Origin of the sequence: Paenibacillus sp. MER TA 81-3 (assembly GCF_023713585.1) — a bacterium.
Classification (GTDB): Bacteria; Bacillota; Bacilli; order Paenibacillales; family Paenibacillaceae; genus Paenibacillus_B; species Paenibacillus_B profundus.
Genome location: NZ_JAMAWB010000002.1, coordinates 288357 through 345528, shown reverse-complemented (window position 1 = coordinate 345528; position 57172 = coordinate 288357). Strand labels below are relative to the sequence as shown.

General features: G+C 44.5%; 65 protein-coding genes and 7 pseudogenes (2 of these 72 only partly in view). 52 read left to right on the top strand and 20 right to left on the bottom strand.

The features are described 5' to 3' along the window. From eutA to M3650_RS03880, 15 genes are all read left to right on the top strand, one after another. Positions 1-66, top strand: partial view of an ethanolamine ammonia-lyase reactivating factor EutA gene (eutA, locus tag M3650_RS03950; protein ID WP_251572758.1) — the end only. It extends 1365 nt beyond the left edge of the window; 66 of the gene's 1431 nt are visible here — the last part of the coding sequence; the start codon falls outside the window, past its left edge; it ends in the stop codon at positions 64-66. 311 nt (positions 67-377) lie between these two features. Continuing rightward, complete coding sequence (locus M3650_RS03945) at positions 378-1742, top strand: ethanolamine ammonia-lyase subunit EutB (protein ID WP_251572542.1); 1365 nt, start codon at positions 378-380, stop codon at positions 1740-1742. Between the two features lie 165 nt (positions 1743-1907). Beyond that, positions 1908-2699, top strand: a complete 792-nt coding sequence (gene eutC, locus M3650_RS03940; protein ID WP_483311725.1) for an ethanolamine ammonia-lyase subunit EutC — start codon at positions 1908-1910, stop codon at positions 2697-2699. Between the two features lie 59 nt (positions 2700-2758). Then, a complete protein-coding gene (gene eutL / locus M3650_RS03935) occupies positions 2759-3412 on the top strand; it encodes an ethanolamine utilization microcompartment protein EutL (protein WP_251572538.1) in 654 nt (217 codons plus the stop codon). 11 nt (positions 3413-3423) lie between these two features. Beyond that, entirely contained in the window at positions 3424-4227 is an 804-nt protein-coding gene (locus M3650_RS03930) for a BMC domain-containing protein (RefSeq protein WP_251572536.1), read from the top strand. A gap of 27 nt (positions 4228-4254) precedes the next feature. Further along, positions 4255-5727: an acetaldehyde dehydrogenase (acetylating) gene (locus M3650_RS03925; RefSeq protein WP_251572534.1), complete on the top strand. Its 1473-nt coding sequence runs from the start codon at positions 4255-4257 to the stop codon at positions 5725-5727. Positions 5728-5812: 85 nt separating this feature from the next. Beyond that, a complete protein-coding gene (locus M3650_RS03920; RefSeq protein ID WP_005549798.1) occupies positions 5813-6103 on the top strand; it encodes a BMC domain-containing protein in 291 nt (96 codons plus the stop codon). A 164-nt stretch (positions 6104-6267) separates the two neighbouring features. Next, the gene (locus M3650_RS03915) at positions 6268-7080 is read left to right on the top strand and encodes a cobalamin adenosyltransferase (protein ID WP_251572532.1); all 813 of its coding nucleotides are present in this window, start codon (positions 6268-6270) and stop codon (positions 7078-7080) included. A 13-nt stretch (positions 7081-7093) separates the two neighbouring features. Then, a complete protein-coding gene (gene eutD, locus M3650_RS03910) occupies positions 7094-7729 on the top strand; it encodes an ethanolamine utilization phosphate acetyltransferase EutD (protein WP_019420791.1) in 636 nt (211 codons plus the stop codon). A gap of 18 nt (positions 7730-7747) precedes the next feature. Next, the gene (locus M3650_RS03905) at positions 7748-8443 is read left to right on the top strand and encodes an ethanolamine utilization protein (protein ID WP_251572530.1); all 696 of its coding nucleotides are present in this window, start codon (positions 7748-7750) and stop codon (positions 8441-8443) included. A 15-nt stretch (positions 8444-8458) separates the two neighbouring features. Further along, complete coding sequence (locus M3650_RS03900) at positions 8459-8734, top strand: EutN/CcmL family microcompartment protein (protein WP_251572528.1); 276 nt, start codon at positions 8459-8461, stop codon at positions 8732-8734. After that, on the top strand, positions 8727-9272 hold the full coding sequence (locus M3650_RS03895) for a BMC domain-containing protein (protein ID WP_019420794.1): 546 nt from the start codon (positions 8727-8729) through the stop codon (positions 9270-9272). The genes M3650_RS03900 and M3650_RS03895 overlap by 8 nt, the downstream gene beginning before the upstream one ends. A gap of 458 nt (positions 9273-9730) precedes the next feature. Next, complete coding sequence (gene eutH, locus M3650_RS03890) at positions 9731-10840, top strand: ethanolamine utilization protein EutH (RefSeq protein ID WP_251572526.1); 1110 nt, start codon at positions 9731-9733, stop codon at positions 10838-10840. Between the two features lie 556 nt (positions 10841-11396). Further along, complete coding sequence (locus tag M3650_RS03885; RefSeq protein ID WP_251572524.1) at positions 11397-11894, top strand: hypothetical protein; 498 nt, start codon at positions 11397-11399, stop codon at positions 11892-11894. Between the two features lie 193 nt (positions 11895-12087). Continuing rightward, positions 12088-12330 (top strand): SNARE-associated domain-containing protein, encoded by a 243-nt coding sequence (locus M3650_RS03880; protein ID WP_251572522.1) that lies wholly within the window; start codon positions 12088-12090, stop codon positions 12328-12330. A gap of 281 nt (positions 12331-12611) precedes the next feature. Here M3650_RS03880 and M3650_RS32220 read toward each other — a convergent pair whose 3' ends face one another. After that, the gene (locus tag M3650_RS32220; protein ID WP_251572520.1) at positions 12612-13367 is read right to left on the bottom strand and encodes a CPBP family intramembrane glutamic endopeptidase; all 756 of its coding nucleotides are present in this window, start codon (positions 13365-13367) and stop codon (positions 12612-12614) included. 186 nt (positions 13368-13553) lie between these two features. After that, a complete protein-coding gene (locus M3650_RS03870; RefSeq protein ID WP_251572518.1) occupies positions 13554-14630 on the bottom strand; it encodes an ankyrin repeat domain-containing protein in 1077 nt (358 codons plus the stop codon). A gap of 241 nt (positions 14631-14871) precedes the next feature. On the opposite strand from M3650_RS03870, the gene M3650_RS03865 reads away from it, so the two are divergent. Together M3650_RS03865 and M3650_RS03860 are read left to right on the top strand one after the other, a co-directional pair. Then, positions 14872-15033 carry a hypothetical protein gene (locus M3650_RS03865; RefSeq protein ID WP_251572516.1) on the top strand — a complete coding sequence of 54 codons (162 nt, stop codon included), beginning with the start codon at positions 14872-14874 and terminating at the stop codon, positions 15031-15033. Positions 15034-15052: 19 nt separating this feature from the next. After that, positions 15053-15205 carry a hypothetical protein gene (locus M3650_RS03860; protein WP_251572515.1) on the top strand — a complete coding sequence of 51 codons (153 nt, stop codon included), beginning with the start codon at positions 15053-15055 and terminating at the stop codon, positions 15203-15205. Between the two features lie 6 nt (positions 15206-15211). Here M3650_RS03860 and M3650_RS03855 read toward each other — a convergent pair whose 3' ends face one another. Continuing rightward, positions 15212-15421, bottom strand: a complete 210-nt coding sequence (locus M3650_RS03855) for a hypothetical protein (protein ID WP_251572513.1) — start codon at positions 15419-15421, stop codon at positions 15212-15214. A 155-nt stretch (positions 15422-15576) separates the two neighbouring features. On the opposite strand from M3650_RS03855, the gene M3650_RS03850 reads away from it, so the two are divergent. The 5 genes from M3650_RS03850 (at position 15577) to M3650_RS03830 (ending at position 18441) form a co-directional block, all read left to right on the top strand. Then, positions 15577-15759, top strand: coding sequence for a hypothetical protein (locus M3650_RS03850; RefSeq protein WP_251572511.1), 183 nt, complete (start codon positions 15577-15579; stop codon positions 15757-15759). Positions 15760-16077: 318 nt separating this feature from the next. Beyond that, positions 16078-16419: a hypothetical protein gene (locus M3650_RS03845; protein WP_251572509.1), complete on the top strand. Its 342-nt coding sequence runs from the start codon at positions 16078-16080 to the stop codon at positions 16417-16419. Positions 16420-16735: 316 nt separating this feature from the next. Beyond that, positions 16736-16951, top strand: coding sequence for a hypothetical protein (locus tag M3650_RS03840; RefSeq protein ID WP_251572506.1), 216 nt, complete (start codon positions 16736-16738; stop codon positions 16949-16951). 586 nt (positions 16952-17537) lie between these two features. Further along, a complete protein-coding gene (locus M3650_RS03835) occupies positions 17538-17657 on the top strand; it encodes a sporulation protein YjcZ (RefSeq protein ID WP_251572504.1) in 120 nt (39 codons plus the stop codon). Positions 17658-18093: 436 nt separating this feature from the next. Further along, positions 18094-18441 (top strand): GNAT family N-acetyltransferase, encoded by a 348-nt coding sequence (locus tag M3650_RS03830; RefSeq protein WP_311295015.1) that lies wholly within the window; start codon positions 18094-18096, stop codon positions 18439-18441. On the opposite strand, the pseudogene M3650_RS03825 reads toward M3650_RS03830, so the two are convergent. Both M3650_RS03825 and M3650_RS03820 read right to left on the bottom strand, forming a co-directional pair. After that, positions 18409-18628, bottom strand: a pseudogene (locus M3650_RS03825) (nitroreductase family protein); the annotation flags it as partial. The gene M3650_RS03830 and the pseudogene M3650_RS03825 sit on opposite strands and share 33 nt — an antisense overlap. A 30-nt stretch (positions 18629-18658) precedes the next feature. Further along, on the bottom strand, positions 18659-19243 hold the full coding sequence (locus M3650_RS03820; protein WP_251572502.1) for an MFS transporter: 585 nt from the start codon (positions 19241-19243) through the stop codon (positions 18659-18661). A gap of 21 nt (positions 19244-19264) precedes the next feature. Here M3650_RS03820 and M3650_RS03815 point away from each other — a divergent pair, with 21 nt between their 5' ends. Beyond that, positions 19265-20503: an ISL3 family transposase gene (locus tag M3650_RS03815; protein ID WP_251572500.1), complete on the top strand. Its 1239-nt coding sequence runs from the start codon at positions 19265-19267 to the stop codon at positions 20501-20503. Between the two features lie 141 nt (positions 20504-20644). Here the strand turns inward: M3650_RS03815 and M3650_RS32485 are convergent. After that, positions 20645-20830 (bottom strand): annotated as a pseudogene (locus M3650_RS32485) (MFS transporter); the annotation flags it as partial. A gap of 53 nt (positions 20831-20883) precedes the next feature. On the opposite strand from M3650_RS32485, the gene M3650_RS03810 reads away from it, so the two are divergent. The 5 genes and pseudogenes from M3650_RS03810 (at position 20884) to M3650_RS03790 (ending at position 23168) form a co-directional block, all read left to right on the top strand. Continuing rightward, positions 20884-21285, top strand: a complete 402-nt coding sequence (locus M3650_RS03810; RefSeq protein WP_251572498.1) for a LysR family transcriptional regulator substrate-binding protein — start codon at positions 20884-20886, stop codon at positions 21283-21285. A 211-nt stretch (positions 21286-21496) separates the two neighbouring features. Continuing rightward, positions 21497-21973, top strand: a complete 477-nt coding sequence (locus M3650_RS03805; protein WP_251572496.1) for a hypothetical protein — start codon at positions 21497-21499, stop codon at positions 21971-21973. A 108-nt stretch (positions 21974-22081) separates the two neighbouring features. Next, positions 22082-22264, top strand: a pseudogene (locus tag M3650_RS03800) (hypothetical protein); the annotation flags it as partial. Next, positions 22244-22570 (top strand): helix-turn-helix domain-containing protein, encoded by a 327-nt coding sequence (locus M3650_RS03795; RefSeq protein WP_311295020.1) that lies wholly within the window; start codon positions 22244-22246, stop codon positions 22568-22570. The pseudogene M3650_RS03800 and the gene M3650_RS03795, both read left to right, overlap by 21 nt. A gap of 181 nt (positions 22571-22751) precedes the next feature. After that, complete coding sequence (locus M3650_RS03790) at positions 22752-23168, top strand: DUF1259 domain-containing protein (protein WP_251572494.1); 417 nt, start codon at positions 22752-22754, stop codon at positions 23166-23168. 218 nt (positions 23169-23386) lie between these two features. Here the strand turns inward: M3650_RS03790 and M3650_RS03785 are convergent, their stop codons facing one another. Further along, positions 23387-24994: a GMC family oxidoreductase gene (locus tag M3650_RS03785; protein WP_251572492.1), complete on the bottom strand. Its 1608-nt coding sequence runs from the start codon at positions 24992-24994 to the stop codon at positions 23387-23389. 621 nt (positions 24995-25615) lie between these two features. After that, positions 25616-26512 carry a LysR family transcriptional regulator gene (locus tag M3650_RS03780; protein WP_251572490.1) on the bottom strand — a complete coding sequence of 299 codons (897 nt, stop codon included), beginning with the start codon at positions 26510-26512 and terminating at the stop codon, positions 25616-25618. A gap of 120 nt (positions 26513-26632) precedes the next feature. Here M3650_RS03780 and M3650_RS03775 point away from each other — a divergent pair, with 120 nt between their 5' ends. Next, positions 26633-27253, top strand: a complete 621-nt coding sequence (locus M3650_RS03775; RefSeq protein ID WP_251572488.1) for a histidine phosphatase family protein — start codon at positions 26633-26635, stop codon at positions 27251-27253. 72 nt (positions 27254-27325) lie between these two features. Here the strand turns inward: M3650_RS03775 and M3650_RS03770 are convergent, their stop codons facing one another. Then, positions 27326-27907: an NAD(P)H-dependent oxidoreductase gene (locus M3650_RS03770; RefSeq protein WP_251572486.1), complete on the bottom strand. Its 582-nt coding sequence runs from the start codon at positions 27905-27907 to the stop codon at positions 27326-27328. A gap of 141 nt (positions 27908-28048) precedes the next feature. Between M3650_RS03770 and M3650_RS03765 the strand changes: the two genes are divergently transcribed. Continuing rightward, on the top strand, positions 28049-29119 hold the full coding sequence (locus M3650_RS03765; RefSeq protein ID WP_251572484.1) for an AraC family transcriptional regulator: 1071 nt from the start codon (positions 28049-28051) through the stop codon (positions 29117-29119). A 220-nt stretch (positions 29120-29339) separates the two neighbouring features. Here M3650_RS03765 and M3650_RS03760 read toward each other — a convergent pair whose 3' ends face one another. Next, positions 29340-29498: a hypothetical protein gene (locus M3650_RS03760; RefSeq protein WP_251572482.1), complete on the bottom strand. Its 159-nt coding sequence runs from the start codon at positions 29496-29498 to the stop codon at positions 29340-29342. Between the two features lie 64 nt (positions 29499-29562). Between M3650_RS03760 and M3650_RS03755 the strand changes: the two genes are divergently transcribed. The 5 genes and pseudogenes from M3650_RS03755 (at position 29563) to M3650_RS03740 (ending at position 31703) form a co-directional block, all read left to right on the top strand. Continuing rightward, entirely contained in the window at positions 29563-30087 is a 525-nt protein-coding gene (locus M3650_RS03755; RefSeq protein ID WP_251572480.1) for an alpha/beta hydrolase, read from the top strand. Positions 30088-30163: 76 nt separating this feature from the next. Beyond that, complete coding sequence (locus tag M3650_RS32480) at positions 30164-30439, top strand: alpha/beta hydrolase (protein ID WP_369011082.1); 276 nt, start codon at positions 30164-30166, stop codon at positions 30437-30439. Continuing rightward, complete coding sequence (locus M3650_RS03750) at positions 30387-30698, top strand: hypothetical protein (protein ID WP_369011081.1); 312 nt, start codon at positions 30387-30389, stop codon at positions 30696-30698. The genes M3650_RS32480 and M3650_RS03750 overlap by 53 nt, the downstream gene beginning before the upstream one ends. Before the next feature lie 217 nt (positions 30699-30915). Then, positions 30916-31005 (top strand): annotated as a pseudogene (locus M3650_RS03745) (GNAT family N-acetyltransferase); the annotation flags it as partial. An 83-nt stretch (positions 31006-31088) separates the two neighbouring features. Continuing rightward, positions 31089-31703: a rhomboid family intramembrane serine protease gene (locus tag M3650_RS03740; protein WP_251572477.1), complete on the top strand. Its 615-nt coding sequence runs from the start codon at positions 31089-31091 to the stop codon at positions 31701-31703. Positions 31704-31773: 70 nt separating this feature from the next. Here the strand turns inward: M3650_RS03740 and M3650_RS32475 are convergent, their stop codons facing one another. Further along, a complete protein-coding gene (locus M3650_RS32475) occupies positions 31774-31887 on the bottom strand; it encodes a helix-turn-helix domain-containing protein (protein ID WP_369011089.1) in 114 nt (37 codons plus the stop codon). Positions 31888-31985: 98 nt separating this feature from the next. Here M3650_RS32475 and M3650_RS03735 point away from each other — a divergent pair, with 98 nt between their 5' ends. Beyond that, a complete protein-coding gene (locus tag M3650_RS03735; protein WP_251572475.1) occupies positions 31986-32198 on the top strand; it encodes a hypothetical protein in 213 nt (70 codons plus the stop codon). A 63-nt stretch (positions 32199-32261) separates the two neighbouring features. On the opposite strand, the pseudogene M3650_RS03730 reads toward M3650_RS03735, so the two are convergent. From M3650_RS03730 to M3650_RS03720, 3 genes and pseudogenes are all read right to left on the bottom strand, one after another. Further along, positions 32262-32366, bottom strand: a pseudogene (locus M3650_RS03730) (IS3 family transposase); the annotation flags it as partial. 147 nt (positions 32367-32513) lie between these two features. Beyond that, a pseudogene (locus tag M3650_RS33085) lies at positions 32514-33134 on the bottom strand (transposase); the annotation flags it as partial. A gap of 310 nt (positions 33135-33444) precedes the next feature. Then, a complete protein-coding gene (locus tag M3650_RS03720) occupies positions 33445-36192 on the bottom strand; it encodes a hypothetical protein (protein WP_251572471.1) in 2748 nt (915 codons plus the stop codon). A gap of 253 nt (positions 36193-36445) precedes the next feature. Between M3650_RS03720 and M3650_RS03715 the strand changes: the two genes are divergently transcribed. Both M3650_RS03715 and M3650_RS03710 read left to right on the top strand, forming a co-directional pair. Continuing rightward, positions 36446-36787 (top strand): hypothetical protein, encoded by a 342-nt coding sequence (locus M3650_RS03715; RefSeq protein ID WP_019418950.1) that lies wholly within the window; start codon positions 36446-36448, stop codon positions 36785-36787. Between the two features lie 394 nt (positions 36788-37181). Next, a complete protein-coding gene (locus tag M3650_RS03710; RefSeq protein ID WP_251572469.1) occupies positions 37182-38534 on the top strand; it encodes a transposase in 1353 nt (450 codons plus the stop codon). Between the two features lie 454 nt (positions 38535-38988). On the opposite strand, the gene M3650_RS03705 is transcribed toward M3650_RS03710, so the two are convergent. The 5 genes from M3650_RS03705 to M3650_RS03685 all read right to left on the bottom strand — a co-directional run bounded on the left by M3650_RS03705 (position 38989) and on the right by M3650_RS03685 (position 42680). Beyond that, positions 38989-39255: a hypothetical protein gene (locus tag M3650_RS03705; protein ID WP_251572467.1), complete on the bottom strand. Its 267-nt coding sequence runs from the start codon at positions 39253-39255 to the stop codon at positions 38989-38991. Between the two features lie 396 nt (positions 39256-39651). Further along, a complete protein-coding gene (locus M3650_RS03700) occupies positions 39652-40407 on the bottom strand; it encodes a hypothetical protein (RefSeq protein WP_251572465.1) in 756 nt (251 codons plus the stop codon). Positions 40408-40707: 300 nt separating this feature from the next. After that, complete coding sequence (locus M3650_RS03695; RefSeq protein ID WP_251572463.1) at positions 40708-40980, bottom strand: aspartyl-phosphate phosphatase Spo0E family protein; 273 nt, start codon at positions 40978-40980, stop codon at positions 40708-40710. Between the two features lie 402 nt (positions 40981-41382). Next, positions 41383-42072 (bottom strand): hypothetical protein, encoded by a 690-nt coding sequence (locus tag M3650_RS03690; RefSeq protein ID WP_251572461.1) that lies wholly within the window; start codon positions 42070-42072, stop codon positions 41383-41385. 65 nt (positions 42073-42137) lie between these two features. Further along, positions 42138-42680, bottom strand: coding sequence for a helix-turn-helix domain-containing protein (locus M3650_RS03685; protein WP_251572460.1), 543 nt, complete (start codon positions 42678-42680; stop codon positions 42138-42140). Between the two features lie 536 nt (positions 42681-43216). On the opposite strand from M3650_RS03685, the pseudogene M3650_RS03680 reads away from it, so the two are divergent. The 7 genes and pseudogenes from M3650_RS03680 to M3650_RS03650 all read left to right on the top strand — a co-directional run. Further along, positions 43217-43324, top strand: a pseudogene (locus M3650_RS03680) (SDR family NAD(P)-dependent oxidoreductase); the annotation flags it as partial. A 156-nt stretch (positions 43325-43480) separates the two neighbouring features. Continuing rightward, positions 43481-44431: a helix-turn-helix transcriptional regulator gene (locus M3650_RS03675; protein WP_251572753.1), complete on the top strand. Its 951-nt coding sequence runs from the start codon at positions 43481-43483 to the stop codon at positions 44429-44431. Positions 44432-45083: 652 nt separating this feature from the next. Beyond that, on the top strand, positions 45084-45212 hold the full coding sequence (locus M3650_RS31765) for a hypothetical protein (protein WP_285848282.1): 129 nt from the start codon (positions 45084-45086) through the stop codon (positions 45210-45212). Between the two features lie 68 nt (positions 45213-45280). Then, positions 45281-46066: an alpha/beta fold hydrolase gene (locus M3650_RS03670; protein WP_251572458.1), complete on the top strand. Its 786-nt coding sequence runs from the start codon at positions 45281-45283 to the stop codon at positions 46064-46066. A gap of 135 nt (positions 46067-46201) precedes the next feature. Continuing rightward, entirely contained in the window at positions 46202-46984 is a 783-nt protein-coding gene (locus M3650_RS03665; RefSeq protein ID WP_251572456.1) for an arylamine N-acetyltransferase, read from the top strand. Positions 46985-47410: 426 nt separating this feature from the next. Continuing rightward, positions 47411-47902 carry a MarR family transcriptional regulator gene (locus tag M3650_RS03655; protein ID WP_251572453.1) on the top strand — a complete coding sequence of 164 codons (492 nt, stop codon included), beginning with the start codon at positions 47411-47413 and terminating at the stop codon, positions 47900-47902. Positions 47903-47929: 27 nt separating this feature from the next. Next, positions 47930-48496, top strand: coding sequence for a nitroreductase family protein (locus M3650_RS03650; protein WP_251572451.1), 567 nt, complete (start codon positions 47930-47932; stop codon positions 48494-48496). A 94-nt stretch (positions 48497-48590) separates the two neighbouring features. Here the strand turns inward: M3650_RS03650 and M3650_RS03645 are convergent, their stop codons facing one another. Further along, complete coding sequence (locus M3650_RS03645) at positions 48591-50087, bottom strand: class I adenylate-forming enzyme family protein (protein WP_251572750.1); 1497 nt, start codon at positions 50085-50087, stop codon at positions 48591-48593. A 287-nt stretch (positions 50088-50374) separates the two neighbouring features. Here M3650_RS03645 and M3650_RS03640 point away from each other — a divergent pair, with 287 nt between their 5' ends. The 7 genes from M3650_RS03640 to M3650_RS03610 all read left to right on the top strand — a co-directional run. Further along, complete coding sequence (locus M3650_RS03640; RefSeq protein ID WP_019419889.1) at positions 50375-51238, top strand: MurR/RpiR family transcriptional regulator; 864 nt, start codon at positions 50375-50377, stop codon at positions 51236-51238. 181 nt (positions 51239-51419) lie between these two features. Then, positions 51420-52334: an N-acetylmuramic acid 6-phosphate etherase gene (gene murQ, locus M3650_RS03635; RefSeq protein ID WP_019419890.1), complete on the top strand. Its 915-nt coding sequence runs from the start codon at positions 51420-51422 to the stop codon at positions 52332-52334. A 33-nt stretch (positions 52335-52367) separates the two neighbouring features. Then, positions 52368-53801: an ABC transporter substrate-binding protein gene (locus M3650_RS03630; protein WP_251572449.1), complete on the top strand. Its 1434-nt coding sequence runs from the start codon at positions 52368-52370 to the stop codon at positions 53799-53801. A gap of 87 nt (positions 53802-53888) precedes the next feature. Then, complete coding sequence (locus tag M3650_RS03625; RefSeq protein ID WP_251572447.1) at positions 53889-54791, top strand: carbohydrate ABC transporter permease; 903 nt, start codon at positions 53889-53891, stop codon at positions 54789-54791. A gap of 20 nt (positions 54792-54811) precedes the next feature. Beyond that, positions 54812-55672 carry a carbohydrate ABC transporter permease gene (locus M3650_RS03620; RefSeq protein WP_251572446.1) on the top strand — a complete coding sequence of 287 codons (861 nt, stop codon included), beginning with the start codon at positions 54812-54814 and terminating at the stop codon, positions 55670-55672. An 84-nt stretch (positions 55673-55756) separates the two neighbouring features. After that, a complete protein-coding gene (locus M3650_RS03615; RefSeq protein ID WP_251572444.1) occupies positions 55757-56722 on the top strand; it encodes a GNAT family N-acetyltransferase in 966 nt (321 codons plus the stop codon). Between the two features lie 2 nt (positions 56723-56724). Then, on the top strand, positions 56725-57172 hold the 5' portion of the coding sequence (locus tag M3650_RS03610; protein WP_019419895.1) for a PIG-L deacetylase family protein. Its footprint extends 257 nt past the window's final position; the window shows 448 of its 705 coding nt (coding positions 1-448); the start codon lies at positions 56725-56727; its stop codon lies off the right edge, out of view.

The window sequence follows — 57172 nt, the reverse complement described above, 5'->3', positions numbered from 1 at the left end:
ATCGGCAAGCCGATTGCGGAAGGCAAGGTATTGCCTGTCGTCATTAAAACGCTCGTATTTCACTAATTTTAGAGGTTGTTCAAAAAGTCCGCTTTTGATCACGAAGTGATTCAGGAAGTAATACGGCATCGAATCTTGCGTTCACTCTCGAAAAGCGTATGCTTTCGAAGCATGTTTCCTTCGGAAACATTTTAGCTGCTCATGTAGTTTTGCCTACACTGCGCTGCTCTTTACAAGTTTTGCAACGCAAAACTCGCTACGGAAGCATAAGCTTCGAGTTTACGCAACCTTCTCGGTGCTGAAAACCGGCCTTTTTGAACTTCATTACAAATGTTGAACATGAACAAATTGAGTTGCATTTGGAAGGAGGAGCTTTTGTGATTTTAAAAACCAAGCTGTTTGGCCGAGTTTATCAATTCAACAGCCTAATGGAAGTCATGGCAAAAGCAAATGAGGAAAAATCAGGGGATATGCTGGCCGGACTGGGGGCTACTTCGTCGGAAGAACGCGTGGCGGCCAAAGTGGTACTGTCCCAAATCAAAATGTCAGACTTGCGCGACAATCCGGCGGTTCCCTATGAGGTTGATGAGGTTACCCGTATTATTCAGGATGGGGTAAATGAGCGCATCTACAGTGAGATTCAGAACTGGACGGTTGAGGAGCTGCGGGAGTGGATCTTGAACGAGAACACAACCGAAGCCGACATCAAACGCGTGTCCCGCGGTCTGACAGCCGAAATGATTGCTGCGGTTGCCAAGATCATGTCCAACCTTGACCTGATGTACGGGGCGAAGAAGATTCGAATTACGGCTACTGCCAACACGACGATCGGCCGTCCGGGCACTTTGTCCGCACGTTTGCAGCCGAATCACCCAACCGATGATCCAGATGGCATTATGGCTTCCCTTATGGAAGGCTTGACCTTCGGTATCGGGGACGCCGTACTTGGTCTCAATCCGGTTGATGATTCCGTAGAAAGCGTAACGCGCGTTCTGAAGCGGTTCGAGGAGTTCCGCCAAAAGTGGGAAATTCCAACGCAAACTTGCGTACTGGCCCATGTTACGACTCAAATGGAAGCCGTTAAACGCGGCGCTCCGACAGGACTCATCTTCCAATCGATCGCAGGTTCGGAGAAAGGCAATGCAGCGTTCGGCTTCAATGCCGCCACGATTGAGGAAGCGCAGCAGCTCGTGCTGCGGCACGGACAGGTGGCAGGCCCGGATGTGATGTATTTCGAAACAGGCCAAGGCTCGGAGTTGTCTTCCGAAGCCCATCACGGGATCGACCAAGTGACGATGGAAGCGCGCTGTTACGGCTTTGCGAAGAAATACAACCCGTTCCTCGTCAATACCGTTGTTGGATTCATTGGTCCAGAGTATTTGTACGATGCGAAGCAAGTGGTTCGCGCCGGCCTAGAAGATCACTTCATGGGCAAGCTGACGGGTATCTCCATGGGATGCGACGCCTGCTACACGAACCATATGAAGGCCGATCAGAACGACTTGGAAAATCTGGCGGTTCTGCTGTCTGTGGCAGGCTGCAACTTCTTCATGGGAATCCCGCACGGCGACGATGTCATGCTGAACTATCAGACTACCGGTTATCACGAAACCGCGACGCTGCGTGAATTGTTGGGCCTGCGTCCGATTCGGGAGTTCGAACAATGGATGGAGAAGATGGGCTTCATTGAAAATGGCAAGCTGACCAAAAAAGCCGGGGACGCATCTGTGTTTCTCAAGTAGGGGAAGGAGGAAACTCTCATGAACGAAAAAGATCTGAAATCGATGATTGAATCGATTTTGAACGAGATGGTAGGAAACAAGGCGGAGCAAGAAACAGTAGCAGTGAAGCCTGCGCAAACTGAGGCAACTGAGGCGCCGAACGTAGGTGGGCTTGTACAGGCAAGCATGCCAGTGGAAGAGCAAGCGGACGATGGTGAATGTCTGGATGATATTACGGAGATCGACCTTCGCAAGCTGCTGCTCGTTCCCGATCCAGAGGATCGTGAAGGGTATATGAAAATGAAGGAGAAAACACCAGCCCGCCTTGGCGTGTGGCGTGCAGGTCCGCGGTACAAGACGATTACATCGCTGCGATTCCGTGCTGACCATGCTGCTGCTCAGGATGCCGTGTTCTCCTACGTGTCCGAGGAGTTCGTGAAGGAAATGAACCTTGTACCGATTGCAACGATGTGCCGGGACAAGGACGAATACATTACGCGCCCGGACTTGGGACGTCAATTCTCCAAGGAGACAATCGAGTACATCAAGCAGCATACGACCAAGCAGGCCAAAGTACAGATTATGGTTGGGGACGGCTTAAGCTCGGCTGCGATTGAAGCGAATCTGCGCGATATCGTTCCAGCCATTGCGCAAGGTCTCAAGATGTATGGCTTTGAAGTAGGCAATATATTGTTCGTCAAGCATTGCCGCGTTCCATCGATGGACGTGATTGGCGATGTGACAGAGGCAGATGTAGTTTGTCTTTTGGTCGGCGAGCGTCCAGGACTTGTAACGGCAGAATCCATGAGTGCCTACATCGCTTATAAACCGACTGTAGGTATGCCTGAGGCGAGACGTACCGTTATCTCCAACATTCACTCAGGCGGTACGCCTGCCGTAGAAGCAGGCGCGCATATTGCTGAGCTGATCAAGACGATGATTGATCGCAAAGCATCGGGGATTGATTTGAAACTATAGAGGTAGTTTGAACACAGGTAGTTTGAACACACAATTATAGCAATCGCAAGGAGGCACGTATGAGAAACGAAACGATTCATGCAACAGTGCTCGGCATGAAGCTCATTTCCAACGTAAGCCTGGATATGGCTAGCAAGCTGGAGCTGAAGCCGCACCATAAAAGCTTAGGGATCATTACTGCTGACATTGACGATGTAACTTATGCAGCATTGGATGAAGCGACGAAAGCAGCTGTCGTGGATGTCGTATATGCAAGAAGCATGTATGCCGGATCGGCCAATGCTTCGACGAAGCTGGCGGGCGAGGTCATCGGGATTCTGGCTGGGCCAAGTCCGGAGGAAGTTCGCAGCGGCTTGAACGCCGTCGTTGATTTCATCGAAAGCGGCGCTCATTTCGTTAGCGCCAATGAGGATAACAGCATTACTTATTTCGCCCACTGTGTATCCCGCACAGGCACGTACTTGTCCCAGACTGCGGGCATCAAGGAAGGGGAAGCGTTGGCTTATCTAATCGCTCCTCCGCTCGAAGCGATGTATGCACTTGATGCAGCGCTGAAGGCTGCGGATGTCACGATTGCCGCTTTCTTCGGCCCACCTTCCGAGACCAACTTCGGTGGTGCATTGCTAACGGGAAGTCAATCGGCCTGCAAAGCAGCATGTGATGCGTTTGCGGACGCTGTCCAATTCGTCGCAGATAATCCGACGAGTTATTAAGGTAGCAGCCCATGAGACATAGCGCGTTAGGGTTGGTGGAAGTTAGAGGGTATTTGGGCGCAGTCGCCGTGGCGGATGCCGCATTGAAGGCGGCGAGCGTTACCTGCATCGGCGTAGAGATCATCAAGGGCGGATTGGTTACAGTCAAGCTGGATGGTGATGTCGGAGCCGTGCAAGCTGCCGTTGAAGCGGGAGCGGAAATGGCTACGCAATTGGATGTATTGGTAACTCGTCATGTGATTGCAAGAATGCATGAAGAGACGGCAGCCTTGGTGGCGAGTCCAGTTGACACAGACGGAAGTCAGGGTCAGTTGGAGGAGTGCGCAGCCAGAAGTCAGGAGCAGCAGGATGTTACTGCGAAGGTTTCTGAAAAAGCTTCTGTAAAAGTCTCAATCGAGGATAAAGAAGAGCGCACGGTTGGCATCGAAGTAGCTGCAGCGTCCGCTGTTACGGAATCGGCTGCATCTGGATCAATATCGAATGCTGAGGTAAAAAAAGCAGCTGAGGCTACTACGACAGAGCCTCTTAGGGCCAAGGAATCGTACGCTGCTGAGTCGAAGGAACCTGCTGCTGCGGTGGATTCACAATCTGACAAGATGGAGCTGGCAGCCGCTGCGGCAACCAAGGAAGTCGACGAAGTCAAGCCGGCCTCAGGCCAGACGGGTACCGTCCCTGCCGCAGTCAAAGCGGCAGCAACAGCTGAGAAGACGACCAGTGTACAGAAAAACCAGGGCAATGGCGACAATTCGCGTGTGAAGCCAGTGCCTGCACCGGCAGCGAAGCGAAGCAAGAAGACGAAAAAAGCAAGCTCGTAAAAAACGTTGTAGAGAGAAGGAATATTGATGGAAACAATGGATAAAGACCTAAGATCCATTCAAGAAGTCCGTGATCTTATTAAAAAAGCCAAGGAAGCGCAAGCCAAGCTTGCCGTCATGACGCAGGAGCAAATCGACGCAATCGTCAAAGCGGTCGCGGATGCCGGCTTTAAGCATCGCGAGAAGCTCGCGAAGATGGCCAATGAGGAAACAGGCTTTGGCCGTTGGCAGGACAAGATCGTCAAGAATGCATTTGCTTCAAAGCAAGTGTATGAGTCGATCAAGGATATGAAGACGGTCGGCGTTCTGAACGAAGATAAAGTGCACAAAGTGATGGAAGTCGCAGTGCCTGTCGGCGTCATTGCGGGCCTGATTCCTTCCACGAACCCAACATCGACGGTTATCTATAAAGCGCTCATTGCGCTTAAGGCTGGGAACAGTATTGTATTCTCCCCGCATCCAAATGCGCTGAAGAGTATTTTGGAAACGGTGAAGGTCATTAGCGAAGCAGCTGTGCAAGCAGGATGTCCAGAGGGTGCCATTGGCGTCATGACGGTTCCGACGATTCAAGGAACGGATCAATTGATGAAGCACAACGATGTTGCCTTGATTCTCGCTACCGGCGGAACGGCGATGGTCAAAGCCGCTTATTCATCCGGTACGCCAGCGATCGGCGTTGGTCCGGGCAACGGCCCTGCCTTCATCGAGAAGAGCGCGAATATTCCGCTTGCAGTCAAGCGCATTATGGATTCCAAGACGTTCGACAACGGCACGATTTGCGCATCAGAACAGTCCGTCGTGGTTGAAGCGTGCAGCAAGGATGCGGTTGTGGCTGAATTCAAGAAGCAGGGAGCGTATTTCCTCTCCGCAGAGGAGTCTGCACAGCTTGGCAAATTCATTATGCGGGCCAATGGCACGATGAACCCGCAAATCGTTGGCCGCAGCGTGGATCATATCGCGAAGCTGGCTAACCTGGATATTCCAGCGGGTACACGCGTGCTGATTGCCGAAGAAACTCGCGTTGGACGCAATGTTCCGTATTCACGCGAGAAGCTGGCTCCGATTCTGGCTTTCTACACAGAAGACAGCTGGGAAGCGGCATGCGAGCGCTGCATCGAGATTCTGAATGGAGAGGGTGCCGGCCATACAATGGTCATTCACTCCGAAAATGAAGAGATCGTCCGCCAGTTCGCTTTGAAAAAACCTGTATCCCGCTTGTTGGTCAATACGCCGGGTACACTTGGCGGCATCGGCGCAACGACAGCAATCGCACCGGCGCTCACGCTGGGATGCGGTGCGGTTGGCGGAAGCTCGACATCCGACAACATCAGCCCGCTCAATTTGCTCAATATTCGCAGAGTCGCATATGGACTAAGAGAAATGGAAGACTTAGTGGAGCAGGAGCAGCCAGCAGCGCAAAATAAATTGGCAAGCATCGATCTTGGAGACAAAGAACAGTTGATCGGCATGATCGTAGCTCGTATTCTCGAAAAAATGTAAGCTCGTAGTTTCATAGTCTCACAACCAACGTGTACTCAAACATTTATCATAAACAAATTAACTAATTACTAGGAGGAATTTTATCATGGCAAACGCAAACGCATTGGGAATGGTGGAAACAAAAGGTTTGGTAGGTGCAATCGAAGCAGCAGACGCAATGGTGAAAGCAGCTAACGTTACATTGATCGGCAAAGAGCAAATCGGTGCAGGCCTCGTAACCGTTATGGTTCGCGGCGACGTTGGCGCTGTTAAAGCAGCTACAGATGCAGGCGCAGCAGCAGCAGAGCGAGTTGGCGAATTGTTGTCCGTACATGTGATTCCAAGACCACATTCGGAAGTAGATGCAATCTTGCCTAAGACAAAAACAGTAGAATAATTACGGATTCCGGACAAGCCTAACGATTAGGACGGAAGAAGGGTGCGGGCTCAGGCCCGCATTCCACTTCCCGACTATCGCGATTTACCTTGGCCGTAGCGGGCAGGAAGATCGCGCAACGAGAAGTAGTTGAACACGCATTCGCACTAGAAGGATGTGAGAACATGGCTGTGATTACGGAAAGCGAACTGCGCAAGCATTTTCGACATCAGAATTTGAAGGATGTTGCCGTTTATGAGACGGCAGCAGGGACGATTCTGACGCCATCGGCCAAGAGCTTTTTGACCGATCATCAGATTGAGCTTCGATATGTGAAAGCTCCTGAACCTGGGGCAGATGTATATACGGTGGAAACACCGGCGCCTAAGAAGGAAGTAAAGCTTCAAATTACGAAAAACCTGGATGTTGAACCCACATCTGAGGGAAAGAAACGGTTTCGTACGCTATATGGCGGATTTTTGGAAACGAAACCGGAGCATATGACGCATTTGTATGGAAATATGCTTGTATTTAAAGATCATCCCCGGATATTATTCCGCGGCAAGCTGGATTCATTGGAAACGAAATTATTGGAAGCACAAATCAGCTGCTTCAAGCTGAACATGACCAAGCTGGTCGATGATTTGGAAGAAATCTTGCAATTCGTGCGGCGAATCGTACGGTGCGAAGTGCTGAATGAAAGCATTGAAGAGTTTCATTTGCTTGGGATGACGGCTAAGGAGCTGCGCGAGCAGTCCCATTTTCCCAAGAAATACTTTGGATTGGAACATTTTCAACCCAGCTATGATATGGGCGAAGCGGTTGTTGTCATAAATGCGTTGCGCACATTGACAAGGGAGACGGAGCTGTTGGCTTACCAAGCCTTCAAAAAAGAACACGGAGAAGCAGAGCGCGAAGATATCATTCGGACGCTGAACCGACTGTCCTCCTTGTTCTGGATTATCATGTTCCGCATCCGTGTTGGACAGTACAACTGATGAGGTGAGCATAGTGGATAACGAATTGGTAGAAAGCATTATCAATGAAGTGGTCAAGCGAGTGCAGGATGAGGCCTGCATCGAGATTGAAGCATCCGGCAAGCATGTGCATTTGAACCGCGAGGCGATTGATGCATTGTTTGGTGAAGGCTATCAATTGATGAAAGCAAAGGATCTTTCCCAGCCGGGACAATATGCATGCAAAGAGCGCGTTACGCTGATCGGGCCTAAAGGCTCTCTGCATAATGTCGTCGTGCTTGGTCCTGAACGCAAGGAATCGCAGGTAGAGGTTTCGCATACGGATGCAGTCGTGTTGGGAGTACCTGTTCCCGTGAAAGAAAGCGGCAAGCTGGAAGGAACTCCGGGCATCGTGATTGCTTCGGGCAGCAATATGATTCGGTTGGAGCGAGGATTAATCGCAGCTCAGCGGCATATTCACGTGAAGGCGGAAGACGCAGAGAAATACAACGTGAAGAACGGCGAAATCGTACAGGTCAAAGTGTACGGCAAGCGACCTCTCATTTTCGACGATGTGTTGGTTCGAGTCAGCTCCAATTATGAAACATATATGCATATCGACTATGACGAGGCTAACGCATGCGGCTTTGCTAAAGGGACGAAGGGGAAAATTTTAAAGAAGAGCATCTAGGTTTAGGAGCGTGAAAAAATGAACATAGAAGCTCTGGATCGGGCTGCGATCATTGAAGCCGTTACGACTGAAGTGATCAAACGGTTGGGGCAGGGACAGACGGACGAACCGACCGTTCCCAAGAAGCAAGCGGTCCTTTTGACTGTGTCACCGGTACCGGAACTGGAGAGCATGCTGGATCAGCACTATGAGGTGCGTTATTACGACGAATCGCTTAGAGATTGCGATGTGTTGATCATTCCGAAGCTGTGCCTTCAACTGTTGTCCAACCTCGCTAACGGGATAAGCGCAGGCCCGCGTGAACGGTTCGTGCTGACGATGCTGTTGAAGGGGCGGAAGGTTGTTGCCATCGAGGAAGGACTGCTTTATCGCAAATATAAGTCGACAGCACCTGTCCTTTTGTACAAGCTGTACGACGAATTTGCGGACAGGTTGAACAGCTACGGCATCCGAGTGGTCAAAGAACAGGAATTGCTTGCGACTTGTATGGAGGATGGCCGGGCTACGGCTGTTACTCAGGTTGATAGAAGTAGCGAATCTGTTGATGCACCGCTCCACCCGGAAGTGTTGAATCGTAAAGTCATTACCGAAGCGGAACTGAAAAAATACCGCCTCCAAAACGGGAAAGAGATTGTCATTGATCGGCACAGCATTATAACGCCGCTCGCTCAGGATTATTTGCGCATGCAGCAGATGCAAGTGCACAGAAGATAACGGCGGGGTGAAGCTATGATCGTGGGACAAGTTACGGGAAGCCTATGGGCTACCCGCAAAGACAACAAGCTGAATGGTCTGACCTTCCTGGTGGTCAAGCCGTTATCGTATAACGATGAACCTATTCAACGCGACTACTTCGTCGCTGCGGATAACGCGGGAGCAGGCATTGGAGATACCGTGCTCGTGACGACTGGAAGCGCTGCCCGAGCATCGTTTGCCAATTCGGATGTGCCTGTTGACGCAGTCATTGTCGGCATCGTCGATTCCATCGAGGTGGCCCATGATTAGTGCGATTGGTGTTGTTGAGCTGCGCAGCATAAGCAAAGGATATGAGACAGCAGACCGCATGCTGAAGACTTCTCCAGTCAACGTGCATCATATGAAGCCGATTTGCCCGGGCAAGTTCCTCATCATGATGAGCGGCGACACCGCAGACGTACAGGCAGCGATGGATGCAGCAAGGGCGGATGCGGGCGAATTCCGAATCAGCGATTTTGAATTGCACGGCGTGCATCCTGACATCGTAGAGGGGTTGAAGCGACCTAATTCTTCTCAGCCTGTGGACGCGCTTGGAATAGTGGAGACATCTACGGTGTCTTCCGGTATTTTTGCATTGAATGAGGCTTTGAAGCAGTGTGATATTCATGTGAAAAAAATGAACCTCGGCATGGCGATTGGCGGCAAGTTCCTTGCCGTGTTCACGGGAAGCGTCAGCGATGTCGAGCAGGGGATGAAGGTGTTCGTATCCTCCATGGATCAAAAGCGGATTGTGCATCATACCGTGATACCTTCCCCGACCGAGGAAATCAAACAGCACTTCCGATAGGTAGTTCAAAAAGCCCGCTTTTGATCACGAAGTGACACTGGAAGCAACTCGGCATCGAATCTTGCGTTCACTCTCGAAGTCCGCTGCTCATGTAGTCTCGCCTACACTGCGCTGCTCCTTCTTCGAGTTCACGCAACCTTCTTGGTGCTGAAAACCGACCTTTTTGAACGCGATTAATGAAAGGTAGTTCAAAAAGCCCGCTTTTGATCACGAAGTGAGACTGAAAGCAATTCGGCATCGAATCTTGCGTTCACTCTCGAAGTCCGCTGCTCATGTAGTCTCGCCTACACTGGGCTGCTCCTTACAAGTTTTGCAAAGTAAAACTCGCTTCGGAAGCATACGCTTCGAGTTCACGCAACCTTCTCGGTGCTGAAAACCGACCTTTTTGAACGCTATACCGGAAGGAAGTTAAAAAGTTCGCTTTTGATCACATAGTGAAAGAATGGAGGAGCACGTTCGTGGAGATTAATGAAATCATCATATACGGCATGGTTATTTTCATGATTCTCGGTGCCATCGACAAGTGCATCGGGTACAAGTTCGGGTTGGGTCACCAATTCGATGAGGGGATTATGGCCATGGGTTCGCTCACGCTGGCCATGGTGGGGATCATCTCCCTATCGCCGGTACTGGCCAAGGTGTTAAGCCCGATTGTCGTTCCATTGTACAGCGCGCTGGGAGCTGACCCTGCCATGTTTGCTACTACGCTGCTGGCAAATGATATGGGCGGATTCTCATTGGCACAGGAGTTGGCGCAGACTCCGGAAGCGGGCTTATTCGCAGGTACGATTCTAGGGGCTATGCTTGGACCTACGATTGTATTCATCATTCCGGTTGCGCTTGGCATTATCAAGAAGGAAGATCAGAAGTATTTGGCTACAGGCGTATTGGCTGGTATCGTCACGATTCCACTCGGTTGCTTGATCGGGGGATTGGTGGCTGGTTATTCGATCTCGATGATTTTGTCCAACTTGGTGCCGATCATATTGTTCGCAGTACTTATCGCACTGGGCTTGTGGAAATTCCCGAAGGGCATGATCAAGGGCTTCACGATCTTTGGACAGTTCATTGTTATCGTAGCGACACTCGGACTCGCGGTTGGCATCGCGCAGCAGCTAACGGATATCACAATCATTCCGGGGCTTGCGCCTATTGAAGAAGGAATTAAAATTGTTGGCGATATTTCTATAGTGTTGGCAGGTGCCTTTGCAATGGTATTCGTCATTACGAAGGTGTTCAACAAGCCGCTCATGAAGCTGGGCAAGATGCTTGGCATGAACGAAATCGCAGCAGCGGGCTTGGTGGCTACGCTTGCCAACGTCATTCCGATGTTCGGCATGATGAAAGACATGGACGCGCGGGGCAAGGTCATCAACGTGGCTTTTGCCGTGTCCGCTGCATTCGTGTTCGGCGATCACCTCGGCTTTACGGCTGGGGTAGCGAAAGAAATGATTTTCCCGATGATTGTCGGGAAGCTCGTTGGCGGGATTACGGCGATTTTCGTAGCTGTATTTTTGGCGAAGAAAATGGCTCCTGAACCGAAGGAAGGGCAGCAGGAGGCCGTATAAGGCCGGGTTTGCTCCGCAAGCCGCTGCTCTGTAGTTAATGGCTTTCTCTTTAATATAGGACTCTCTCATAATTGGTGCCTCGCATGCCGAGCAATCGGCTGCGGGGCATATTTGTTTTTGTGGTGCATACAAAAGAAATGAAACGAATCGTAAAAGCCCCTGATTCATTAATTATCGCATCAGCAACATATACAAAATACATCTCTTCACGTTCGACAAAGGTATGTTCTTCGCAGAAAGATATGGAATTAAGTTGATTAAGGATATCGATTAAAAATACAATGGCTGCTTCTTCAGATTTCTTCTCTTCTCATCTCATGGATTTTTATTAGACACTCCATCCTCTCCCATTTATCTCGTACGTTTTAGATTTACCCAAGTCTTGTTGAGCAATTTCCTTTTAACTGTTACACACTTGTGGCACTGTTAACTGTTAGCTTTCAGTCTTTATTGAATGTGAACCTGAGAATTAAAATTGGTGTCGAGAGTTTTTTAGCGTAGCATCCGATTACATAACATTGGCGCTATTGATAAGAAATAGATGGGGGTGTTTTCGATGAAGGTGTGGTTAAAACATCCAGATCCAAACAATAAGTACGGAGCGAAGTTTACATTAGGAGATAGGGAGGTACAATTGACGGAAACCGCAATAATATCAGTAACACGTGGAGAAAAATTCAATATTTTCAGAATAATCATCAATGGAATGATTAATGAAATAGTAAAGAAACAACTTGCTAAGAATGAATCTTTATTATATGCCGAACTCTCAGGAGAACTTCAAGGAGGAATTGGTCAGACCGTAACTGTATGGAAAGATGGTAAATCAATGAATCATTTTAAAACTAAAGGTGTCCACAAGTTTGCAATGAGATTTTTTGGATGGGTTTTTTATAGCGGTAAAGTGCAAGCATATTTTTTAACATGGAGAATCTCGAACCAGATTCCTAATGACATAGAAATCGAAGAAGTAATTAAGAAATATGGAAGACATTTTGACGGGGGAAAGCTTGTCAGAGAAGCTCAACACCCTCCCAAAATATTGAATGAATAAAGAGATGAAATGAATCATTGGAAATACATTTGAAGTTGAAAGTAATTCGAGAAGTTAGGCCCTTCAGCTAATACCGTTATTCACGGGGCCTGTCGGCTCCTTGGCCCGCCCGAAGAGTTTGCCAGAGAAGCCCATACCCAGACAGGAACTGTTCCTGCGGTTCAAGTGAAAGTATAAGTAGAGGTGGAATACCATGGAATGGATCTGCGAAGCGATCTCTCAATATGGATATGCAGCATTATATCTGCTTCTGGCCCTCGGCATCGTCGGACTGCCTGTGCCGGATGAAATTTTGATGACATTGGTGGGGTACTTGCCATCTATATTTGTACTACAATATATCCCATCCCTTATGGTGTGTTTTGCCGGCACGATGACGGGAATGACGGTCAGCTACTGCTTATTTCTGGGTTGGGCGCATTCGCCTGGTGCCTGATTTTTATTACGCTTGGTTATTTCGTTGGTCTTCACGCTTGGGAGCAAAGAAGCTGATTGATTTCGGAAGCAAGGAGGGAAAATGCTCTTCGCAGGTGGGCAGAAGTCGACGTTTACGGATATTAAATTGAAAACTTCCAAGTTGAGATAGGAACAATAAATTATGGAATAAATCTGACGGCCCCCCAGTTTGGCTGCCTTGAGCCAGTGAGGGGACACGAATATTGAAACGTTATCAGAAACCACCCCAAAACGATTTAAATAGGTGACTTATGAATAAATTTATAAATTCAATTCTGTACGCTTGGAAGAATTCAGCTTACTGGTACACAGCCATACGATAAAAAAGTTCAGCGCGACAACGATCACATTCCCTATCATGCCGCCCGTATAGGGGAAACTGAAAATTGTCTGAAAGTAATTCCATGAAATATGGAATCCGATAGCGAGCCAGAGGCTGCCTGTTCTGACGAACATATAGATGAACATCAACCCAGCGGCAAAGGCCATAATAAAGGCAAATAAATGATACTGCGGATTCACCAAGTGCATGCACATGAACAATGCTGAAGAGACGAAAGCGGCAACCCAAGTGTTGCTCGTCTGCCGGATAGTCGTAAACAAATATCCTCTGAATAACACTTCCTCGCCCGTTCCGACTAAGATACACAGGATCAAATTAGGCAGGAGAAGTGACGTATCGAGCGTTGATAAAAAGCTCGCTTCCATTTCTCCTGTGAGAATCATTTGCAAGCCAAGCAAAAGCGTGCAGGCAAAACCAAGGACAACGCCATACAGCAAATTTTTAATACCTTTTACTGTTATTCCAACATCGCTTAACGGCCTGCGATCGAACACCTTCAAACTGAAAACAACAGACAACGTTAAAGAAAGCGGAATGACCAAATTCGAAACTTTTCCCTGCCCGGTGACGAACTTGAACCCATACGCAATCGAAAAGAGCAGCGCGATAAAAATGAGGCCAAGCCTTAGTACCTTCCAAAATGTCTGTAAGTTCCTTTTTTTGTATGTAACCACCTTGCTCCATTCCTTCCTGTCATCATATGGATGTTTGCTTATATCTTAAATATACGCTAGTTATTAACACCAAGGCAATTCTTGCAGCGTAAAAAACGAAGAGCGGATGACAAAATTAGCATTTTGTTCAGCGGCTCTATCGAAATATAGTAAGTTATAATCAAATATACTTGGATAGTCCTATAACTAAAGTTCTCCCTCAAGAATCTTTACCAGATACACTTCAGGATGTGCAAGGAACTCTTCAAAGCTGCACAGATCCGCATAGTCCCTGTGCTCCTCATCATAATAGCCTACACATTTGTGCTTCGGATTCCAGACAATCAGGATATCCGAGTAGTTGTCCACTTCCGCAGACAGCCGCAACAGTTTTTGCCGCCCGGCCTTCATCTCAATCGTATCGGTAAACGTGAAAAATTCGACATATTCAATGCTATAATCGTTCTCCGGCAAATCAATGCGCAGTTTGTCTCCCGTCAGGAAAGTCATGAGGTCTTGGGGAAGCTTGTAGCTTTTCAGCGCATATCGTTTATTTTCGAGATCATGAAACGCGGGCGGCTCCAACAATTTCAAATATTCGGCCATACCCATGTTCTTGCTCCTCACCGCAATCGTATAAGCCCGTTCTCCATCTTTTTCTGGGATGGTGACATCTGCGCCGTGTTCAACCAGGAATTGAACCATCGCAAGATCGCCATTTCTGGCTGCAACCGTTAAGGGAGTGGCTTTATAAGGATATACCATATCCGGTTCGTTGAAGTTAATATCTACGCCATGCTCCAAGAAGAATGCGACTGTTTTTAAGTCATGTTTGTCGACCGCTTTTCTCAGCGTGTTACCGCCATGCTTTTTAATATCCAAGCCAAGCTCGTGAATAAGAGGGATGTTCTTTTCGTTTCCATAATAGGCCTGTTCGTAGGCACCTGATTGGACATTGTTGAGCGCGTTCAGCTTAGCTCCGTGAGCCGCGACATAACGGACGATCTCTTCTCCGCAATAGCGTACGGCAGTCAAGAAGGAGGGATTATTGTTGGCGTTCAAATGAACCCCATGCTCGACTAGCAGCTTGAGGACATCCATCTGTTCTGAAAGGAGTGCAATATCTAAGGGACTCAATGTGGTGTACTGGCTTAGCGCGATACCTTGTTCGATATCCCAACCATTGGCAAGCGCTTCGCGCAGCGCCGGAACATTTCCTTCATGAATGTGCATCGCAATTACGGGGAGCGTATCGAAACTGCCGATATCCTTAAGTTTGATCATATGTATCCACTCCAGTATCGTATATTCAAACATACTGCCTGTTTGCGATAGAATGGGCCTGCCGTACAAGTGCCGAGCGTTTCTACAAATCTTAATGAGCCGTGAATTTCTTCTCAGATGGTGAAGACTTCCTTGTATAAGTATATATAAACTAGAACTCATAAAACAACATATCGGGCGGATCGGCTCTTCCAACAGTCAGCTGGATTGAATGTGCTATTAATGAGAATCATTATCATTTGTGACACGCGGCAGTGCGCAAATATGGCTGAATGGCAATGTGAACATGGTTCGACGGTTTCACGTATTCCACGGCGGCAAAGGCGCCAATCTTGACATTGAAGCAGGGGATGGGTTCGAATGTTATCTGATTCTGTATAAAGCGACATTGCCGCCGTGCTGACATGAGCTGCAACTTATGCTTGAACATGAGAATCCATTTCAACAGCAATATGCGCTCACTCCGCAATATCCGGTTAGCTTGTTGGACAGGCAAGGCAGATGCAGAACGCATGGAGACGATCGGAGGGGTGGAAAAGCTGCATGCTAAATCGCTGTTCTATCAATTCGTCTAAAAATTGTTATGGCAAATGCAGCGGCAGGGCATGGAAACGAGTAACCTGGATTTGTCGGGGCAAGGCGCCTAGCGTGATATTCTTCTCATCAACGAGTTTGCCGCGCTGCTTGTCAGCCTCAATCAGTATGCCAGCATCATAAGCCTCTTTCGCCGTGGGATAAGATTTTGTCTCCTTCTGCTTTCGATCCCGTTTGCCGTTTACAATGACTTCCACGCTATACCGGTATGTAAAACGGCCATTCCGTATGTTCGGTTAAAGATATATAGTAAACAGCCTTACGGCCGGGAAGCGCGAAGGTTCAGTAAAAAACGGTAATTATTCATCCTTATACCTCACAGTATATCGATAATAATGCTGTTTTTAAGAAGTTGGTTACGGGAGAAACGGTGAACGCAGAGAGAAAAGGAAAGGACCCGTTCATCAAAGATAAGTTGATGACGGATTCAGCAATGGAATACCTGCTTCGAATATCGTTAGATGGATTGAAACGTGTCTTGAGAAATAACAAATTCACGATGCCCGATGTAACTGTTACGGAGCTCGAAGAGTAACCGTAGTACGTACGGTATTTAGAGATTTAAAAATAGCGACAAATGCTTTAACAGCGCTGTTTTTTGGAATTGATGGGGTTTGGCAGTCGTACGACTAAGACGCCACTGACTGCGACTTATAACGATGTTATGATGATAGTGTGCAATAATATCAATTCATAACCTTTCTCCTCCATAGCCGCTCCTTCGGGGGCGGTACTTTTATTTAGTAGCATTCTTACATTAACCTTACAGTTGTCCTAAATCCATTGTTAGATGTAAAATTATAGATTACGATGACCTTGCTACATAAAATATCTAACTGAGGAGGTTGTTACAATGAAAAAGACACTAATTGTATTAGGAGCAACGGCAACATTGCTGGCAGGTATCTTGGCTCCAACAACAGGTTTTGCAGCTGAAAGAAGTGCCGCACAACCAGAAATCAAAAATGTAAAAGCCAATGCTAGCTATGAGTACATTCCTTCTTATATTTTTGTTGGCAGTAGTTTTTATTTTCCGAGCAGATATAAACACCCTAGCGTCTGGGGGTTTGATAATGGTGTGGTATCAGTTGATTTCTTGGGTAAAGTAACAGGTCTGAAAAATGGAACGGCAACAATTCAGGTATGGGATGAAGAAGAAAGGGAGACAAAGACGTTCTGGATTTCAGTATATTAATAGTGGTTAGGTCGCTGATTATTCAGCGGCTTTTTCTATTTTACGGAAAGGGGGCTGATCCAAGATGGCAGGAGAACGGAAAAATAAGTACCATTCACATGTTGAACCCAAGCTCCTGCTTGTAGAGGCATAGGCGCGGGACGGGACAATAGACGAGGACATAGCCAAGAAATTGGGCGTTGCATACTCAACATTCAGAGAGTATGTCAAGAAGTACCCGGCATTATCGGCAGCCTTAAAAAAGGGCAAGGAAGTAGCAGACGTTGAGGTTGAGAATGCCCTATTTAGGCGTGCGATCGGGTACCAATACGACGAAGTGATCAGGGAAGCCGCGACGCAGATTGACGAGGAGACAGGCGATCCAGTGACGGTTATGGTCGAGACCAAGCGCGTAACCAAAGAAGTCCAGCCGGACGTCACAGCACAAATATTCTGGCTGAAGAATCGACGGCCGGATAAGTGGCGGGATAAACAAGACATCCAGCACAGCGGCAGCATGGACGTGAACAACTTCTCCAATGACCATGTTTGAGCTGGTTGAGGCTATGACCTCGTATCACAAGCGAAGCTATGGGTTTGGAACCATCGTGGGAGCGCCGGCTGGAGGAGATGACATGGGACCGGTTATCGGCTTAGATGCATCGAAAGGGACAAGTGTGATTCAAGCGTTTCTTAAACGCAATGAGGTTTTTGGAAAATCGGAAGCAATAGAGCATACCGAATAACTTTCTTTACATCAGTGATAGGGGACTCTAAAAAAACTTTTGCTCCAGAATAATCAGGCAGTGATATCGAACTAAGCTTTTCGTTATTTGAGTCAAGGAAATCAATGCTTAATGCAGCAACATTAAATAGCGGATGTTGTGTGTTATCTTCAATATCAATCCGCCTGCTTATCAACGATTAATACGTTCCCGATGATCTGGATGACATTGCCAACTTCAGCTTCTGACGGTCGCAGATGCTGCAGGGGCAAAGGCAGAGTGGAATGGTAAAGAAAAGAAGGCGGTCCTTACAACGGGAAATGCCTAATTATTCTCGTATGGGATATAAGCCAAGGCACAACGACAGCAACACTAATACTATGAGTATGTACCTAACGAAAGGAGGTTGCTCGCATGAGTGGAGTTGTTGGAGGAGTTGGATGTGGTGGAGTCGGAGGTCTCTGGACTTCAACGGGTGTAATCTTGGTTCTGTTCATTTTGTTGGTAATCATATTAAGTTCGTGTTTTATTTAAAAAATCCGAATTAGGCCGTATCCTCTTAGGCCAGTGCTCATGGACGACCTTTATTGCATGCCCTGCTTATTGTGCAGGGCTATTTAGTTTGTTTTGGTGTATACTAGAGCCGAACCGGTTCGCCGGTACAGTCGAAGAGCCGTTGGGAAAGCATCCCACGGCTCTTTTGCCATTGAATTGACATTGATACATCAGGGGTTTGGAGTTTGATGTGATATCCACATCCTGATTAATTATATAATATATTTACCTTTGGGAGGGAGGATTTGGTAATAAAAAGACCATGAAATCGTTCGTAGTCTGTTAGTCAAATCATTTCATGGAAAATTTCATTCTTTAGTAAATCTAGATGACAAAGATATTGTAGCGTTATTAGATGAAACTTGGACTAATGATTCAAATCATTTAGCAGAAAAACCAACGCTAATCAAGGAAAATGGAAAAACGATTTGGATTCATGAATGTATGTAAGTTTTTTATTGGAATGGGAGTTCTCAATTACCAACCACAAGAGAAGGAATGTTATATTGAGCACATTGCGATCCATTCCAGTTACCACAATAAAGGAATTGGTAGATTACTTCTCGCATGGTCTAAAGATTTCGTTCTTAATCATGCTGAATTTGAGAGATTAACTTTATATGTGTCTGACAATAATAAAAATGCGATTCATTTATATGAAAAGATGGGGTTTTATATCGAAAAATCAAACTATAACTTTATAAGTGGTCTTTTCTTTAAAGAATTGAGGCCATGCTTCTTTAATCGCATCGTCAATAAGTAGATTATAGTGTTGTAACGAAGCACCTATGTCTTCGACAGCTAATGCTGTCCAGACGGAATACTGGGCAATACGATATCATCAGCGTATCTTCTACAATGTCCCACAATTTAATATGATGCTTACCAATGAGGACAACAGCACGAGATGATTGTGAGTTAAAAGCTGATGGGCTGTATTTCCCAGCATTTATTTAATAGTTGATATTTTGTTTCCTATCTTAAAAATAGTAAAAATCATTAAAAATGTAGTCCATTATGACTATCAAGGCAGGAGTAAAGTTGTCAAAAACATCTGCAGTGAGACCGAATAACATAGGGCCAATGGATCCAAACATAAATCCTCCAAATTGCATCATAGCAGACCAAGATGTTGCTTCTTCCTCACTATTAGCCTCTTCAATAGGAATGAGTAGAGCTAAAGGAAAAAGACCACCAGCTCCAATTCCTAAAAATATAGTAGCTATCCAAGGGAGAGAATGTCCCATTAACAAGCTAATTCCTATTAATTCCGACAGACTACATACAAGTAACCAAGTTTTGCCACCACCTATTTTGCTAACGAGTACGGGCATTAAAAAACTTACAGGTATTTGTATAGCTGTAAACAGGGTGAGAATTAAACCAGATTGAGAATGGCTCATACCCATTGATTGTACAAGCGGTGCTAACCAAGCTGTTATAGAATAAAAAATGGCTGCCATGCAACCAAAAAATAACATAAATAAATAAAGGCTCAATCCAAAACATAGTGCTTGAATAATAGAAAAACATCTGAACATTCCGTAAGATGGTTGTGCGACCAATCCAACTGTGAGGAATGACAGATGCACAATCAGTATACCGATTTTTTACTCCGACTGCCAGATGTAAAAACAAAACAAGTCTTGGAAATCAATGAAAGCACCCTCCATATCGAAGTAACTCCCATCGCTGTGAGACAAGCCTGTCCATGTTGCCAATTAACGGAGCACGTCATCCGTAAAGGACAGAATCGGGTTCGCCGAATTCGTCATCTGGGAGTTGGAGGGCAAAAAATCTATCTTCTCGTTCCTGCCATCCGACTGTTCTGCAAGTCCTGTGATTGCGGGTTCGTCTGGAATTATTCCTTTGTTGATCCAGGGAAGCGATATACGAAAGCCTTTGAACAGCAAGCACTTCAGACGGCACGTGTGGCTACGGTCAAACAAAGCGCAGAGCTTCATTTCCTGCCAAACAGCACCCTTCATCACAAGCATGAGCAGTGGCTAGCCATCGAAAGTAAACGCCTGCAAAAGCAAGGATGGAAAGAAGCTGCTTCTATGTCCAAGCTTGTTCTGGGGATTGACGATTTTGCCATTCGAAAAGGACACACCTACAATACGGGCATTCATAACTTACGCGGCGAAACGCTACTGGACATTTTGCCTGGTCGAAAGCTGGATGAACTGCGGATCTATGCAAAGCAGAGTCCTGCTTTTTTAGCGCTGCGTCCCGTGGCTGTTGTGATGGATTTAGCTCCGTATTACCACACTTGGATTCGAGAATGTTTTCCTGAAGCCATCCGTGTGGCTGACCGTTTTCATGTGCAGCGGTATGTCGTAGAGGCGGTTCAATCGATTCGCAAATCGATCACCCCTACCCTAGCTCCACAAGCGAAAGCACATCTTAAGGCAAAGCATCGCCTTCTGAATCCTCGTGTGGAATCCTTGTCTGTTGAAAAGCAGGAGGAACTACGAGACATACTGGGATATTCCGCTTTGCTGAAGCAAGCTCACGCTTGGAAAGAAAGTTTCAGTCGATGGTACGATTACTCACCAAATGAACATACCGCCAAGCAATGGCTGCATCACTGGCTCGTTCAGGGCAAACAAATTCAACATCCGGCGATTATGCTTTGTTTGAAAACCATTAAAAATTGGAAAACCGAGATCCTGAATTACCATCGTTGTCGCTGGACGAACGCTGCGGTTGAGGGGCGAAACAACCGAATAAAAGCTTTTCAGCGTAGGCACTATTTTACTCGAAACCGCGAACGTTACGTGCAAGGTCTTCTCGTAGAATGCAACTACGCGCATTATGGTTAAAATTGAATCAAGCACTAACTTTGGGATTGAGCCTAAATAAACACGTTTATTCGTTATACGTAAAGACGGAATAGCCATCACCGTTTTATTCGTTTTTCCTTTTCTTAAAAGGGGGAGAAGTAATAAAGCGGCGATAAAAGCTAAAATACTCCAGAAACTTAATGCATGCTGCCAGGAGCCCTTCAATTTTTGGAATAACGGTACAGATAAGCTAGATGCAATCGCTGCACCAATTACCATGGAGACAGAATAAACGCTTGTTACACTAAGCTTTTCAGGGAAATACTTCTTTATAAATCCTGAAATTAATGGCTCGGTAATACCGATGCCAATACCAGAACATAATGCTGCAGCGAGTAGGAGTATACTGCTGTTAATGAATGCCCGAAAGAATAGGTAGTCTTTATGTTCATAAAGAACATGAACTAGCCGAGCAGGATATTATTTCTCCTACAGATTTGAGCAATATTCCCTTAGTTATGTATCCTAAGGGTTTCTATGGACGTGAATTAATTGATACGTGGTGCGAAGAACAAGAGGTATCTATCGAGGCAATTATGGAAACAGGATCAGCTACTTCTTTGTTTCAGCTTGTGAAAGAAGGAATCGGGGCTACAATTCAACCAAGTCAATTGATTGAAAGTTTTCAATCGTTAGGCATTCGTGCAATTCCGATCAAGGGCTCACCTATTAGAGATTTAGAAATATTTTATCGAAATGATAAATATGCAAGTTTAGCCGCTGAAACATTCATGAAAAGGCTAGAGGTGTTTTTTTCATAACACCTTATAATATAGGAATGTATTATTTCATTTCAGGCCTTTTGAATAACCAAATTATGTAACATAAGAAAGCCCCTGTTGAACATTCGAATAAATTGTTCGATTCTTAAATGCCATTCAATGGGTATTCGACCAAGATCAAGTAAACCTATAAAACGTGCAAAAGACAAAGTTGTATGGAATTACTAAAACATTAGAAAGAGGATATTTTATGAATCAGACTATTTTCAATTCTTTTGTAAATACTGCCCATAGACTAAACAAAGATTTTCATATTACACCATTACTTTACGGTTCGTTAGGTCTTGAGATTTTAACTGGAATTGAGTTTTCTCCAGAAGATATTGATGTGCTTATACCAGAGGTATTCTTAACCTCGCAATGGGATGAGTTTAAGGAAAAAATGGAGAGCTACGGATATCAATTAATAAATTTAGAAGAACATGAGTTCGTAAAAGTCAATTATCGGATCGCATTTGCAAGTTTCGAAGAACTAAGAGAATTTGCTGGTATTGATTTAGAAGCAATTGAGATAGTAAACCATGAAGGGACATGTTATAAGTTGCTGAACTTAGAACAATACTTGAAAGTCTACAAAAGATCTTCAATGGATGGATATCGAAAGACGAAGAAAAACGATAAAGACACTAATAAAATTCATTTGATCGAAACCTTATTGAAGAAGTAACATCAATGTAAGCATAACATTGACGCTGTGTGGTATAACCCCTTGGAAATAAAATCCGTGAAACCATATACAAAGCATGCCTATATGGACTAGAAAGGAGTTGGATAGATGAACAAGATAACTTGGAATAGAGAGAAACTGTGGCAAGGGTGTGTATTGGCTTCAATCGCTCACGCAATCAACGTTGCACACTATCCTGAATTTGTTCACGAACAATCTTGGGACGGCTTCAATTATAGCGTACAGGATAGTTCTGGCACACGGGGAACAATAACATTCCATCCTAGCTACTTAGCTATTCGCGAGTTAGCCAAGCAGGTCGGAATGAATGAATGCAAGCTGAAAAAGGGATTCCGTGAAAGGTTCGGCATGACGATCTTCGAGCTTGTGCGTCAAAAACGGATGGAGAAAGCGCTCTGGTACATGGAAGTAGAGCGTTTGAACGTGGGGGAAACGGCTGTGTCGGTCGGCTATAGCAATGCCAGCAATTTCACGACGACCTTCCGCAAGCTTCATGGCTGCAATCCCAGCGAATATTTAAAGCGCATCGACCAACTGGATTTGGAGCGGCACAGGCTGCAGAATAGTTTGGAATAGCAGAAAGCTATAAGGAGAGTTCTCTATGAAAAGAAGCGGGAGCTTGGCAGACAGCTTTCTTCTGTATCTTCTCACTCCGGGAATGGGAAAAAAAACCGAAAAATCAGTGTTCCTAGGCATTCACATAAACAACTTCCTCTAGTCGATAATACAATGTCTCAAACCCAAGAGGAGGTTTATCATGGCGAATGTAAAAGTAAGCCCGCGATTCCAAAGATTATGCAACCAATTTGCCACAATTTTAGGCGGGGAACATGAAATTGATCCAGGACCCGTTTGTTTTGTCAGCCGGGCCAGAAGACTGAAAGCGACCATTTTAGGAAGACGCACAACTTCACCTTTGGTTCGTTATCAGCTGTTCTCGTTCGAATCCCTTGATAGGGAGGGACGCGCGCTCTGCTTAGGTGAAACCGCGTTGTTTCAAAACCAGGCCAACCGATTAATTCGCAATCTGCAAAGAAATGGTATCACGGTAACGGCCCTTCATAATCACTGGCTGAATGAGAGACCTCGATTAATGTATATCCACTGGGAGTCCATTGACAACCCAATCGCATTTGCCAGGAAAACGAAAGCGTCTATTGCCTTCTTGGGCTAACCATAACCCTAAACGAAGGGGTGCTTGGTAGGAAAAACGGTATTGCGAAAGGTTAATCATGTTGAGGCATTCCCCACGAAGTAAAGCAAGCTTCTGCAGCTTATTCCAATTACTTTGTGGGGATCCCTGCAACTACCGCTGCTTTGAACCAGGATGTCAATTACATAAAGGGAATAGATGGAAATCAGACGTCCCGATATGCCTGCTCCGCAATCGAATCATTCTTCTTCCCATTCCATGCTTCGTAAGTGAGGGGCTTTTTTTCGTAATTGCCTGGCAATCGTATAACCAATGAGGAACGCAGCGGCTGAAGTGTTGCCGTCTACCGTAAATGGAATGATCGAAGCATCGGCAACGATTAAATCTTTCACCCCATGCACCTTTCCTAAGCGATCGACGACTCCGCCTTTATTTAATGGGGCCATCCGGAGAAAACTTTGTTGGTGATGATTATGATCGAAATTGTCCTGAATAAACTTCTCTAGCTTTAAGTCATCCTCTATAACATCAAGCGTTGGCGATATGAGCCGATAAGAAGAATCAATCCGAGCCAGTTCCAATGCGATATCCTTTATATATATTTTGTAAATGTTTTTTACTGCTTCCATGTCACTCGGATCAGCGAGAAATCCTTCATCGGCCAGCACGATTTTAAGCGGATCCTTATTTTGGATTTTGATCGTTCCGCGACTCTTCGGTCGCAAAAAAAGAATCGCCAAGGTTAACATTCCATCGGAACCGATACCGATCAGTTGCACCGAACGACGAGTTGGAGCTGATCCATTAGGGTTAGGCAAAAAGGCTCCGCCTGTATAAAGAGCGCTCGGATCGTTGGAAGGCAGTGCGCGATCATTGTGGTTGGTTGTAAAAACGGCGAAATTTAAGGTGTGATTTTTCAACCTCCTCCCTACGTGTGGATTATGAAAGATGACGGGGATCTCTGCTTCTTTTAGCGATTTAGCCGGCCCGATTCCGGATAACATTAAAAGCTGAGGGCTGTTGATTCCTGCTGAAACAATCACTTTTTTTCGTGAATAAGCCCGGACGCATTTTCCTTCTTTTAAAAATTCCACTCCAATTGCCCGCTTGCGGGAAAAAAGAATTCGAAGAGCAGTTGTATCAAAGAAAACGGTAAGTTTTCGGCCGCGAACGCCCCGACCTGTCGGCGTCATGATTTCCGGAGAAAGGAAAGCTGTTGAAGAACTTTCCCTTTGACCATTTGGTTTTTGATATAATTGCCAGCGGGTAAAGGGACCCAGAGGAGTATCAGGATCATTATAGTCAAGAATCCGGGGAAAACCGGTAGCTTGCTCAATCGCTTCCGTCAGTTTGTCCGCCATGGATGTTGGAACGGCCGGTGCTTGCCTGATGTCTATTCGTCCATGAAACCCGTGTGCCGCAGGATTATCGGTTTCTCCATTGTACTTTTCTAATCGTTTAAACCGCCGAATGGCCCTCTCGGGGGACCAAAGAGGACCCAGCAACCTTTCCCATTCTTGAAACACGGCTGATGTCGGTCGTACATACTGCTCCCCGTTGATGGAAGAACCGCCACCCAAGAGGCGGCCCGTGGTCCATTCGAATACCCGATCATCAAGTCCCGCTTGAGGAACGCCTTCCCCTTGCCAAAAGTAATTGGGGAAAAATCTTTCCTCAAGTTCCGGAGCAAAGACAGAGTCCCTAATCGGTTCATCTTTATCGTTATTATCACCCGCTTCTAAAACAAGCACAGACGTTTTTTTATTATCCGTAAGAGTCTTTGCGATGACAGCACCTGCCGGACCTGTGCCAATAACAATGTAATCAAAAGTTAATTCCCTTTTCATCCAAGCTCTCCTTTTTAAAATAGACTAATGTAGAATATTACTTTGTTCTGTCCGGTGTGCCTATCTCATCATCCTTTTCGATTTGCTGAAATCGAGTCGAAAGCCCACACCAATTGCCTAACAATTACATATCTGTATTAGGTAAATAACTGTCAACGGGATCGTAAACCAATTTCCAAATGCTTTTATGTAAATAATCCATATTCATCAAACATGTCTGGGCAGTAGGACATGTTTTTTTATTGAGATAAGCAACCAGAGCAAATCGTTTATTTTAAAAAAAGTCAATAGACAATTAGCCAATTGAGACATTCGCACATATGGTATGGAGTAGATGATGCCGTAGAAAGGAGCTTAGGTAGGAACGATACGTAATATCCCATGCTTTACCTGCCCTTTAAGAAAAACGGTGGTATTCCGAAAGAAATTGTCCTTGATTTACTTTTCACTAAATGCAATATTTAATCCAATAGTTCCTAGTAACGAACCTTGAATATAGTTTAATTACAAACAAATTGGTCTGGGCCAGGCATTAAAGTAAGAAGAACGGCCACCCCCAGAAAAGATAAGACGGATAGTAAGTCCACTTTCATCAGCTCCTATATGTTTATTTCATAAGCGTCATTTTAGGGGAAGGTTTTCACGAATCATTGATATAAATTCTTTAACAAAGGGTTCGTATTTTTCATGTTTACGCGTACATAATGCAATGGTGTTGATGGGGGACAGCTCATCTACATAAACTTTTGCAAGCTCTCCTCGCTTAACAAATTCACAGGCTGCTAAAGATGAGATAAAACTTGCTCCGTAACCGGAGCTTACAGCGTGAATCGTCTCGTTCAGCCCGCTAAATTGAAGCGCTACTTTAGGCGGTTGAACCATGTTGGTCTTACACAGTGCGAACAACCTCTCCCTAGTCGCGCTTCCTTCCTCCCTCATAATAAAAGGCTCTGTCATCATTTGACTAAAGGTGATATGCTGATTCGCATACTTGTGGTCAGGGGCGACCACAAACCAAACTTCGTCTTTGTAAAGCTCCTCCCACTCAACTTCATCGGGGTAAAATTTTGGTTCTCCTCCACATATGGCGATATCTGCTGCATAATTCACAAGTTGATCAAGAACAATCTTCGAATTAGCTGTTGTAATCGTTACCTCTATTTCTGCATGATTGCTTTTGAATTTGGCGGCCCATCTTGGAATAAGAAAACTCGTTGCCAAATACGTTCCAACGACACGTAATTTACCACTTTTATGACTTCGATAATCTTCTAGGATAGACTCGATCTGATCTTCCAAAGTAAATAATCTTCTAGTCGGATCTATTAGTTTTTGTCCAACAGAAGTAAGTGCTACTCCTCTTCCTTTGGGTTCAAACAAGACAACATTTAATTCTTTCTCAAATTTCTTGATCTGGGCAGTAATAGCCGGTTGGCTTATTTTAAGTTTGCTTGCTGCTTGGGTAACGCTTCCCGTCAATGCAACCGTGTAGAATATCTTTAGAGCATGTAAATTCATAAAGGGTACTCCATTTTATATAATTTTTAATTATGAATGATGTTTAAAATATATTTTTATTATATATTTTTCAATAGTATACTCTGGACAACAACTTGTGTAAATATGGAGGGCAATGCGATGACTGAGACTATTTTATATTTGACCAGACACGGACAGACGGAGTGGAATGTAGACAAGAGAATGCAAGGGCATAAGGATTCACCTCTTACAAGCTTAGGAGTTCTTCAAGCAGAATGGTTACAAAAGAGATTAATAACAATACCATTCGATGCGGTATATTCTAGTTCCAGCCCTCGGGCATTGATAACAGCTCAGATTGCAGCCGGGAGTAACCATGCGACTATCGTGCCCATGGATGAATTAAAAGAAATAAATATGGGACTGTGGGAGGGACAACGTATAGAATTCATACAGGAGCATTATGCTCAAGAGTACTTTGATTTTTTCAACAAACCTCATCTATACCAGCCAACAGGCTCTGGAGAAACTTATATGCAGTTGATGAACAGAGTGATACCCGCTATAGACGGCATCTTATCAAAACATCAGGGAGAAAAGGTGCTGATTGTTACTCACAGATTAACCTTAAAGACAATCATGGGCTACTATGGGAATAAAGAATTATATGAACTTTCAGGTTTATCGGATATTGAACCGACTAGTCTATGTAAGATTTCAGTGAAGGAGAATGTTCCATCGATTGAAATGTACGGGGATACGTCTCATTATCAAAATTAACAGTTCGTGAGAGTTTAGCGCTGACGGTTTCGCAATAACAAAGGGCACCCATAATGATTGGGTGCTCTTCATTTATGCCAATTTTGAGCCTAGTTTTTGAATTTGTGCTAACCACTTTTCGCGCATTTGATCCGTTGATGTCCTAACCGGTCCGAGTTCAGTAATACGAACAGGGCTGATTCCGCTAAAATTCAGGATGGCACGCTTCATGATGTGATGACCTGCCTGCTTGTATACGAAACGGTTATACCAAGAAGGGGTATCCATTGTTACGATTAGACGGGCTGACTTACCTTTTAACAGTTTATCTATAAATATGGAATTTGGACGATATTTGTATGCGAAACCAGGCAAAAATATTCGGTCGATAAACCCTTTCAGAACCGCAGGCATCGCGCCCCACCAAGTCGGATAGACGAATACCAGGTGATCGGCCCAACGGATTGTCTCTTGCGCATTCAACAGATCTATCTCGAGTTCCATTCTGTGAGAGTAGCCGTACTTTAGATTAGGGTCAAAGTTCATTTTACTCAAATTAATGATACGTACATGCGCCCCGCTTTCGGTCGCTCCTTTCGCATAAGCCGCAGCTAAACCGGCGCAAAAACTTTCAGAGTAAGGATGTCCCATGATGATTGCAATATTCGACTTCATTCATTTTCCTCCTGCTTGCCAGATGATGTTTGACTTGCCACACAAGTGAAATATAACGTTATAACATATAAGCTATCGTGATATGATAGTGGTGAACGAAAGACGCTATGTATATAATAAGCTGCGCGAAGATGCATAAAAATGATGAAAGGCGCAAAAAACATAAGGTTTTATGCAAATGCGGGAGGGCAGTTACTATTGAATCATTATGACGTACCGGTTTCCCAGATTTATCCCATTATAAAAACTCTTGTGCTTCAAGGTTATGATGTCGATGTTTTTTGTAAATATGCTGCGTTTGATGCGAATTTGCTCCAGAATGCTGAAGCTCGAATTTCGGCGGAGGAATTTGAAAGATTAATTGAATCGGCCTCAGCCTTCACACAGGACGAAGCATTTGGATTACACCAAGGGCAGACTATAGAAATTTCTGATTTAGGCGTTTTGGGATATGTGATGGTGAACTCCAAAACTATCGGTCAAGCTTTGGAAGCCTACCAAAGATATAACGTCACTGTGTGCAGTGTATACAACATCGGGTGGGAAGTAGAGCGGGACGATGTCTTAATGCAAGTGATTTTTCAGGATTCGCTCAGACAGACCTCGAGGCATTGTGTGGAGGAGATGGCGAGTTCTTTATACCATATCATGATTAGGTTGAGCTGTCGCTCGATCCCTGTAACAGGCATACAGTTCGCGCATGCTTCTCCATCTGACATTAGCGAACACATATCAGTGTGGGGGGTAGAGCCTCAGTTCGGAAGCGGAACAAATTGTATTCGCATGGGTAAAGAGGTTTTGGAATATCCCATTCTATTCTCTGATGCGCAGTTGTTGGGAGTTTTCGAGACCATTGCGGAAGAAACGAGAAGCAAACTTCTTCAAGGCCACATGTTTTCAGACCAACTCTACAAGTGGATCACCCAGTCTATGCCATCCTTTATTCCAACTTTAAAAGATACGGCTAAAGCGTTCAAACTGAGTGCAAGAACAGTGCAGGCAAAATTGAAGCAGGAACATACATCCTATATCCAGTTATTAAATCGAGTTCGGAAGGAGCTCGCCATACGCTATTTAACCAATCCGGAATATACAGTAGGGGAAGTCGCTTATCTTCTTCATTATTCAGAGCCGAGTGCATTCCAAAACGCCTTTAAAAAGTGGACGGGATTAACACCGGGGCAGTATCGAGCAGACTCGACAAGGGGTTAGTTGTCGGATGTATAATCGCAAAAGCATATTCAGACAACACGCGATCCGGTCTAAGATAAGAGCTATCTGAGACGCTTAATCTGCTCAATATCATCTGGCCGTTTATGACCATTACAGCAGTTGTTAAAACATCGCGGTGTACTGCGCTGATTGTATCGTGCTCTTGACAAGTTGTGTGAAACACAGTGCGGCTCCAGCGGATTTGGATATACGGGACTCCTTAGTCCTCCGGTGTCTGGTCGAGGTATAGGCGAGTCACTTCCGTATATTCGCCTTGCTCCATTTCTTTCTTGGTTGCTTTTTCTTCAAGCGGATCGTGCCCGTTCATACTAGGCGCAATCGTTGGCTCTTCTTTGTGCTTCTGTTTTTTGTTATCCATTATCATCCACGCTCCTTACTGTTAGATTTCCGAAAGGCCGAGAAATTATACCGGCATATTGGTGTTGGCCGTCACTGCTGCTTCTATCTATTTGACTAATTTGCTGCCTGCATTTTCAATGCCCGACCCGACAGGGAAATATGCAATCGGAACAATATCCCAGCATTTGACGGATGAAGCTCGTGATGAAACACTGACTGCTGAGCAAGGGGACAAGCGGGAGTTAATGGTTAATGTATGGTATCCCGTTGATTTCGATAAGGCCAAGTCGAATCCAAAAGAGAGTTATCCGTCGGAGCTTGGGGAAGCCATTAGTCTTGTGTTCGGCGTACCCAAACAGTTGTTCAGTCATGTAACCACGATTCCAACGCATGCTGTTCAAGGAGCAGAACTGTCAACGGCTGAATCAAGCTATCCAGTGCTGCTGTTCTCTCCCGGCGTCCGGTCCACTCGTTTCCAGAGCATGACCGCTGTAGAGGAATTGGTTAGTCATGGTTATATCGTAGTGGGCATCGATCATCCTTACACGTCCGCGAAGGTCTCCCTCCCTGATGGCCGGACTGCTTTCTATCAGGTAGGTCCGGAATAGCCGACGTCGGACGCCAGCGGAGATTTACGAGAGCAACATAAGTGGGGTCGGCATTCGCGCAGCGGACGCCAGGTTCGTGCTGGACACGCTCACGGAGTGGAATAAAAAAGATCCTAATCGCTTGTTCGAAAGTAAACTGGATTTGAATCGTGTTGGAATATTCGGCCATTCCTACGGTGGAGCAACGACAGCTGAGACGCTGGCGACGGACGCTGCGTTTCAAAGCAGGCGTCAGTCTAGAGGGCGGCTTCTGGGGGAATGTCGCTCATGCCGCTTTGCAGCAACCGTTTATGTATATCATGTCCGGCATCACAGCCGAGAGCTTGAATCCGACGGAGACGAAAAAGGATAAAGTGTTCTATGAGGAATTTGCCGGAGACCTGGAATCCGTCATGAAGAAGAGCCAAAATGATACGTACTATTTGACAGTTGATAAATTTTACCATCAAAGCTTCACGGATATAGCGCTTATATCACCGTCGACTTTTGCTAAAGATATGGACCCTGTGCATAATGTCGATATTACGAGGACCTATGTAAGAGAAATAGTTAGAAACCCTCAAGTGGATATGGTTATATATCCGGAAGGCTATTTGGGCTTGGAGAAATAAGTGAGCTGAATATTGACTTTGTTGCACATCCAATCGGAGTTGGGATGTTTAGTGATCAACAGTTTAATGAATGGATAAGCGAAGCTATAACTATTGCCAAAAGACATATGACAATGGTTATTGGCACAAGTCATGCAGATGGTGTTTCAAGGACAGTGATATTTCAATTCCCATCGCTTATTGCGTATGTTCTATTGGCTACTGGTTGGCTGAAGATTTTGTTAATGAAGGCACAGTTAGACAAGCTGAAAGGCTTTACGATCATTATGTATATCATGTTGTTTACGGAATGTTAAAGGAAGACTAGAGGATTAAGGAGGCACGTCTCTTTAGCCTGCCAGATGCATCGAAAAAACTAGAACGTTATATGCAATAAATTGGAGGGGTTATATGGAAGTGAACTATGGAAAAACTTTAAAGGATTATATCTTGAATTATCCGATTACGTTCTATCTAATTGCTATAAACACATGCGTCCTTATGATATCCATATTATTAGATTCCATGTATGAAATAAGAGTGTTGAAAAATTTCCTCGGCATTCATACAAATGTATTTGAGCCTTGGAGGTTTGTTACGTATGCATTTGTACATAATGGACTACAGCATTATTTTTCCAATAATTTTTTCTTTCTGATTATGGGGCCGCCTTTAGAAATAGCATTAGGAAAAGTAAGATATGTGCTGTTTATCATAACTTCTATTTTATCAACCTCATTTATTGTTTATATATTTGATTCTGCTGAGGGGGTTGTGGGTGCATCAGGGATTGGTTTTGGAATGATGGCCATATTTATCTATATTTTCGTTTTCGTCAAGAATGTCATGAGTAAGCGTTTAAAAATAGTTGTTCTTGTGTGGACTTTAATCGCTTGGGTAACGACATTTACGATTTCAGGAATAAGCATAAGTGGGCACGTCGGTGGTTTTCTTGGGGGAGCGATATTTAGTATGATCGCGTTAAACAAAGAAAAGATTGAAGAGAATTGGAACCGTAAACGATAAAGAAATGACCACAAACGAGCCGTTCCTTATCTCCCAATATTGTTTGGCCTCCATACCGTTAACACCGAATTCACGTTCTGTTCAAAACCTCGGCAATTTTCGATATACTGAGCCCCTCCGCATAATGCAGAATCATTCGTGCACGTTCTACGCTCTGATATTTTTCCGAACGGTTGTGGCTAATCGTGCATCATGCCACAACTGAATTTACACATTCCTGGTCTTATTTTATTTGTTCTACATATAATGATGGCAGATTAAATGGAAAGGAGTGATATTTCTATGGATAATGAATATAACAACGACGATGACTTGGAGAAGAAGCAAAAACGTGATGAAGCAGCTTTGGAGAAGAAAAAAAAACGTGACGAAGAAGCTTTAGAGAAGAAGCAAAAACGTGACGAAGAAGCTTTGGATAAGAAGCAAAATCGCAATGATGCCGACGAAAATACTGACGATGATACGGATGATGATACGGATGATGATTTAGATTGATAAATAAAATGTGCCTTGATCCTGTGAACTTCGACCCTAAACGTAGACGACCGAATTAAATACCTACGCAGTGAAGAGGTGGCTCCTGAATTCATCAGGAGTCATCTTATTTAATGTCCACAGGTATCTTTCTGAGTTGTAGTGCTGGATGTACTCGTTTATCATGTTTTCGGATCGTTCGGTTGATTAGCTCGAAACGCTCTGATGGTGTCAATGTTTGACCAGTTTAGCCTGCCTCTGTAGTGCGTAGAGCTTTGTTAAGAGATTATTTTCCGCTTCTAGGAGCTTGAATCTTGCCCTCGTTTTAACTTTTCCTCCGCGGCTATAGTGATCCTTGAGCACCTCACGCCAGCAGCCATAGGCGCCCTCCTGAGCGCCAACGTAGTAGAAGAGAATCTGGCGGTGTCCTTCCTCGTCGATACCCATGGCAAAGTAAATCAACTCACCACTTACCGTGCTGCGTTAGATCTTCGCGTACAGACCGTCCAGGTAAATGACGGTATACCGTTTCTGCATAGGACGTACCTGCCGGTTCTTGAAAACTTCAAACACGGTAGCGGTGATACTGACGATGGTGGGGGAGTAGTGGCTGCCAAACATGCTCTCGATAAATCGGGCGCCATCGCGGGTTCCCATGCCGCTTTTATACATCTGGATGACGGCTCCCTCCAGCCATCCGTGACGCTTGGTAAGGGCTCGAATCCTTGTGTTTGGAACTGACCGTTACGGTCATGCGGAACTTCGAACTTCTCGATATAGCCGTATTTGGTGTGCAGGCCACGGTATCCGTTGCGGCTGTTACGCTGCTCTTCCTATTTGCTCTCCATAAATTGCTTGATTACAACTTTCATGAAGGACTCCAGGAAAAATTTCACAAACTGCTATGCAACATTTTTTACATAGATTGGATATTACGTTTCCGGATAAAGTAGTTATCGAGTAGAGACCTCTCTTGGTGATCTCGTAATTCAGAGTATACCCAATTTTTTTTGTGCCTTACTAGGCTCCAATTCTTGGTACACAAACTATTATCAGAACCTTGGTTCACCACTAATTACGATACAAAAGAATTTCATTCGTGCGAGTTCGTCAATCTGGCTACACCATAGTGCAACATAATCAGCTATACTTTGATGACTTCGCCCTGAACAAGCAGAGACATGGCTTAATATAATAATCATGTAGTAGAGAGGAGGAGAATATTTTGGGTAGAAAAGAGGATAGAAGTGAATTGAATAAGGATATATCATTTGATAACGATATAAGAGCAGACGCAGAAGGGGATGCCGATGCGGACGCTGATGCGAATACCAATGCGAAAGCTGATGCGGATGCCAATGCAAAAGCGATAGCCGATGCGAAAGCTGATGCCGATGCGGACGCCGATGCGAAAGCTGATGCAGACGCTGACGCCGATGCTGATGCCGATGCCGACGCTGATGCGGATGCCGATGCCGATGCCGATGCCGACGCTGATGCGGATGCTGATGCGGATGCCGACGCTGACGCTGATGCCGACGCTGATGCTGATGCAGACGCTGATGCGGATGCTGATGCCGATGCGGATGCGGATGCCGATGCGGATGCTGATGCGGACGCTGATGCGGATGCCGATGCCGATGCCGATGCCGACGCTGATGCCGATGCGGACGCTGATGCTGATGCGGATGCTGATGCCGATGCTGATGCGGATGCGGACGCTGATGCGGATGCTGATGCGGATGCCGACGCTGACGCCGATGCCGATGCCGATGCTGATGCTGATGCTGATGCGGATGCCGATGCGGATGCGGATGCCGACGCTGATGCGGATGCTGACGCCGATGCCGATGCTGATGCGGATGCCGATGCGAAAGCTTGTGCCGATGCTGATGCGGACGCCGATGCCGACGCTGACGCCGATGCCGATGCCGATGCTGATGCTGATGCTGATGCGGATGCGGACGCTGATGCGGATGCCGACGCTGACGCTGATGCCGATGCTGATGCTGACGCCGATGCTGATGCTGATGCCGACGCTGACGCTGATGCCGATGCTGATGCTGACGCCGATGCCGACGCTGACGCTGACGCCGATGCCGATGCCGATGCTGATGCGGATGCTGATGCTGATGCGGATGCCGATGCGGATGCGGACGCTGATGCGGACGCTGATGCGGATGCCGATGCTGATGCTGACGCCGATGCCGACGCTGACGCTGACGCTGATGCCGACGCCGATGCCGACGCCGATGCCGATGCCGATGCCGACGCTGATGCTGATGCTGATGCGGACGCTGATGCGGACGCTGATGCTGATGCTGACGCTGATGCTGACGCTGATGCTGACGCTGATGCTGACGCTGATGCCGATGCGGATGCGGACGCCGACGCGGATGCTGATGCGGACGCTGATGCTGACGCTGATGCTGATGCTGACGCTGATGCTGATGCTGACGCTGATGCTGACGCTGATGCTGACGCTGATGCTGACGCTGATGCCGACGCTGATGCCGATGCGGACGCCGACGCTGATGCTGATGCTGATGCGGATGCGGATGCCGATGCGGATGCGGATGCAGACGCGAAAGCTGAATCTGACGCCGACGCCGATGCCGACGCTGACGCAGACGCTGATGCTGATGCTGATGCTGACGCGAAAGCTGAATCTGACGCTGATGCCGACGCTGATGCGGATGCCGACGCCGACGCTGATGCCGATGCCGATGCCGATGCGGACGCCGATGCCGACGCTGATGCTGATGCTGATGCTGATGCGGACGCTGATGCTGACGCTGATGCCGACGCCGATGCGGATGCCGACGCTGATGCGGATGCCGATGCGGATGCCGACGCTGATGCTGACGCTGATGCCGACGCTGATGCTGACGCTGATGCTGATGCTGATGCCGATGCGGACGCTGATGCGGACGCCGATGCCGACGCTGATGCTGATGCTGATGCTGATGCCGATGCTGATGCTGATGCCGACGCTGATGCGGATGCCGACGCCGACGCCGATGCCGACGCTGATGCTGATGCTGATGCTGATGCTGATGCTGATGCCGATGCCGACGCTGATGCCGACGCTGATGCTGACGCCGATGCCGACGCTGATGCGGATGCGGATGCTGATGCTGATGCGGATGCTGATGCCGACGCTGATGCTGACGCCGATGCCGACGCTGATGCGGATGCTGATGCGGATGCTGATGCTGACGCGAAAGCTGAATCTGACGCTGATGCCGACGCTGATGCGGATGCTGAATCTGACGCCGACGCTGATGCTGATGCGGATGCGGATGCGGATGCCGATGCGGATGCTGATGCCGACGCGAAAGCTGAATCTGACGCTGATGCCGACGCCGACGCCGATGCGGATGCGGATGCCGACGCTGATGCGGATGCCGATGCCGACGCCGATGCGGATGCGGATGCGGATGCTGACGCTGATGCGGATGCTGACGCTGATGCGGATGCGGACGCTGATGCGGATGCTGACGCTGATGCGGATGCGGATGCCGACGCGAAAGCTGAATCTGACGCTGATGCCGACGCCGATGCGGATGCTGATGCGGATGCCGACGCGAAAGCTGAATCTGACGCTGATGCTGATGCCGATGCCGATGCGGATGCTGATGCCGACGCTGACGCCGATGCCGACGCTGATGCCGACGCCGATGCCGACGCCGATGCCGACGCCGACGCGGACGCTGATGCGGATGCTGACGCTGATGCGGATGCTGACGCCGATGCAGATGCAGATGCAGATGCAGATGCCGACGCTGACGCCGATGCAGATGCGGATGCTGACGCTGACGCCGACGCTGACGCTGACGCCGACGCTGACGCTGATGCCGACGCCGATGCCGACGCCGACGCCGATGCGGATGCCGACGCGGATGCAGATGCCGACGCTGACGCAGATGCAGATGCTGACGCCGACGCTGACGCCGACGCTGACGCTGACGCTGACGCCGATTCCGACGCTGATGCAAAAGCTGACTCTGGGCACAATAGCTTTACAAACGGGAACAATACCATCATCAACTACACCGATAATTCTGGTGCATATATCGCTATGACAATGTATGCAATTACTATGTTGGAAGCCTTAAAGGGAAACAACAATTCAAACAGGATAGATACCCTAATCTCCAACCTAACCAATACACTGAATGGGTTGTTGCAAGGAGAAAACGGTAATCGTAAAGTTATTCTTGATACTATTAATTCTCTCAAAAAAGAGAAAGATTGAGGGGGATTGTATGTCACGAACAAATGTCTCACGCTGTACGATTCCTACGAAGAAAGATAACGAGAACCTTTATGTGAAAGTTAAAAACAATAACGAAAAATATAGTCGTCAATTCGAAATGAATGTATACGATAAAGATTCGTCAACAAAAGAATCATTACCCATATATGTAGATGACCAGCTTACACTTATCGATACCCTAGAGCCTGGAGCACAAAAAGTCTATAGAGTAGACGTATCGAGTGTGGAGGGAAAGGTTATTTTCGAGATTATTCAAAAAACGGGCGGCTCAGGTATTAAAGTTTCCAGAAACAGCAAAAATCCATCTACTTTAGAATTACAAATTAAATAAACTCTCATGACCCGACCGGGTCAAAGGCTATGATGAATATCTCATCATAGCCTTTTGTACGCTTTGCAGCAGTGCATCGTACTAACGGGTGGAAATCCCGAGCACACTACAGGGTGGCGGAAGCGCATAGCTGACTGATAGTGCCTGGCTGCGAGGCAGGGTGCGGAGGATCAGAAGGCAAACCTCGAAACAGGAGGCAAAACCATGTTGGCTAGCGGAGCCGGGTATTCATTAAAAGTGAATGAAATGATATTTAGAGTCAAGATTGAATCGATTTCATAAATCATAAGCCTTGATTTAACAAGGTTTTTCAGACATAGAAAAAGGAGTACCTCCCCAAATCTCGAATAGGTTAAGCGACTAAACCAACCAAAAGAGACGAGGTGAACTCCCTATGCCATATATTCGACACGAGAGTCTATTTACCCTGCAAGAGCTTTATGAAATGGAACAAAAAGATCGTTTTAAAGCCATTTTTTCTGCTATCGACATCGCTCCATTTTTACGTTTGGTCAGAAAGAAGTCTCTTTATGGTGCACCCGCCCAAGTCAATTACACGGCGATGATCTATTCTTTATTCGTTCGAATCATTGAACGCATCCCAACGATCAAAGATTTAATCAAGCGACTTCAACATGACATCTTATTCCGCCTGGATTGTGGGTTTATGCTATCAGAAGCGATTCCGTCGTCAGCTTCTTATTCCCGGCTGGTGCGGAAGATAAGTCAAAGTAATGCGCTGGAAGAAATTCAGGAGCAACTTCTAAAACAAGCGTTGGCGGAAGGGTTTATTAAAGATGATACGATTGCAATTGATGCGACCCATATCGAAGCGCGGGATCAGGCACCTGTAAAGACGGAGAAGGAAAAGCCTGAGCCGAAAAAGCGTGGGCGCAAATCGAAAGCCGAACGAGAAGCTTGGCTAAAGCAAAAGCAAGAAGAAGATGAACAAAAGCCAATTTTCGAGAAAGAAATCGCCGCCCAATTAGGCGAGCCATTTCATGTTTTACAGGATCAAATGCCTCTTGATCCGCAATGGGGAGTCAAGAAAAACAGCGATGGAAAGAACGTTTTCTGGTATGGCTATAAAGGTCATCTTGCAGTAGGAACACAGAGTCAATATATCCTTGGAGCCATGCTCTCCTCTGGGAATCTGAATGATGGTAAAGCTGCGATCCCCCTCTTAAAAGGTATTCGTTTTCAGCATCCAGGATTCAAATTCAAATATGCAACGATGGATGCCGGTTACGATTATGTGCCGATATACAAACAGATTCGAGAGGCGAAAGCTTATGCCGTCATTGCTTACAATCGCCGACGAGAGCCCGAACTGGAAGGGTTTGACGAGTACTTCGCACCGACCTGCGTAAGAGAGCATTCTTATCGTTACGATAGCTATGACCCGAAGTATGACACGTTGAAATACGTTCGACCGAAAGAATGTGAGAGTTGTCCATTAGCAGATGATTCGCTTTGTCAGAAGATCTACAAGATGAAAATCACGACAGATTTTAGAAAGTATACCGCTCCGGCTCGCGGTTCGAAACAGTGGAAAGAGATCGCGAAAAGACGGTCTGCAGTCGAGAGAGTTAATGCGTATCTAAAGGAATTCTTCCAATTGAACAATGTCAGACATCGAACGGGACAGAAAGCCGGAGTTCATTTTAACTTGGTTACTTTGGTTTATAATTGCATGAAATTAGTATGTGATCGTCTAAGCCGTCAACTGCAAGAACAAGTAGCCTAAATTTTAAAAATCGTACCCGCAAAATTCGGCAAGTCTACGATTCAGTAACCATGCATTATGAAATTGATTCGATTGTGAAATAATAAAAAAAGTTATATATATTATATGTTTCCTGTGCTCAAGATATATTACACAATACTCTTCTACAGTTAGTTTACTCACCACAACTTTGGTGTAATAGTTCATATATAGCTATATTTTGTCTTTCTTGGCGAGTTTCATTTTTCCGTTGAGCTTAAAGTTGTTGCATTATTATTTTCTAACGACCAGTCCTCGTTTTTATGCAACAACTTTAAGTTCACTCGGACGTTATGCAACTATTATTAGTTCACCGTACATCCAATGACACAAATTTACCCTCAATGATGAATCAATAATGCCCCCATTCGATTTATTGTCACAAAAGCACCCGCAATCATGAAGTTGATTGTTGGTGCTTTTGTGTCAGATCATTTCAAAACACTTGGCTACCTTCAATGATTTCTGCTGACGAAAAGCATGTAGCATCATAAATCATGGCCCCTGTTTTTTTTCGAAAATTCTTGCACTGTATGGTAGCCAACTGCATACCCAGCAGCATAAGAGGCGCATCTATCAGGTCGCTACGCTCGGAAATCTGTATAAAATCGAGAATATTATCCGGAAAAGGCTCGCAGTGTCTAACAGTATCAGAGCTGCCGCGGCCGTCTTCCTGTGCTGCCTTTACCTCTTCGCTCCTCAAGCAATCCTCCTTCACCTAAAGACGCTCAGACATTGCGCCAACGTTGCAAGCTCCTTTTAGGCGTATCCTGACCGATGATTCCGATATTAAAACCAGCAGTTAGGAAGATTTCCATAGGCGTTTGTCCCGCTTGATAGGCTTGTACAGTTGCAACCTTAAACGCCGGATTATACGTGATATTCTTCTTCGATACGTGGTATATGTTTGGATTTAACTCTAATAGTTTTATCCTCGTTCGGTAAAACTTCTTCTGATTTTTCCTATGATCTGCATCCCCACATACTTCTTAATATTCTGATTAAAACACAAAAACCCGCAAGAGGGTACTTTTTTCAAAGTGTCCATCTTACGGGTCACAGTTCACGAATATGATGAGAAAGCGGCCTTTTGTTATAATTAATAAATGCGATCTACAAAACAAACACCAACAGGAAAGAGTGCTGTACCGTCTCCAACCTTTTTGTTATAAGCCACTCCAATTTCCCATATCTCAAAGGTTTTAGTTTCATAATAAGGAAACGCTTTAAGTTCTCCTCTTTTTCCTTCGGGAACTACAATGGTTTGTTTATCTGAAACATTATAGGATTTTGCAACATCGAAACCTACAGCCTTCGTTATTACAGAAGCGGTAATTGTGACTGAATTAGTGTATGACGCTGAAACTCCTTCGGATATTGTCATTTCACCACCAGGGGGAGCATAAAAAGAGTTTCTAATAATTTTTGTTCCACAAGCATTTCCGGTGTCTTTGACGTTTTTAATATATCTAGCTAATTCTAACGGTTCGAAAATATCTTTAGATTCTTTATGTTTATTGTTATTACTGTTGTTAAGGATGCTGTTGTGAATGTCTATAACTTCATCACTATTATTGTTATTACTTGAAACAGGAAGTATAAGTGTAACTTTATCGCCTTCGTTTAGTCTGAGATTGTTTTGCTCTGAAAATTGTTTAACATCTTTTACTTCAATTACTTTTTTGATCGAACCATCGGCAGAAGTTTTGTAGCTAACATCACCTTCAAGCTTGGAGCAGTCGAAAAGAGTTGGAGCAGGAGAAACTGAATCCGCAGACACCGATGCTGAACCAATCAGCAAACACAGCATAGATGTTAACAAAAAAGATGTCTGAAAAATTTTTTTAATTTTCACTCGATAAACCCCTCCCATTTAAAAATCGTACCACTTTTGGTTCCAATTGTAAATAATAAAATTCATTTAAACTGACTTGAATTCTGTCTGAACCACTACAATCCATTTGTGCATATATCTCCTCCTTAAAATGCTTAGGCAAAGATATCTCTTCAAAATGAAAGCGGACTTTGCACCATGTCTTTGTGTGGAGGATCCCTAATATGTAATGATACATCATCTATTTCTATTGATGAAATGAAGAGCATTTACCATAGTATTACTATACCATATTTGGTGATTTATAGCAAGATCATAGATTCATAAAGTTTTCACTTGATTTTTGGAATTCAATCCTTTATCCTCACTCCTTCTCTGAAGCTCAAAAAGATAAACATCCAATTCTTGACTCAATCTCACAACACTTTCGTCTGTAAAGCTCTTTTTTTCATTTGCTGTTTTTATTAATTGGTGTCGGATACTTTCGATTCTTTCAAGTAAATAATCATGTTTTTCATAGCAAAAATAAAATGGTTCTATTGTTGGAACACCCTTTCGTATTTTATAACAGCTTAAATGGTTGGCGCGCTTCATCCATAAACTGTATCTCTGAATTAATCATAACTGCTGTTGTACAAAAATGCCTTATTTATGGGTTTTTATGCAACAATTAATTTGTAATACATATATATACAAAAAGACGCCCAAAGAGGCGTCTTAACAATTTTTTATTAAAACTAGGTAATTTTTACACATGGAGCATAAGTGAATGAAATGATATGTTCCATATTGATTACTTCTACTGATAACAGAGTAGCGAATAAAGGAAATTGTGCGTTTGTCATATGTTTTTTCACGTCAATCCACAATCCATGGAACACCGCCACCAAAGAACGAAATGGTATCATCCGAGTTAATTAATCCTATTGAGAGTAATGTCAATACTAAAAGAATCGGCACTTTTGACATAAGCTTTTTCATGCCAACCAATCCTTTCTAATCTAATTTTTTGTTAACTATTTGCTTGTATAGTGCGTTCTTTTTTCTTATGACTCCTATGTTATAACGTGAAGGGTTCTCTATAATCACATCATTGATGATGATAATGCTTCCCAAAGCATTTTCATACAAACCAATTCTCATGTACTCTAAAGCGCTTTTAAGATAATAGTCAAAAGCCTTTTCATCATCTTCAATTATTAGTACATTCCCAACTAACTGATAGAAAAAGGCTAGTCTAGCCTTCTTATCAGGTGTTGTCCGCTTATCTTTAATGGATTCCTCCATCTCTGGTACATGCTCAAGTAGTTTTTTAGCCGATTTAAAATCATGCTTAATTAGGTATAGATCCATTAGCGTTGTGACGGCATAAACTAGGTTAAAATCAGATGGGGCTTTTAAATATCCTTCTAACTGTTTAATGCCTAACTCAACATTCCCAGTTTTTCCGTTTATGCAACCAGTTATGAATTTTACATTATCCTCGACAAAAGAAAACGAATATTTTTTGTAATCATCAAGGAATGTCATACTTGTTTTGTAATCACCAAGATAATAATGGCAGTTACAAATATTAAGAGTAGCATGTGCACTATAATGACTATTAGAAATATCGTTCTCAATAACGTACCTGCTAAACTTTATTGATTCATCATATTTCAAAAGACTTTGTGCGTGAACTAACAAGCAATAGTAAAGATTGATTCTATCTCTTTCACTTAGAAATTGGGCGTACTCTAATACTTTTTCACCTAGATAATATGTAGTGCTGAGTTTGGTGAAATTTCATTTCGTTCAATCAGGTATCTCTGATATAAGCCTTTAGCAGTATAAGGCATAATCCCATGGGAGCGTGAGTAATCAATGATGAGGCTGTACAAAGATAATTTAATGTAGGTATCATTTACGGAGTTTATCGTTTGATACAACTTCTCTACCAAGTCCAAACTTTCTTCATTAGGTGCTTCAAGAAACTTTGTAGCTATCTTGGTTATTAAAGATGCGCTGCTTGGTGCTTCCAGAGCTTTTTGCAAAAATGAGTAAATCACATCTGATTTATGCCCAATCTCGATGTACAGTTCTACGATGTCGTCACTGGGGATGCCTAATACGGCAGCGATGGACTGAATGATTTGAAAATCTGGACGTTTAATCTCCCCATTTTCAATCCTCGACAAACTGCTCTTATCGATGCCGATAAGTTCTTGGAGCTTAGACAAACTAATGTCTCTTTTCTGGCGATAACACTGTATTAGTTCCCCGAGTGTTGCAGGCTTCGCAGCAACGGCACTCACAAACTCACCTTCCTTTGTCTTGCAAATAATTGACCTTGCAAAAGAAAGGGATGTCCAATACCAGACGTTGAGGAGTCATACGAAGGGATAGTACCGAGAAAGCTTGCAGAAAAAGCCGCAATGGCAAGTGAGCCTTGAAGGATGCGATCGACACGGGGGCTTTCACGGTTTCGATGCAGCCGCAGGAAGCAGATTTTCTATGTGGGGGTTCGAGTCCATTCACCAGCACCACAAAACAATGAATAAACTCTTTTGGTACTTCTACCGTAGAATCGTCAAACAATGAATAAAAAACAAATGCACGAAGTACAAGACACGTTATGACAAAAGCAATTGTGTAAAGGAAAATATAACTTTCTTCATACCAACAATTATGTGATGGGTGCATTTCTTCTGTAATATGACAATAGGCGACATATATCAATGGTTATACTAGACATGGATAGGGATTTGATTTTAAATAAAAAGGGGTAGAGACATGATGAAACATTTACAAGGAAAAGTGGTAGTTGTGGCAGGCTCAACTCGTGGAGCCGAGTTACTACGCCGCACCTCTAAGGACCGCGAGAAAACAGGGATTGATCGTTGAAATTACGGATGGTGTTAATTACAGGTATCGAGGAAATTTGTACTACAGTTTGGCTAATTCATTCATCGCTCGCAGTCAATGTCGAAGGAACTAGGACGGGCAGTAGTGGCGCTTGCTACCGAGGCCAATTTTTGGCTAATGCCTCACTCTCTTCTTAGCGTTCGGATAATCTTGTTCGAGTTAGAATTTTGAAAGAAGGGAGGGATGGAAACTGAGGGCGGATCGATTGATTTCCATTTTGTTGTTCTTGCAGAATCGTGGCCGGATGACATCCCGGGAACTAGCAGAAAAGCTGGAGGTATCTGAAAGAACCATTCATCGTGACATGGAAGCTTTAAGTGCGGCTGGCATCCCTGTCTTTGCAGAGCGGGGATCAAATGGAGGATGGGCATTATTTGAAGGATATCGCACAAATCTGACCGGGATGAAAACGGAAGAGATGCAATCGCTGTTGCTTGCGCATTCTTCGAGACTGTTGGGAGATTTGGGACTGGGCGATTTTTTTGATGATGCCTTTCAGAAGCTTCTGGCAGCGTTTCCTGCAACGATGCGCGGAGATGTGGAAATTGTTCGTCAGCGCATTCATGTAGATGGAGCAGGTTGGCATCAGTCTGATGAGTTGTTACCTGAATTGCCTATTGTTCAGGAAGCTATTTGGGAAGAAAAAAAGCTGTTTATACAATATCGTCGAGATGACTCTATTGTTGATCGGGTTGTCGAACCCTTAGGTTTGGTAGCCAAAAGCAGCATATGGTATCTTATCGCTATTGCGGAAGGAGGAGATATGCGCACCTATCGGATTTCCCGTATGGTGAGTGCCCGGATGTCAACGGAGTCTTTCGAGCGCCCAGATTCTTTTGATTTGGCCTTATACTGGGAGAAATCCACCAAAAAATTCAAAGCGAGTCTGCCTCAATATCCTTCCCGAGTGCGATTCAGCGATAAAGTGTTATCTCGCATTTCTCAGCAGCGTTATATGAAGATTCTACACACCGAGTCTGTGGACAGCCATTGGTTGGATGCCGGCGTTGAATTCCATACGCTCGATTCAGCATGTGAAATATTGCTTAGTTATGGTCCATTAGTGGAAGTGTTGGCACCGGCTGAGTTGCGCGAAAAAGTATTATCCCAAGCAAAAGCGATTCTCTTGATGTATAGCTAAGGCTGAAAATCCTCTATACATAACCCCCCCCTCGTTTTCACCAATATGACAATAGATGTCTATAACGGTCGTTACACTATATCTATATTTGATATAAACGACAGGAGGGAATAAAAAGGATGGATCAAGGAACAGTCAGAGAGCTAAGTGTAATAATAACTGACTAAAACAATGAAATTAGGTTCCTTGCCCCGGAAGTAGTACTACTATATAAGTCCAAAAACATAGATACAGATAATAACCACGATTTTAATGCAGCTCTTACATGAATGGATTAATAGATTATGAGAGTTAAATCACAGAAGGCAGGAACATCCGATAACACCGTATTCATGCTACGTCGCTGACGCTCCTTGGTTTGCCTGAGGAAAAACCATCGGGGTGTGAATATGAATCCTACTCGTTACATTAAAATGACAGCAAAAGATATTAAACACATGGAGAATCCACCTAAGGGGCCTGTTCCATAATTACTTAATGGAAGACGTGCCTAATGGAAGTCAAATCGAGCTTTGGTCATTAACCCAAGCTGGTGTATGATGATGGAGTGAATGTGAAATGTGCTCTGATAAATAAATATCAGGGTCATTTTTATATGTAGTATACACAATATTCTAAAACCATACTATGTACGGAATTCGGAGATGAAATGATGAAACCGATTGGTCAGGGCAGAACAGCCGATATTTTTGAATATCAAAAAGACAAAATTATGAAGCTCTATCATCAGGGGTTTCCAGGAATCATGTTGGTTAAAGATCGATTGAGGGCTTTATCATAGAAGGGCAGGGCAGGGGCCTTACGGCTTCCTTCGCCTATCCATTGATTTAATTGGGGGTAATGGTAAGGATGGGCCTGTACGTTAAAGAATCGGGAAATAAGAATGCTCCAATCCTTGTATTTTTACATGGCGGGGGAGTAAGCGGTTGGATGTGGGAGAAGCAGGTACAATATTTTAAAGAGGACTACTATGTCTTGATTCCTGATCTCCCTGGTCACGGTAACAGTGGAAACGAGGAATTTGTATCTATCAATAAAACGGCTGAGGATATAATCAACATCATACAAGAAAGGAAAAATGGTCAAAAGGTTACGATTATAGGCTTTTCTCTAGGGGCTCAAATCGCTTTAGAAATCTTAAGTGTAAAGGGAGATATTATTGATCAAGCGATTATTGTGAGCGGGCTTGTACGGCCCTTGAAATATTTCCAAGCTATCTTGAAACCTTTGATCCGGATTTCGATGCCATTAACCAAGAGCAAATCCTTTGCAAAGCTTCAAGCAAAAGTATTATATGTCGGCGAGGAGCAATTTGATTTATATTTTCAAGATACTGTTCAAATGAGCGTAGAGGATCTGCTTAGGGTCCTAGAAGAGAATATGTCTTATCGCATACCAGACGGATTTAAACGTAGTAAAGCAAATATTTTGGTGTTAGTGGGGGAAAAAGAGAAAAAAACAATGGGAAAATCAGCCGTCGTTATCACCAGAAGCAATCGAAATTGCCAAGGATATATGATTCCGAGGGTTGGACACGGAATTTCTCTAGCTAACCCCGATTTATTCAATAAATTAGTAGAAGCATGGATGAATGAAAAAGAATTGCCGAAGGGAATGCGATCTATCAATAATTAGTTTATTTCTAAATAAATGAATGACGGTGGAAGATATTGTGGCTGGAACTTCAAGACGTCAACTCAAGCGGAATATGTCTATCTAAGTATTCGGCATGCAAGCGATGCGATTTATTTAATGAGGGGGTTGATTCACATGAATTCAAATGAAATCGTTGACAACTTCTTAAACTTCCTAGATGTACCGAAACGAGAAAATGATATTAACTTTTTGAATGATCTGATTAAGAGTCATCAATTAAAGGTTAGATGGGAAAACCTGACTAAAATATTGGACTATGAACGCGGTTATGCAACGGGCGATTATATTCCGCCGATTGAAAAATATTATGACCGCATCATGAATCACGGGTATGGCGGCACTTGCTGGACGATATCGATAGGATGTCATTGGCTGCTGAAGCAGTTGGGATTCGATGTGCATTATTTGTATATGGACCCTGGCCACTTATGTTTGCGCGTAAATTTAGAGCAGCCTTATTATGTCGATCTTGGTTTCGGCGCTCCGTTGTTCCAAGCTTATCCGCTGCATGAGTCGTTCGTCGCCAACGACAACAGGGAAACGTTCGAATATACCGTCTCAACAGATAGCATCAAGATTATCCGAAATCCAGGTCCTGCTAAAACCTTAAATACGAACCCAGTCACTATCGAAGAGATGCTGCCAATCATCAAAAGCTCCAACAATTGGAATTCGTCTTTTGCGCTTAAAGATATAATGATTTTTGGATATGTCGAGAATGTTCCTACTTCATTAACCAACCATACATTAAAACAGTACTTTCCTACCCATAAAAGTGAACAAGAACTGAGTGGAGAAGAGTTGGAGTATTGGATAACAAATCGGTTTCATATGAATTATGAATTATATAAGGCAGCAGTTGAAATATTTAATAGAAGCCGCACAAACACTGATTAATGGGCAATTGCAGTATACAATAGGAAAGATGATATTCATAAATGAAAAGGCGCTGACTACTTGCCTGCACTGTTGGCGCTTTTCTTGCTTCTGTCAACGGCAGTACCTGGAGTGTACAAAGCATTACAATTTACGCAGACTATGTACTTGAGAAGCAAACGCCAAGCTCTTTCTACAAGACTGAACTATCCAAAACGTTAGAAAGATTAAGTGTAAAGCACCTTTTAATACAGTTTTTAACACTGAATTTTGTTGCATGTTTACGGCTATTTCGGGATTCGATAGATCAAATGATATTGATTATTATTATCAATATTGCTACAATAAAATTGTTAACTAGTAAACAATATTTATAAGATGATGGCTTTCGTAAAGTGGACAAGGCCATTGGTGGGGAATTTATGAGGATAGGAGCAGAGACAAGGAATGGGGTATCCTGAACCGAACAAGCAGTTCATTTTTGGACTGTATTGGAAATTTGCACACTTAAGAGAGCAGTATGAAAGCAGAGAAATCACGGTGTTTCTTGAAAAGGCCTTAGCGTCCGGTGTAACTGACTGTCCGAAAAACATTACCAGCATTCATGTCATTGATTGCATCGGCAAGAACGAGCCGGTAAACAATACGGCCATTGCCGAAAAAATGGAGCTATCCAAAGCGAGCATTACAAAAATCAGCACCAAGCTATATGAAGACGGGTTTGTGAAACGAACGCGCTTGAACGACAACAAGAAAGAAATCTATTTCCGTTTAACTTCCAAAGGAAAGAAGCTATATGAGCTGCATGACAAGCTGCACAAATTAGAAGAAGAGCGTTTTTATCGGTTTCTGGACAAATATTCATCCACAGAGCTGGACTTCGTCAGACAATTTATGCAAGATGCCGTGGGCGAGATGGAACAAAAACTAATCACATAGGAAAGGAATGAAGCAAGTATGGCGAGAATGAGTATAACGGAAATTATAAGAGATACAAGACCAGTACTTCGCTTTAGTGATCAAGCTGTTTCTCGTGAGGCGATTATCGACCTCTTAAACGATGCGGTTTGGGCGCCGACCCCGAACAGCGGTTCTAGCGAGCCCTGGCGATTTATCCTGGCTAGTGATGGAGCAAAAAAGAAACTGGTCGAGATCATGGTGGAAGTTGGAGAAGAATTAAAGCGTTCCAATGTGGAAAATGCGAGAGTGAAAGAACAGTTTATCCAAACGGCGATCAACACCCCAATCTATCTAATCGTTGTCATGAAGGAAAACCCGAAGCAAGAGCAGTGGGAAGACGACTTTGCGACTATATGCTGCATGATCCAAAATTTCCATCTTCTCGGATGGGAGAAGGGGATCGGAATGACGTGGCTAACGGATGATGAATTGTACGAGTCCCCGCAATTTCGTGAACATGCAGGTATCCGAACAGGAGAGAAGGCTGTTAGCATGTTAAACATTGGTTATTACGAGGAAATCCCTAGATCAAAAGCACGCATGCCAGTCGAAAATAGACTTACTATTTTATAATTCCCCAAAATAGATGGGCAGCCAAAATACGTTTGTATTAGGCTGCTTTTGTTTATTGCGCCATCCTAATTGGGATAGGGAACTTCGATCTCGTTCAGAGCGCTTGTTCCCTTAAGATTTGTTTCATCACTTTGCCTAAACTATTTTTCGGCAGAGCATCAGTGAACCTAATTTGCGGGACCTTATAGCTGGCAAACCTTTGCTTGCAGTATTGATGCGCCTCGTCTTCGGAAAGCATACTCCCCGCTTCTTTCACAATATAGGCGCGCGGAATTTCGCCTAAGATCTCATCTGGAACAGCTACTACGGCTGTTTCCAGTACGTGCGGAATTTGCATAATAACGTCTTCCAGTTGATCGGGATATACATTTCTTCCACCAGATATAATGACATCTTTGTATCGTCCCAACACATATAAGAAACCATCCTCATCTAATTTGCCGCTATCGCCGGTGTGGAGCCATCCTTCTCTTAGCACCTTGTTCGTTGCTTCAAGATTATTCCAATATCCTTTAAAGACGTAGGGGCTTTTCACAACAATTTCGCCGATCTCTCCTACAGGAAGCTCTTCTCCTTTTTCAGGATGGACGATTTTACATTCCACATTTGGCATTGGCATTCCAACCGATTCGGCCTTTTCGATGCCCATTTCAGGAGAATAATAGCTAATTCCCAGTCCTTCTGTGCAACCATATCCGGCTGACATAGTAATTCCCAGCTCGTGATACTGCATGATTAACATCGAAGGTACTTTTGTGCCGCCTACGCTTGCTATTTTAAGTGATGCCGTTTTTCTTCGGCTGCTTTTAAACTCTTGCAACATATAGGTATACATATAGGGAAAAGCAAACATCCTCGTAATTTTTTCTTTCTCAATCATATCCCAAATTTTTGCTGGATCTGATTCAGTTAAAAAGACTATTGTAGTTCCAGAGATGATACTGTATATCATGTTAAAAACAGAACTTAAATGATAGAGATGATGTACGGCAAGGAACCGTTCATTACTATTAGAAGTGGGATAAGAAAAAACTTCTTTAAAGGATTCTGAAAAAACACGATGGATGAGCTCGCAGGCTTTTGGATTTCCAGTGGTTCCAGAAGTAAACATGAAAAATGCCGTATCGCTCTCGCTGACGGTTACAGGAGGTTCCGTGACCGGATAGCGCCCCATAAAGATTTCATCAAAAGCAGTTGAAGTCTCCATTCCCTCTCCAGCCAGTATGAAAAAGGGGAGCAGCTGCTTATCGGGAAGGACAGCTTCAAATTCTTTATCATAGAAGAGAAATTTGGGCTGGCAGTTTTTTGTTATTCCTTTTAATTCATGAGAGGTATATTGATGATTTAACGGAACAACAATCGCTCCTATTTGTAATGCTGCCATCATGATAGTTGGATAAGGATGATTGTTTTTGCACAAAATCGCAACCCGATCTCCTTTTTCTAAGCCCAATTCCAGTAAATGGTGTGACAATTGATTTACTCTTTCTAAATAGGTGCGAAACGAATAGCGAATATGGCCCCCGACCAGAGCTTCTGTATCAGGGGTTTGCTCAGCGCGTATTTTGAGTATTTCGTGCAATGCATACATATGAACAACCTCATTTCCCATTATGTTCCTATCATATTCAAAAAATGGTGTATATTATACTTATCCATCATCTTTTCATAATATTCGGGATTAAATCGCTTAGCGGCACAAACGATTCTATAGAAAGGGCGTTTTTTTTGGCTATCCCACATGGTATTTTATTGAATGATTGACAGACAAGCTATTAAAGTGTTTGCATTTAGAAGATTTACGATATAAAATAAAATTAAAATTTTATAACAAACGATTCATTTTGGAATAAAATTTCTGGTGAGTAGGGAAGAGATATGTCAATTCATGATAATATTTTGATTAAAATTCGAGACATGAAGGATAGCTTGACACCTGTAGAGAAACTAGTAGCAGAGTATGTGCTGGCGAATTTGGAGGAGATTCCTCATCTTTCGATTAAGAGCCTTGCTCAGCTGACGAAGACCAGTGACGCATCTGTTCTTCGTTTCTGTAAAACCTTGGGCTATACCGGGTACCGCAGCTTTATTGTAAGTATTTCCGCTTCACTCGGATCGATGGATGACGAGCAGAAGGATCAGTACACCGATATACAGCCCGGCGATGATCTGTCCGTGATCATCTCGAATATTTCTCGCAACAACAGTAAATCCATTGAAGACACTCTCAGTGTCATCGATAAGAATGAGATCGCCCGTGCCGTACAAGTGCTGCGTCAGAGCAAACGTATTGCGTTTTTCGGGATCGGCGCTTCCGGTCTGGTAGGGATCGATGCGGAACAGAAGTTTTCCCGGATTAACAAGTTGTGCCACACTTATACGGACGGACACAGCCAGCTCACTGCTGCTACGCTTCTGGAAAAGAATGATGTAGCGATCTTTATTTCCAATTCCGGAAATACGATGGAAATTCTCGATTCGCTGGAAATAGCCAAAAAAAATGGCGCATGCATTATTGCCATTACCAAATATAATAAGAGCGAGTTGGCGGATAAGGCGAATATCGTGCTGAGCATTTCCACGCCGGAGGTAACCATCCGCAGCGGTGCCATGGGATCGAGAATTGCTATGCTGACCGTTATCGACATTCTTTTTGCAGGGGTAGCCAGTGCAGAATACAAAAATGTGAAGAAGTATTTGACGAAAACGCACAACATTTTAGTTAGCAAACATCGTAAATGAATGATGCAGACATCGGTTTTTCGTATTAGCTCCGGTGTCTTTTTTTTGTCGAAAAACAAAATAAAAAAACGATAATATATTTTATAATAAAATTATATTTCAAAAACTGTTGACCGTGATGATATTTCTCGTTAATATGTGTTTATAAGAAATTTTAAACAAACAGGATAGGAGGATAGCTATGGATGAGTATCTGGCGGGTCTAACGACGGAAGAGATTAACGAGAAAACATTGGCGATAGACGAGTGTACAACCGAACAAATGCTGCATCTCATGAATGAGCAGGACGCGAAGGTTCCGCATGCGGTAGCAGCAGAAATACCGCAAATTGTGAAAGCGGTTGATACATTGCACCATGTTCTTAAAAACGGCGGCAGAATGTTTTACGTAGGGGCCGGATCTTCAGGCAGAATTGGCGTTCTCGACGCCTCTGAATGTCCGCCCACTTTCGGAACGGACCCTATGATAGTACAAGGACATATCGCTGGGGGAGACGTCGCACTGAGATGGGCTGTTGAAGGTTTTGAAGACAATGCAGAGGAGGGGATCGCTTTAATTGAAAGGTGTGGCGTGACAGACCAGGATGCTGTTATTGGGATTACGGCGAGTGGAAGCGCACAATTTGTCATATCTGCTTTGAAAAAAGCAGGTGAAATTGGAGCGGCCACGATTGGCGTAGTAAATAACAAAAACTCCAAATTGGAGAACGTCTGCAACGTCTGCATTTCACCTGTAGTAGGGCCGGAAGTCATTATGGGATCGACCCGATTGAAAGCGGGTACAGCACAGAAGCTGGTTCTTAATATGCTTACGACTTGTACGATGGTGAAGCTTGGAAAGACGTACAATAATCTTATGGTGGACTTGAAGGCAAGCAATATTAAATTGCGTGATCGTTCCGTTCGCATTATTAAGACAGCTACTGGCGTAGATTCGGATACCGCTATTTCCTATTTAGAAAGCGCTTCCATGAGTTGTAAATTAGCGATTATGATGATCAAAACCGGTTTGGATGCAGCAGCGGCAAAGCAAGCATTGGATCAATGCGACGGCAGTTTGAAAAAGGCAATAGGCACCTTTATCAAAGCTGTATAAAAACATTCGATATCCTTGGGGAGGCTTGTATCAATGAAAAGAAACATGCGTGTATTGGCATCCATCTTAGCTTTAACTTTGGCTTTGTCCTCTTTAACGGCATGCGGAAGCTCAAATAACGAAGCGAAACCGTCAGATTCAGGCTCTAACGTAAGCGCGGATGCAAAGGACACGATTACCGCTTTGCTCCCGCCGATTTCTGGTAAGTTCCAAGACAAATTCAAGCAATTGGAGAAGGAATTTAATGAATTATATCCGAACTTGACGTTGAATATCGAACCAGCCAGTTGGGAAGATATGACGCAGAAGTTGGATACGCAAGTGAATGCGGGCAGCCCGCCGGATATTGCGTTTATCCCATCTGAAGTAATTCCGAAATATATCCAGCAAGGGATGCTCATTGATATTACAGATACAGCAACGCCGGAGATGGTTGCAGATTATGATAAAATTCCGCTTGAATACATGAAAATCGGCAATGGGCTATACGGCTTCCCGGCTTATATGGAAGTTCACGCGCTGGGCGGGAACAAGCAGTTCTTAGAGGAAGCAGGAATCGATTGGAAGAAAGTGCAAAAAGACGGCTGGACATTTGACGAATTCCGTGAATCAGTCAAAAAAGGAGTCGTTAAGGAAGGCGACAAAACGTCCCGTTACGGGTTTGTATTCGCGACCGCTGGCGTTGCTTCCAAAGACTATTTGAATATTTTGCTCAAAAATGCAGGCATGCCTGCGCAGTTCAATACAGATTTGAAATATGCTTATACGAGCAAAAACTTCCTTGAAGTGCTCAAAGATATTCGGGCGCTCATTGATGACGGTTCCATGCCGAAAGAGCTTAGCTCTATCGATGCAGGGAAGCGCTGGAATATGTTCCTTACCGGCCAAACGATGATTACAGGTAAAGGCCTGGCTACTTTTGAAAATAACGCTAACGAGAATAACGAAAAGATTAAGGCGAAAGACGGCAGTGAAGTAAAAGGAAGTATTCCAGTTGATTATATCGTATTGCCTGTTCCTACTTTCCTAGGCGAAAAACAACAAGCGAGTGTCGCGGTTGGTGGATATGTAACGTTCCGTGGAACGAAGGAACCGACGGCTGAACACAAAGCAAATGTTGTAAAAGCAGCTTACTTCTTAGCTAGCGGCAACGTTGCGGCAACGACCAACAATGATCTCTTTGCTGCGCATATTACCGAATCCGGTAGAAAAGCGGCAGAAACCATGCCATTAAGCAGAAATGAAGACAATAAAGCAGCTGTTGAAACCTTGCTCCAGCAAGCAACGCCTGCACGTCCGGATATCCCGACGGATTTGGGTGCAAAAGCGATCAAAATGGAAGATGAAGTTATCGTGCCAAAGCTTCAGGCATTAATCGCTGGCGAAATTACGCCTGAAGCGATGTATGAAACCGTTAAATCTGCAGCCGTGAAAGCTTTCGGTGAAGACGGAGTTGTGAAAGAGTAAATGTGTTTGCTTCGGATAGTCGCATACATGTTCATGCGACTATCCGAAAATGTATGTGAGACTGAGTATTGAAAGGGGTTTCGCAATATGACCCAATTAGCTAAACCGTTAAAGAAACGGAGAATTAAAGGTGATGGAGGTTGGGGATATGCGTTTATCGCAGTTGCCTTAGTTGTATTCGCGGTGTTTACTGCATATCCGGTCGTCAGTGCTTTTATTATCAGTTTTCAGGACTACAAACCGCTCGGTTCTACCTTTGTTGGATTTGACAATTATATTGAATCCTTCAAATATTCTCTATTTTGGAAATCGATGGTAAATACGGTTGTGTATACGATTCTAACGGTTCCCGTTGCTTTGATTATTTCATTTGGCGTGGCTATTCTTATTTTGCCGTTGAATAAGAAGCTGCAGACGACGTTCAAGGCAATCTATTACTTGCCGGCCGTTGCGTCAGGCGTTGCATTATCTGTCGTATGGCTTTGGATTTTCGATCCGATGCCAACCGGCATTCTCAATCAGGTACTTGGCTTTTTCGGCATAAACAACCAGAACTGGCTCGGATCAAGCTCTACGTCTATGTTCTCATTGGTTCTTATGTCCTGGCTATCCAGTCATGGCACGAGCATTATTATTTATTTGGCGGCACTGCTTGGCATTGATGATAGTTATTATGAGGCAGCGGAATTGGATGGAGCTTCATTTATTAAGAAGTTGTGGTACATCGTTATTCCTTGTCTGAAACCAACGACGTTATTTCTGTTAGTGACTGGTGTCATCGGTTCTTTCCAAGTGTTCCAGAACGCTTACCTGATGACGGGCGGCGGTCCGGACAACGCGACTACAATGGTGGGTTTGCTAATTTTTAATAACGCTTTCAAATATTTTGAATTCGGCAAAGCTGCGGCACAATCCCTGGTTTTGGCCTTGATTATTGGTGTAATCTCATTGGTTCAATTTAAATTTTTGGGCAAAGACGTGGAATATTGAGGAAAGGAGAGAAACCGACGATGTCACTCTATAACGATCATACCGGACATGTGGCAGCGAAATATATTAGAAACGCTGTCATTATTATCATACTTTTGCTTTTTGCTTTGGCAACGATCTTCCCTATCTATTTTATGATTATTTCCTCCTTTGGGGATCCCGTCGAAGCCGGGGCGATGAGCTACTCGCTTATTCCGACCAAGATATCTTTGGAATCGTACAAATTCTTCTTTGATTATAGCGAATATTCATTGCGCTGGCTCTTAAACTCATTGTTTGTGGCGAGTGTAGTCACGGTTTCCAATGTGTTCTTTGCGAGCATGGCCGGATACGCATTCTCCAAAATTCGATTTAAGGGCAGAACGGCGCTGTTTACGTTGTTGTTGATCGCGATGATGATTCCGTATCAGGTTACACAAGTGCCGTTGTACATTCTGATTGTGAACATATTCCAAATTCAGAATACGTATAGCGCATTGATTTTGCCGGGTCTCGTTACCGTATATAATATTTTTCTTGCTAAACAGTTCATGAGCAGCATTCCTACTGAAGTTCTGGAATGTGCGAAGATCGAGGGCTGCAATCAGTTTCAAGTATATTTCAGAATCATTCTGCCGTTATCCAAGACCGTTCTGGCCGTGATGGCGATTCTTACATTCATGGATAGCTGGAATACGTTCTTCTGGCCATTCTTGGTAACGAATACGATGGATATGCAGACGATTCAAGTAGGTCTTAAAAACTTTAGATTCGCTAACACGACTTATTTTGCGCCGATGATGGCAGGTGCGACTATCTCTGCTTTGCCTATGTTTATTCTCTTCTTCAGCTTGCAAAAGTATTTCCTGAAGGGCGTAACCGTAGGTGCGGTAAAAGGCTAACACACCCTGCGCATCTAACCTTGCGCCTTCATCGTTGCGATACAGGTATATGTCCGGCATACATGTGGGAGGTGTCACATCATCATGCTCGTTGCTTGGGATCGGCAGTATATGGATGAGGTCATTGCTGTATGGAACGAAGAAGCCGTGCAAGAAGGATACAAAGAGTTAACGGCAAAAAGCTTCGAAAATATTTTTTTGTCGAGTCCTTATTTTGACAGGGATAATACGTTTATCTTACTGGAATCCGACCAGGTTAGAGGGTTTGCCTGCGGGTGTACAGGAGATGACCTGCCTCTCGGGGACGCGGCTGGATATATCACCTGTATTGTGTTAGCCCATGACTGGAAAACCAACGATAACTACACGATGATGTTAGATGCTATAGAGCGTCGCTTTCAAGCATTGGGTAAAAAGCAAGCAGATATGTTGTTTTTTAACCCGATGATGTTGCCTTGGTATATACCAGGTACCCCGAAGCATGAGCATAATAACGCGCCAGGTGTGCCGTTAAATAGTATGTTATATAAATTTCTGCTCAGTCAGGGGTATATAGAGCGTGCAAAAGAATGTGCCATGTATTTGAATCTGGCTTCCTTCGCCATTCCGGAAGACATAAGAGCCAAGGAGGAAAAAGCGGCTGCTGACGGTTACCGGGTGGAACAGTTCGACCGGGTCAAACACTACGGCGTAGATGAAATGCTGCGCGAATTGGATAATCCTCTGTGGAAGAGGGAAATCGGGCAAGCTGCTTCAGACGGTGTGCCTGTGGTGATTGCGGCCCATCAAGGCAAGCTCGTCGGGTTTGCCGGTCCGGTCATTCGACAGGAGAACGGGCGCGGCTATTTCTCTGGTATCGGCGTAAGCCCTGCTCATGAGGGGCATGGTCTGGGAACGATTCTATTCTTTACACTATGTGAGGCATTTCGGCGTATTGGAACCGAGTATATGTCCCTTTATACCGGAAGCACGAATCCTGCAATGCGTATCTATGAGAAGGCTGGCTTTCAGACCGTAAAACAATTTTCTGTTATGAGAAAGGAGTTTTAGTTATGAGCGAGCAAAAAGTTACGATTTTAGCCATCGGTGGTCATGTGGGAGATATGGAGCTGACGGCAGGCGGAGTGTTGGCAAGCCATTCTCTTAAAGGAGACCGTATTGTAACATTAGCGTTGACAGCAGGTGAGCGCGGGGTTCCCGCGGGCAGAGATATGGCGGAATACCGTGAGCAGAAGGTGAACGAGGCCAAAGGGTTTGCAGAGATGCTGGGCGGCGAAGCCATCGTATTCGACATACCGGATGGAGAACTGCAGGATAGCGAAGAGATGCGTCTGAAAGTGTGTGATGTCATTCGCCAAGTACGTCCCAATATCATTATCACCCATTTCAAGAACAGCATGCACAAGGATCATATGACGACACACCGCATCGTCAATGACGCACGCTTTTTTGCCGGCTTAGCTTCGTTCCAACGGGAGCTTCCTGCGTTCTTCGCTTCCA

Coding starts and splice junctions, on each gene's coding strand:
- M3650_RS03615 (WP_251572444.1), top strand. CDS start 55,757: ATGCTCGTTGCTTGGGATCGGCAGTATATGGATGAGGTCATTGCTGTA.
- M3650_RS03695 (WP_251572463.1), bottom strand. CDS start 40,980: ATGAAGCGCGCCAACCATTTAAGCTGTTATAAAATACGAAAGGGTGTT.
- M3650_RS03670 (WP_251572458.1), top strand. CDS start 45,281: ATGGGCCTGTACGTTAAAGAATCGGGAAATAAGAATGCTCCAATCCTT.
- M3650_RS03620 (WP_251572446.1), top strand. CDS start 54,812: ATGTCACTCTATAACGATCATACCGGACATGTGGCAGCGAAATATATT.
- M3650_RS03895 (WP_019420794.1), top strand. CDS start 8,727: ATGATTAGTGCGATTGGTGTTGTTGAGCTGCGCAGCATAAGCAAAGGA.
- M3650_RS03625 (WP_251572447.1), top strand. CDS start 53,889: ATGACCCAATTAGCTAAACCGTTAAAGAAACGGAGAATTAAAGGTGAT.
- M3650_RS03925 (WP_251572534.1), top strand. CDS start 4,255: ATGGAAACAATGGATAAAGACCTAAGATCCATTCAAGAAGTCCGTGAT.
- M3650_RS03775 (WP_251572488.1), top strand. CDS start 26,633: ATGACTGAGACTATTTTATATTTGACCAGACACGGACAGACGGAGTGG.
- M3650_RS03830 (WP_311295015.1), top strand. CDS start 18,094: ATGGAAAAACGATTTGGATTCATGAATGTATGTAAGTTTTTTATTGGA.
- eutC (WP_483311725.1), top strand. CDS start 1,908: ATGCCAGTGGAAGAGCAAGCGGACGATGGTGAATGTCTGGATGATATT.
- M3650_RS03630 (WP_251572449.1), top strand. CDS start 52,368: ATGAAAAGAAACATGCGTGTATTGGCATCCATCTTAGCTTTAACTTTG.
- M3650_RS03650 (WP_251572451.1), top strand. CDS start 47,930: ATGAGTATAACGGAAATTATAAGAGATACAAGACCAGTACTTCGCTTT.
- M3650_RS03805 (WP_251572496.1), top strand. CDS start 21,497: ATGAATCAGACTATTTTCAATTCTTTTGTAAATACTGCCCATAGACTA.
- M3650_RS03900 (WP_251572528.1), top strand. CDS start 8,459: ATGATCGTGGGACAAGTTACGGGAAGCCTATGGGCTACCCGCAAAGAC.
- M3650_RS03905 (WP_251572530.1), top strand. CDS start 7,748: ATGAACATAGAAGCTCTGGATCGGGCTGCGATCATTGAAGCCGTTACG.
- M3650_RS03835 (WP_251572504.1), top strand. CDS start 17,538: ATGAGTGGAGTTGTTGGAGGAGTTGGATGTGGTGGAGTCGGAGGTCTC.
- M3650_RS03915 (WP_251572532.1), top strand. CDS start 6,268: ATGGCTGTGATTACGGAAAGCGAACTGCGCAAGCATTTTCGACATCAG.
- M3650_RS03780 (WP_251572490.1), bottom strand. CDS start 26,512: ATGAATTTACATGCTCTAAAGATATTCTACACGGTTGCATTGACGGGA.
- eutL (WP_251572538.1), top strand. CDS start 2,759: ATGAGAAACGAAACGATTCATGCAACAGTGCTCGGCATGAAGCTCATT.
- M3650_RS03870 (WP_251572518.1), bottom strand. CDS start 14,630: ATGATCAAACTTAAGGATATCGGCAGTTTCGATACGCTCCCCGTAATT.
- M3650_RS03810 (WP_251572498.1), top strand. CDS start 20,884: ATGCCCGAAAGAATAGGTAGTCTTTATGTTCATAAAGAACATGAACTA.
- M3650_RS03815 (WP_251572500.1), top strand. CDS start 19,265: ATGCACAATCAGTATACCGATTTTTTACTCCGACTGCCAGATGTAAAA.
- M3650_RS03920 (WP_005549798.1), top strand. CDS start 5,813: ATGGCAAACGCAAACGCATTGGGAATGGTGGAAACAAAAGGTTTGGTA.
- M3650_RS03740 (WP_251572477.1), top strand. CDS start 31,089: ATGGAAGTGAACTATGGAAAAACTTTAAAGGATTATATCTTGAATTAT.
- M3650_RS03770 (WP_251572486.1), bottom strand. CDS start 27,907: ATGAAGTCGAATATTGCAATCATCATGGGACATCCTTACTCTGAAAGT.
- M3650_RS03785 (WP_251572492.1), bottom strand. CDS start 24,994: ATGAAAAGGGAATTAACTTTTGATTACATTGTTATTGGCACAGGTCCG.
- M3650_RS03790 (WP_251572494.1), top strand. CDS start 22,752: ATGGCGAATGTAAAAGTAAGCCCGCGATTCCAAAGATTATGCAACCAA.
- M3650_RS03665 (WP_251572456.1), top strand. CDS start 46,202: ATGAATTCAAATGAAATCGTTGACAACTTCTTAAACTTCCTAGATGTA.
- M3650_RS03710 (WP_251572469.1), top strand. CDS start 37,182: ATGCCATATATTCGACACGAGAGTCTATTTACCCTGCAAGAGCTTTAT.
- murQ (WP_019419890.1), top strand. CDS start 51,420: ATGGATGAGTATCTGGCGGGTCTAACGACGGAAGAGATTAACGAGAAA.
- M3650_RS03735 (WP_251572475.1), top strand. CDS start 31,986: ATGGATAATGAATATAACAACGACGATGACTTGGAGAAGAAGCAAAAA.
- M3650_RS03760 (WP_251572482.1), bottom strand. CDS start 29,498: ATGGATAACAAAAAACAGAAGCACAAAGAAGAGCCAACGATTGCGCCT.
- M3650_RS31765 (WP_285848282.1), top strand. CDS start 45,084: ATGAAACCGATTGGTCAGGGCAGAACAGCCGATATTTTTGAATATCAA.
- M3650_RS03640 (WP_019419889.1), top strand. CDS start 50,375: ATGTCAATTCATGATAATATTTTGATTAAAATTCGAGACATGAAGGAT.
- M3650_RS03645 (WP_251572750.1), bottom strand. CDS start 50,087: ATGTATGCATTGCACGAAATACTCAAAATACGCGCTGAGCAAACCCCT.
- M3650_RS03930 (WP_251572536.1), top strand. CDS start 3,424: ATGAGACATAGCGCGTTAGGGTTGGTGGAAGTTAGAGGGTATTTGGGC.
- M3650_RS03655 (WP_251572453.1), top strand. CDS start 47,411: ATGGGGTATCCTGAACCGAACAAGCAGTTCATTTTTGGACTGTATTGG.
- M3650_RS03885 (WP_251572524.1), top strand. CDS start 11,397: ATGAAGGTGTGGTTAAAACATCCAGATCCAAACAATAAGTACGGAGCG.
- M3650_RS03880 (WP_251572522.1), top strand. CDS start 12,088: ATGGAATGGATCTGCGAAGCGATCTCTCAATATGGATATGCAGCATTA.
- M3650_RS03715 (WP_019418950.1), top strand. CDS start 36,446: ATGTCACGAACAAATGTCTCACGCTGTACGATTCCTACGAAGAAAGAT.
- M3650_RS03845 (WP_251572509.1), top strand. CDS start 16,078: ATGAAAAAGACACTAATTGTATTAGGAGCAACGGCAACATTGCTGGCA.
- M3650_RS03765 (WP_251572484.1), top strand. CDS start 28,049: ATGATGAAAGGCGCAAAAAACATAAGGTTTTATGCAAATGCGGGAGGG.
- M3650_RS03750 (WP_369011081.1), top strand. CDS start 30,387: ATGTCCGGCATCACAGCCGAGAGCTTGAATCCGACGGAGACGAAAAAG.